The sequence below is a fragment of the Flavobacterium sp. GW823-FHT04A11 genome (assembly GCF_058796535.1).
Genome location: NZ_CM179503.1, coordinates 2,883,571 through 2,941,241, shown reverse-complemented (window position 1 = coordinate 2,941,241; position 57,671 = coordinate 2,883,571). Strand labels below are relative to the sequence as shown.

The window sequence follows — 57,671 nt, the reverse complement described above, 5'->3', positions numbered from 1 at the left end:
CAATGTTGGTGCTACGAAAGAATCGGCTGAATTAGATTTAATTCAACCTGATAAATTAATTGTTTCGCTTGCCAATAAAGTTGATGTTTTATGTTATGGAAATCAAACCGGTACAATCGATATTAAGGTAACCGGAGGAACATTGCCTTATACATTTGCATGGAAAAAAGATGCTCAACAAACCGTATATGCTACAACTGAAGATTTAATAAACAATTTAACTTCAGGAACATATAGTGTTGTAATTAAAGACAAAAACAATTGCGAAACAACACTTTCAAATATCCTCATAGCACAACCTACTGCCCCATTAGCAATTACTGATATCGAAGTTAAAAACTTAAGTGGTTTTGAAACTAAAAACGGTAGTATTGAAGTTTCGATATCGGGCGGAACCGTTAATTATACATATGCATGGAGAGTAAAGGGTTCTCCAGCCATTATTGGAAATACAAAATTATTAGATCAATTAGCCATTGGTACTTATGAATTGACCGTTACCGATAGTAATAATTGTACTATTGTTAAAGAGTATTCTTTAATTCAGCCTGACAAGCTCTTAATTACAGGAATTACAGAAACCGAGTCAATAAAATGTTTTGGATATAAACAAGGTGTTTTAAAAGCAACAATTACCGGTGGAGCACCAATTGGAGTTCCGGATGCCGATAAAAATTATATTTACAGATGGTACAATGAACTTGATCCTGCTATAACGGTATCAGCAACAAACTCTTCAGAAGCATTAATCGCCGGAAACTATTTCTTAGAAGTTTCTGACGGATTTGGAAATAGTTACACTTCAAATAAAGTAACGATAAGCGAACCTACTCCGGTAAAAATCAATTTTACGCAAACTAATGTTTCGTGTAAAAATGGTCATGACGGACGAATTGAAGTTACAACAACCGGAGGTACAGGATTACATACCATTTCATGGAGTGTACCTTCAGGAGCAAATCCGAATGTGATCGATAATTTATTTGCAGGAAGTTATTCCGTAACCGTGAGAGATGAAAATAACTGTTCAGCTACCCAAAGTTTTATCATAACAGAACCTGAAATTTTAGCTATTAAAAGTGTCGTTAAAACTCCGCCATCAGCTGTAGGTGTAGACGATGCAAGTATTGCAGTAACGGTTCAGGGAGGAACTCCAAATTATAATTTTAATTGGCTTGACCAAAACAAAAATGTAATTTTTACGGATAATAATCAAAGTTCAAATACGAGTATTTATAATATTTATGCTGGTCAATATTTTATCAGTATAACAGATGCAAAAGGCTGTACCATTATAGAAAGAGATTTGGATAAAGTTGATCCATTGTTTATAGAAGTGGTTCAGATCAATACTGTAAAATGTTATGGTGAAGCTACAGCAAGTATTAAAGCACTTACTTCTGGCGGACTTCCTGGTTACTATTATAAATGGTATAATGTAAACGATCCTGCAATTGTTGTGGGAACAGACGAAACTTTATTAAATGCAAAAGCAGGAACATATTACGTTATTGCAACAGATTCTTTTAATAAATCTATTAAAAGTGAAAACATAACAATCAATGAACCAACTGCCTTAAACAATTCACTTTCGTCAGAATATGTTCGTTGTGGTGATGGAAACGACTGGACGATAACCTCTGCAGTTTCCGGAGGTACTGCACCGTATACGTATTTATGGAATACGGGTGAGAAAACACCAAATTTAACCGCAGTTATTCCCGGTAATTATTCTTTAGTTATAACAGATAAAAATGGATGTACTATTACTAAATCTATAAATATTGTAGCTCCAGCTCATTTAGATGCCTCAGAAAATATAAAAATACCTACTTGTTATGCAGGTTCAGATGCTACGATTACTGTAACAACAATTGCAGGAATCGCTCCTTATACTTATTTATGGAATACAGGAGAAACATCAAATATTTTAAGCAATGCTAAGGCCGGAACTTATTCTGTTGAAATCACAGATTCTAAAGGCTGTATTATTTCACGAACATATACAATTGCAAATCCACCAAAAGATGTTATCGATCTTGGCAAAGATGTTACTTTGTGTTTTGATCAGACTTTAACGATCAACGCAACAATCAATGATGATAAAGCAACTTATTCCTGGACATCTGATAAAGGTTTTAAAAGCAGCAATGCTATGATTACTGTTTCAGAACCTGCAGTTTATACCGTTGTTGTTACCAATAAATTAGGTTGTGAAGCAACAGATTCTATTCAAATATCTAGTCAAAACACTGCTATTAGTGCTGAATTTGCTGTTTCATCGCAGGCTTTTCTAAATGAAAAAATTATTGTTGTAGATATTAGTAATCCTATTCCGGATGATGTAGAATGGATATTACCAGCAAGTGCGACTATAGTTTCTAAAGACAAAGATTATGCAGAAATAAGCTTTAATTCAATTGGTGAACATGATATTACCTTGATTACTAAAAAAGGAAATTGTGTCGCAACGCAAACCAAAACTGTAATTGTTACCGAAGGAGAATATGAAGATCCAGATGAAACAGATTTACAGAAGAAATTTGATCTGACAATATTTCCAAATCCATCAGATGGCCATTTTACCGTTGACGTAACATTAGACAAAGTGATGCCGGCTCACATCAAAATTTACAATTTAAGTAACAATCAGGTAATAGATTCCAAATACGAAGAAGGCAAAGATAAATACTCTTTTAATTTTAGTTTAAACGGTCTTCCTTCCGGAATTTATTTTGTGTTATTTGAGTCTCAGCAAGGCAATAAATTAAGAAAAATAATCATCAAATAATTTGTGTTTTTTCAGAGTAGATGTCCATTAAATAATGAAAATCAATCAGTATAAATTAAAACTGCTGACTGGGTTTTCCACAATAAAAAAGATGATTTTAAAAAGATTTAAATTTAATATTATATTACTTTTTATAAGTGCACTAAGTTTTGCTCAAAACTTTAATGTTCAGGAAGTAGCAAAAGCTAAATTGATAAACGTATCCGGAGGTGCATCGGCAAATAGTATATTCTATTCAGGAAATGCCGCCAGAGAACCATTTAGCTATTTCCTTAACGGAAATATTAATTTTAACATAGCCGGATTATATAATATTCCATTATCGTTTTCATACACCAATCAAAAATTTGGATATGAAAAGCCTGTGCTTATGAATCGTTTAAGTATTCATCCTTCCTATAAATGGATTACGGCTCATATTGGAGATGTTAGTATGACTTTTTCTCCTTATACATTAAGCGGACATCAATTTTCCGGTTTTGGAATTGATCTTACTCCACAAGGAAAATTTAAAGTTAGCGCGATGTATGGCCGTTTATTAAAAAACAGTGAATACAATACTGCTTATCCGGATATTTTACCAACATACAAAAGGTTTGGTTACGGATTTAAAACAAATTATGCTTTAGATAATGTCACTTTTGGTCTTATATTTTTTAAGGCAAAAGACGAAATAAACTCCATTTCAAATCCCGTACCGGTCGAATTAGGCGTTTCTCCAAAGGAAAACGCAGCGGTAAGTTTTGAAACCAATTTTAAACTTTTTCAGAAATTACAGGTTTTTACAGAGTTTGCAAACAGCAGTATTACAGAAGATACCAGAACAATTGAAGGTACAAAAGCAAAAGGTGTTGCAGCTTTATTTTTAAGTCCAAACAATACTACTGCGAGTTATAATGCTTTTAAAGGTCAATTGGTTTATCCTGCCGGAAAAGGGACTTTAGGATTGGGTTACGAACGAATTGATCCTAATTACAGAACATTGGGTGGTTATTATTTCAATAACGATTTAGAAAATATTACCGTAAATGCAACACAAAATTTATATAAAGACAAAGTTTCTGTTGCTGTCAATTTAGGACTTCAAAAAGATAATTTAGACAAGCAAAAAGAAAGCCAGATGAAACGTTTGGTTTCTGCCTTGACAATTGATTATCGTGCTACTGAAAAACTGAATTTTAATTTAAATTATTCCAATTTCCAATCCTACACAAACAGTAGAAATCAGTTTGATTACATTAATCAGGTTTCTGATTTTGATTACCTGGATACCTTAAATTTTAGACAGGTAAATCAAAATGCTTCCCTTGCCATAAATTATTTGTTAAGAAGTGACAAACGTATCAAAAAGTCAATAAATGCAAATTTTTCCATGCAGGATGCAGTAAATCAACAACAAGGAAAAACAATAGCCGGCGGTGCAAGCACTTATTATAATTCCGGTCTTTCTTATAGTATTGGATATCCCGAAAAAGATTTAAATATTAATGCTTCTATAAATAATACTTACGGTAAAACAGACGCTGGCAAAAGTTTTATTATTGGTCCAACAATTGGCGCAACAAAATTGTTTTTTGATAAGAAATTCACAACCTCAGCCTCAACAAGCTATAACACAAGTTATAACAACGGAGACAAGCAAAATGATATTATCAATTTGAGAGTGAATGGTTCTTATATTTATCTGCAGAAACATAATTTCAATATGGGAATTATTTCATTGTTCAGCAATTCCTCAACTGGTTCTTCAACCCGAAAAAATAATGATTTAACGGGTACTTTAACTTATGCTTATTCTTTCGATAAGATAAAACTACGACCTAAAAGAGAGCCAAGAACTGAAGGAGATTTAAATTTAAAATCAGATCCAACTCTGAAAATAAATTTCGGTGGAAAAATATTTGAAGGCACGCGTGATGAAATTACGACTCAGTTAAAAGACATGCAAACGGCTTTACATCCTTTACCGACTGAAGAAAATAACAATCTGGAGCATTTGCTAACATTAGCAACGTTAACTCCCGACGAAAAGCAATTTAAAGATAAAGTATTGGATTATTTAGAGGCTTATAATACTGAAGCTGAAACTTTAAGCAAATACAATGATTATTTATCTCAAGCTTCTCAAAAACTTGAAAAAGAAATTTCTATCAAAGATGAAAGTCTTGAAAATGCTTATGTAATTGCTATTGGAAGAGTAAACAGTCATCCTTTAAATGGTAAAACCGAAGCAGAAATAACAGATAAAACCGCTTATAAATCGTATTTGAGACTAGTTGAAAGAGGTGATAATAGTCGCGATCAATTGATGCACCACAGATGGATGATGAAGGAGATTTCGGCTTTAGCCAAGATACCTGCTGCCGAAATTCAGCAAAATCAATATGCAGCTGAATTTAGTAAACAGGAAATTGAAGCAGTTTTTAAATTAATAAAAGACAAAAAAACATCGACAGAAATTGTAGATGCCATCGAATTAAAAATGATTCCGTTTTATCATGATTTAGCAGTAAAAAATGCTACGACAGATGAACTTGATTTAAAACATATTCAAAAATAAGCCCTGAAAAAACTAAAGTCGAAAGACCTAAACAAGATATAATACCAAAAAATAATGGATAAACCTCAATTACCTAAAATGCTTAAAAAACTACACCTACTTGTATTTTTTGTATGTGCTCTTATAGGATTTAACAGTAATGCACAAACATTTCCTGTTACCATAAGCACACAGGTTTTACAGCCCTCTCCTATTTATCTGAGTAATTATGCCGATGCAACGACCATAAATAGTCCGATAAAATTGCAGCTGGTTTTAAATGATTTGACAATATCGAACCGACAAGTACGGTTGAAAATATACTTTCAGGGAAATTCGATTTCATTCTCCAGCAATGATTTTGTTGTAGGCGCGCGACCATTATATCTTGAAGGAGGTTTTCCGCTACAATTAACTAATGTTGATTTAGCTCCTTATTTTGAATATCAGAATATATTGGGAGTTAATCCAAACCAATATGCACAACCTTTACCAGAAGGCGTTTATAATATTTCTGTAGAAGTATATGATTTTGCTACCAATAAAAAATTGTCTAAAAAAACGGCTGTAACTGCTATTATTTTTCAAAATGAACCACCATTTCTGAATCTTCCTTTGAATGGTTCTTCTATAATGCAGCAAAATATTCAGAATATAGTTTTTAGCTGGACGCCAAGAAGCATTAATGTCAGCAATGTAGAATATGAGTTTTCATTGGTCGAAATTTGGGATAATTATACTCCGGTTCAAAATGCATTTGCCTATTCTCCTCCACTATATACAACAACAACCAGAAATACGACTTTACAATACGGAATTACCGAACCACAGCTTATACCCGGAAAAAAATATGCCTGGCGAATAAAAGCCAAAGCCATTTTAGGAGCCGAAGAAATTGGTGTCTTTAAAAATAACGGTTACAGCGAAATTTTCTCCTTTACTTACGAAGTATTTTGTACCGCGCCATTGTCTATAGCTACAAGCGGCGTAAGTCAGGATCAGGCAAAAGTAACCTGGAGTGGCAGCATTGATAATTATGATTACCAGGTTAATTATCGCGAAAAAAATGCCGGATCAGAGTGGTATAAACTGGGTACACCAAGAGAAACGATTACGATTAGTAATTTAAAACCGAATGCTACTTACGAATATACTGTTGGCTCTTCTTGTGATATTGGAAAATATACCCACAGTACAATTCACGAATTTACGACACTTGCACAAGATGAAATTGCTTTTGCAGGTTGTGGTATAAAACCAGACCCGAAAGATTTAGCCAATAAAAATCCGTTACCTAGTCTTTTTCCTAATGATGTTGTAACAGCGGGTGATTTTCCTATCGTAGTATTACATGCTTCCGGAAGCAATGGAAATTTTACAGGAGATGGTTACGTAACCCTTCCTTTCTTAGAAAAATTCAGAAAACTTATTGACGCTGCCGATGCTCTTGGCGGTGAAAAAATTGATATTGGTAAATTCTCCCGCATCAGAATTACGTTCAATAATATTGGCGTAAATACTGATTTTAAATTGATTTCCGGGGAGATTGTGGCTAGTTATGATCCTACATGGAGCGGTGTAGGAGATTTAGATGGTGTTATAAACGATGCATTTGGAGATGCAGGAAATGTTGTCAATCATCAATATGATTTATCTATAGATACTGTTGTAAAAAATCCAGATGGAAGTATAACTGTAACAAGTACTACAGGAGTAGTTTCTGTTATAGAAAAAACAGTAAATGATATTATCATTACAGATAAAGACGGAAAACAATTTGCGGTTCCTGCGAATGCTGAAGCCGGTAAAATTGAAAAAACCGGGCAATTGGCTCCAGGCGGAATTCCGACTTCTAAAAACACAAACGGAATGGGATCTGGAGGTGATGTGACCGAGATTTCTTCTGCAGATGTAAATGTAATTTTCTCTAAAGGAAACGGAACTTACGCTTTTGATAGCGCGCCAACAGCCGAAAATGGTACTCTAAATAAAACGTATCAAACTATTCCTCAAAAAAGCGGTGGTACTTACAAAGTAAATTACAAAGCTATTTCAGACAGTCCAAAATCGACTGATGTTGTAGTGGCAACTGTTGATTTCAAAAACGGAAAAACAAAAAAAGATCTTGTCTTTAAAACGCAAAATGGTACTGCTATAGATAGTACTCAGATTGTATGGAAAGATAATGTTGCTACACTTACACTGAAAAAAACTTTAGACTTTGCTAAAGAAACAATCATTGCAACAGTAAAACCCGCAGCTCCAAAAGATCCTAAAGAAGCGTCTGGGAAATATGATATAGCTGGTACAATGGATTTGTGGCATTTAACGAATAAAAAAGTTAATGTAACCTTGGTAAGTGTGAATGGTGCTAAAATACCAAGCGATGCTCAAAACCAGTTAAACGCAATTTATCAGACTGCAGGAATAACTTTTGAAGTTAATACTAAAAATGTAACATTATCTAATACTTGGGGAGATAATATTGACACCAGTGATAGCGATTTACTAAATACCTATACTGCCGAACAACAGCAGATAACCGCAAACTTAAAAACACAATTAGGTACAGATTATAAAAAAGAAACCTATTATGTAATTTATACTGGCGCTCCATCAAGCAAATCAAACATATTAGGCTTTATGCCATTAAAGCGTCAATATGGCTTTATTTTCAACCAAACAAATACTGTTCGCACATTAGCGCACGAATTAGGTCACGGTGTTTTTGGCTTGCAACATCCTTTTACAGAATATAGCACCGCTACAACAACTGATCTTTTAATGGATTACGGAACAGGCATTGAATTAAGCCATAACGACTGGCAGGTTCTTCATGCGCCAGGATTGCAGTTATATCCGTTTATTCAGGGGGATAGTGATGGGGAAAATCGTGATGCTAATGAACTTGACTTGTTAGGGAATATATTTAAGGTAACTGAAAACGAAGAAGCCAGTGGAAATAAATTAGTTGGAAAAGTTTCTCAAAATACACCTTATCTGATAACCGGATTTAATATCTATCAAATAGATACTAAAAAACTTTTGGCGTCTTTTAATGGTAAAGTAGTTGATAATGAAGTCATTTATGAACTATCATATAAAGATCCTGATTATACTCGTGTTAATAATATAGGCGATAAAATGCCTTACCCGGTTAGTATAAGCAGCAGCGGTAAAGCAGTCATTAAAATTTCTAATGATAAATGTACTTATAGTTATAAAGATATTCTTAACTGGACAAAACCTAAAAATTCCACCACGGATATTGTAATTGAGGAGATTAAAAAATTCTTAGCAAAAGACAATACTTTTATCACATTACCATTATATGCACCTGACCCTACTTGTAGTGTTATAAATTCTATAGCAGATTTAATTAGCAATGATAAAAATAAATGTCAGCCTGATATTGTTGCTGCAGATAAAAAAAAGTTAAAAACTTTATTTGATAAAAAAACATTCACAAATACTGAATTAGTTAACTTAATAGTTAAAGAACATGTTTGTATTGCTGCATTAAGAGAAGCTGGCTGGGATAATTTAAAGAAAGCGTTTACACAATTAAGTTTATCAACTGAAATAAAAAATGATCAGGAAATTGCTATTCTTAGAGTTATGGTAGCAATAGATTCTGGAAATCTGACTAATTTCTATGATTTAATTTCTCTAAACAATCACGAGATAATTATCAATCTAAACAAACACTTAAATGACCATTCTATAAATCCTTACGATACTAAAAATTATACTTCTTTTTATCAGGGTTTAATGGCAATGTTCTCTGTGAATAGCACTAACCTTGAAACGCTAATTCCAGCAGATAAAACGGAAGCATACAAATTTCTCAAAAATTTGGTACCAGAAGCTGTTACAGGATTTGATGAAAGTTATTATTATGAATATATAACAAATCATACCGTAAGTGATAAATTTAAAATGATTCCTGTTTTCTGGAGAAACATATCATATACCAAAAGAATGGCTCTTATACAAGATGCAATGAGCAAAAATTCAGCTTTTGATAAATCTGAAGAAATACTTTTAAATCTTTTCATTCACGAAAAAGCTGTTCAGACAATTACGGCAGAATTAGACAACAATAGTTATAAGTTATTATGGGACATCTATGGAGTTCTAGATGGAAAAGAGAGAAAATATTTCGTTCAGGATATTCTTTACAAAACATTAGAATACAAAAAGATTGATAATAATTATGCTAATAATTTAGCTTTAGAAGTTAGAAATAAATATAATACAATTCCGCCTTTAACAGAAATAAGAAAAGAACCTTATTTTATGTTTTATGATAAAGGAATATTTAATGTTGTTTCAAATGATGGAGCCGTATTAGAATACAATTTAATTGTTACTAAGTCTTTGACTGACTATAACAAAATTCTGTTCAATTGTAGTTATCAGGTTATAAATTCAAAAGATCCAAAAAATCCTGTACATCATCTTTTTACACTTTATCCTTATGAGTATGTAGTTCTGGAAATTCCGAAAGATTTTAAAGTTGATGGCAGAGATTTCAAAAAAGGGTTATTTGCTGTTCCCGCAATTTATGCCTACTGGATTGCAAATGCAGTAGAAGATCATAACGATGCAATAGTATTTAGATTAATAGCAGACGGTGTTGCTATAGCTTTAGCACCTTTTACAAGCGGCGGATCGTTGCTTGCTTTAGAACTAACAATGGTTTCAGCAGATATATTAATAACCGTTACAAACTATAATAATCCAGATGCAATAAGCCCTAAATACAATGCTTATTGGGATGCTATCTATGGAATATATAATTTACCAAAAGCGGTTGCAGGATTATCAAGTTTAGGAAGAGGAATTTTTCAATTCACCGTAAAAGAAGCGGGACACATTCAAGCTGTAAAAATAATACGCAATAATATAAAGAATTTTGTAAGTGATTTTGAAACGTTAAATGAAACGGAAAGACTAGCTCATTTAAATGCAATTGATAATTTATTAGAAACCTTATCTACAGGGATAAAAGGGGGAACTCTTAGTCCGGATGAAATCAGAGTTTCGAAAAAAATGTATGATTTGATTGTTGAAGCAAGAATAAAATGCCAAAACATCGACAAGAGCCTTTCTTCAGTTATTGATATTAGTGTAGATAATTCTGCTTTATTCCTAAATAATGGCATTACAGCAAGTACAAAAATTGCAGATGTTAGTATCTCTCAAAATATTGTTAATTTAAGTAATATCACCTCTTGGCAACCGGTTGAAATATTGGCAAAAGATGTAACACTAATCAGTACTTTTAATAAAATTTCATATGTAGATAAAGCTGGATTAACGGTTAATGGAACAATAGAAATAGTAAAAGATCTAAACAAAGGAACAATTTATGTAACTCCAAAATTACTAGGATCTGCAACGTTAGCTTCACGATTAGAGTCTCCATCATTACTAACATTAAAAAATGAAGTAAATGTATTAGGAGATTTAAAACCTAAATTTTTAGAAGATTTTGCCAATGCTAGTGATGATGTTTTAAGGGAACTGGATGATATTGTAAGATTTGAAGATGATTATACGGCTTTTAAAACATTATGGAAAAATTCAAAAGTTCAGGATGTTAAAAATTATTCGACTGACATAGCTAAATTTAAAGAATGGTGGTATCCAAATAAAGCAAAAGTTAATAACGAATTTTTCGTTAATCAAAAAGCTTATGAAAAATCATTCAATTCAAATTATTTAAAAGAATTACATCTTGAAAAAATATCAAGTAATGTTAGGGGTGAATATTGGAATGATTACAAACAAAGTAAATGGGATAAGCTTGAGTCTCTGGCAAAAGAATATAAAATAAATTTTGATTCTGAAAGTAATGCATTATGGCCGCCTGCAAACGGTGGATATGGTCCATTAGCCAAAAGAATTCCAAATGAAAATGAAGTATTTGACAGATATGGAGGATCATTTGGAGATCTTGCAGACGGAACTCCAAATTTAGGAGGAACCTACACGAGTCCAATGCTTAAAGGAAAACCATACGATTTTGACAGTAGGGCTTTAAACATGGAAAGATACCAATATGATTTCTACTATAAAATAACAATAAAAGATCCTTCTAAATTTGAAATTGAAACTAACCTGGCAATTCCTTGGTTTGGTAAAGTTGGTAAAGCAGAACAGACTCGTTTTATTATTAAAGATCTAGATCCTGTGAGTGGGCGCCCAAAAACATGGTCACAATTAGCTAAAGAAGGCACTGTAGAAATAGAGGTATTAGAATCTCCAAGTGGAAAATATGCTGCTTGGGTTGGAAAAGGAAGGACAATATCTAAAGCTGTAACAGGCAGTGCAAATGCTTTGAGTGAATTAAAAGGCTTAGGTTTTACAGATGAGGTTGCAAGCAAAATTATTACCAAAAATAAATCATTAAATTTGTCAGAAGCAGAAGTAAAAACATTAATGCAAGATTTAAAAAACAATTCTACTTTAATGAAAACAATAAGTCAAAATCCTGAAAATGGTATTGACGCCTGGAAGATATTTACGGATAATAAAAAAGCCTTCTGCGAGTAAATATGATACAAATAAAGCAAATTGAATATTTAAGTTTATTTAAAACTATAAATAAAAGAGTTGAGTTAAGGTATATGGGATGGGAAGAGCCAAATAGAGGACATGAGCTTGTATATTACTCGGTGTTGATTGATGGCGTTGATAAAACTGAAGAACTATTTTCAACAAAAACAATTCAATGTGTGGTTAATGAAAAAATTGAAATAGAGCATCCAACTAAAAATTTTGCTTTTATTCCGTGTATCGATTTTCTCTTAATCAATATTTTAGATTATACAAAAAAAAGTTTAAAAGTATATTTTAGAGAGAATGGAAATACAACTGTAGATAATCTTATAGGAAGTTTTTTCTATCCTGAGAAACATTTATTGATTAATAAAAGAAGTTTGGTTTTAACAGATCTGTTAACTCTGGAAAACAAAAAAATAAAATTTGAAAGTAACATTGATATTGAATGGGCTTATTTAATTAATTCAACCCAAATTCAAATTATTCAGGCATTTTCTAATTTATGTTTTGTATATGATTTAATAGAAGAAAAAATCATAGAGAAGAAAAGTATTGTCGATGAACTACTTTATCCAAATATTTTCAGGTGGATTTATAGAGGTCAGGATTATAATACGAATCAAGTAGAAATGGAACTACTTCAAAAAACAGATAACCAATTTACAAGTACTTATTTTAAAATAAATTAAATGAAACTTATAATAAAACAAATCTTTTTTTATTTAATCCTATTAGGATGCTTAAATTTAAGTGCCCAAATTACTGAATGTCCTGTCTTTACATTTGCAAATGACTTAACTGCTTCTACTTCTGAATTCAAAACTCTTATCAAGGAGCCCAACAATTTTAAAGCATGGCATATTCTAAATAAGGAATCTCCTAGTCTGAGAACTAACATTGAAGAGATAAAATTAGTTTCAAAAAGTTTAGATGAAATTGCAAATGCAGGTGGATACTTAAAATGGAAGGCTACCACTATAAATACATTTAAAAATGTCACCCAATTACCTTTAGATACTGATGACTTAGGAAAAATGGCAATGAATTACAGAAAAACTAATAATCTATGGCATGATGGAAATATAGCTGTCTTTGAATATCTGGATAACAATGGGAATTTAAAAACTCTAGTTCAGTCGACTATTGATGGCAATGGAAGACATTCAGAAAGATTAGCAATTGAAGCTTTAGAAAAACAAAGTATTTCGCCTAAAAATATCAAAAAGATATATTCAGAGCTAGAACTTTGTGAATTAGAAAGTGGTGGTCTGGGCGAAGGAGGCTGTAAGAAAATGGTTTTGGATAAAGTTGGACCAAATGTAGAAATAAGTTATAGTTATCCTTATCCTGGAAAAGGAAGCGATGCTGTCGCAAAAGCAATAAGACAATCATCTATCGAACAAAGGTCGGTTGATTTTAATAAATTTAAATAAATTCAGATGATATTTGAAAATAAAATAATAGAATATTTTAGTTCTAATTTGATAAAGAGAGCGGTTGATTTTAATTTAAGCCAGGAATTGACAAATGAAGATAATTTAATTATTTCCAATATTGGACTTCCAAATGATATTTTAGAGTTTCAATTTGTAAATGACATTTCTTTATTATCGAAATCAGAAATTATCATTGGAAAAACATCTTATAATAGTGATATAATTCTCAATTTAGAATCAAGAAAAATTACGAGAGATAATAATCTTTTTCTTTCAAAATCTCTTAAGAATTTAGTTCTACAACTTTATATTTACGATACTTTATGGAAAATCGATATTCCTAAAAGAAAGTTTGGTAACTATAGAGAAAATTATAATCATAAAAAATACGCTAAATTTTTAGAAATGGAATTGTTACAGATAGATCGGGATTTACTAAAAAATGATACTGGATATTTCTGGGGATCACTGATAGAAGATATAGAATTTGGTATAGTAGGATAGTTAAACTATGTACTCTTTATCATTAACATAATTAATATACAAATATACTGTTTAGCATAACTGTAGTATATAGAATATTTTTATAAAGGTTGGAAGAAATAACATTCATTTTGCATTTTATATTTGATAGTTAATTTCAAAGTCTCAAAATAAATCAAATAAACTATTATATTTGCGCAAATCAGAAAGTAAACTAATTTTAAAAAATAAATGTCATGCAAACATCAAAATACACAAGATTTGCCGTAATTATTCTGGTAATATTGTTTGTAGTTTTAAGCGTTATAAGCTAAAAACAATTACATAATGTTAATCAAAAAAGCCTTCTGAAATTAAATTCAGAAGGCTTTTTTACTTTTAAAACTAATACGTTTTGACTGTCTATATACACTCTAAATAGACATTCGGATTTCAGGAAAAATATATAACCTCCTATATTTGTAATTCCAAAATAAAAAAATATTTTATGAAAACATCAAAATACACAAAATTTGCCGTAATTATCATGGTAGTTTTGTTTGTAGTTCTTAGCGTTATAAGCTGTAGTACACATGTACATAGCAGTGGTCCGAAAAAACTACCGCCGGGTCAAGCGAAAAAAATGTCTGGAAGTCAAAGTGCAAAGAATTACGCACCCGGACAACAGAAAAAACACTAATAAAAAAACGCCTTTTGAACAATTCAAAAGGCGTTTTGTTTTTTTTTACAAAAAGACAATTAAGTATCTCGTTACTTTTTTGGATTATTGGTTACTTTCAATAAATAAGTTCCTTCCGGTAAATCAGCAATATTTGAGGCATTTGCTCCCACTACTTTTGTTCCTTGCGAGAAAACCTCAACAATTTTAGAAGCATTTTTTGTATCTGTTGTTGAAACGGCAGCAGCAGATGCTAATTTTATCGGAGCTGTAGTTTTCGTTTCAACAGGAGCGCTTTTTTGTACTGTTTTTGAAGCTGTAGCACTTTGAGATGCCACGACTGCATTTGTTGGTTTTGAGCTGTTATATGACTCCATAACCTGTTCGTCTGTCATTGCAACAGAATATATTTTAACATCGTCTATATCTGCATTAATTCCGACTGTTGTATTAAGTTCTCCCAGTCTTAAAATATATCCTTTGGTTAATCGTGAAATTCCTTCTACAGATTTTAATAATTCTCCATTGCGATATATTTTTGAGGCATTCCCATCATACGTAATACTATAATGATACCACACTTCTTTTGCCAGCGGAACAGAAACTACAACATCATTTGCAGCTCCCCAGCCAGTCAGACTTAACTCAGCATTTCCACCTGCAGAAGCTTGCTGTACTAATCCGAAATATTGGGCATTTGCTCCTCCTCCATAACCTAAAATATAATTTGGTGCTGTAATGGCATTAAATTTTACCCAAACCGATAATGATCTTGGTTTATTCCCCTGCGGAAGATCACCTACTACCACTTCATAACCTTTATTTGTTAATCTGAGGGCACTTTTAGCGGCTCCCATTCTGTCATTTACAAAAACAGGAGTTCCTAGAAACGAAATGGTATTATCGGTACTTTTCAAAGTTCCGTCGAACTTGAATTCCTGAATAGGATTTTGCGCATTACTATTTAAAAAACTTACAAACATTAATGTTAGTAATAATTTCTTCATATGGGTAGATGTTAGGGGTTTGAACGGTAAATAAACTATATCATAATTATCTAACTAAATTCAATTGGAACGTACTAAATAACTTTATAAATAATAAAAATTGATGATTTTCAACTCTTAATTAAATTACTTTATAGTTTTACAAATTTTGTTAAAACTATAAATTTAATTCAACATTACCAAACACTTGTTAGATATAACTACATTATTCTCATTTAACCGAAAAATTTTAACACTTTATCATATTAATATAAGAGATTTGTAAAACGTTTCTTAAAAAAAAACTCCATTCGCTGTACGAATGGAGTTATATATTTTGAGTAATTATTTACTTACTTTACAAATTCAATTTTTTGAACTTCTTCTTCATTAATGCTGTCAAAAAATCCTTGTTCGTTCATCCAGTCATCGCTAAATACTTTACTCATGTAACGAGAACCGTGATCTGGAAAAATAGCAATAATATTACTGTCTTTTGTAAACTCTCCTTCTTCTGCATATTGTTTGATTGCCTGCATTACTGCTCCGGATGTGTATCCAACAAACAAACCTTCTTTTCTCGTGATTTCTCTGGCAGAGTGAGCACTTTCCTCATCAGTCACTTTCATGAATTTGTCGATGATATCAAAATCTGTTGCAGATGGAATCAGGTTTTTTCCCAAACCTTCAATACGATAAGGGTAAATTTCCTTTTTATCGAATTCTTTTGTTTCGTGGTATTTTTTCAATACTGAACCAAAAGCATCTACTCCTAAAATTCTAATGTTTGGATTTTGCTCTTTTAAGAATTTCGCAGTTCCTGAGATTGTTCCTCCGGTTCCGCTGCAAGCAACAAGATGGGTAATTTGTCCTTTTGTCTGTTCCCAAATTTCAGGACCTGTAGAGTTATAGTGGGCATCAATATTTAATTGGTTAAAATACTGATTGATGTAAACTGAACCTTTTGTTTCTTCATGCAAACGTTTTGCAACGTTATAATATGATCTTTCATCATCTGCAGAAACGTGTGCGGGACAAACATACACCTTAGCTCCTAAACTTCTTAGCATGTCAATCTTATCTTTCGATGATTTTGAGCTTACTGCCAATATACAATTATAACCTTTTATAATGCTTACCATTGCTAAACTAAAACCTGTATTACCAGATGTTGTCTCGATTATGGTATCTCCTGGAGAAAGTATTCCTCTTTTCTCGGCTTCTTCAATAATATATAATGCGATTCTATCTTTTGAGGAATGACCCGGATTAAAAGCTTCTACCTTTGCGTAGAAATTTCCTTCTAGCTCTTCGGTGATTTTATTTAGCTTAATAAGTGGGGTGTTACCTATTAACTCTAAAACATTATTATAAGCATTTATTTCTTCTTTCATAAAAAAATAGTTAATCAAAGGTAATTTTTAATGACCTTGATAGGTTGCAAATTTAACAAAAAATTTCTAATTAGCTTTTAATTTTTTCTAAATCTAATAAAAAACTAAATTCTTTTGCTAAGTCTTTTAAAGCTTCAAATCGGCCTGAAGCACCGCCATGTCCAGCATCCATGTTGGTATCTAAGAACAAAAGATTATTATCTGTTTTTAAATTTCTCAACTTGGCTACCCATTTTGCTGGTTCCCAGTATTGAACTTGCGAATCGTGAAGTCCTGTAGAAACGTACATATTAGGATATTGCTGTGATTTTACGTTATCGTATGGTGAGTACGAAAGCATATAATCGTAATATTTTTTATTATTCGGGTTTCCCCACTCGTCATATTCTCCCGTTGTTAGCGGAATACTGTCGTCGAGCATTGTTGTTATAACATCTACAAAAGGCACCTGGGCAATTACGCCTTTATATAATTCCGGGGCTTCATTTACGATTACTCCCATCAAAAGTCCTCCTGCAGATCCTCCTTCTGCATACAAATGTTCAGCAGAAGTATATTTCTCGTTTATTACAAATTTAGAGCAATCGATGAAATCTGTAAAGGTATTTTTCTTTTTTAACAGTTTTCCATCTTCATACCATTGTCTTCCCAAATCTTCTCCTCCTCTAATATGAGCGATGGCGTAAACAAATCCGCGGTCTAACAGAGAAAGTCGTGTCGAAGAAAAATACGTATCCATAGTTATCCCATAAGAACCATAGGCATAAAGCAATAAGGGATTTTTGCCGTTTTTCTGTAATCCTTTTCGGTAAATCATCGAAATTGGAACCTTAATTCCGTCTCTGGCTGTTGCCCAAACTCTTTCTTCGATGTAATTATTTTTATCAAATTTTCCTCCTAAAACCTGTTGCTCTTTTAAGATTTCTTTGGTTTTAGTTTTCATATTAAAATCAATTACAGACGATGGCGTTGCAAGCGATTGATAACTGTAACGCAAAATGTCGGTATCAAAATCAATATTGGTTGTGGTATACGCATTATACGTTTCACTTCCAAAAGGCAAATAATAATCAGGATCGTCATTCCACGGCATGATACGAATATGATTCAATCCGTTTGAGCGTTCTTCAACCACTAAATAATTTTTGAAGATTTCAATATCTTCCAGCAAAACATCTTCGCGATGCGGAATAAGATCTTTCCAGAATTTCTTTTCCGTTTTGTTTTCAGGCGTTTTCATCAACTTAAAGTTGGTTGCCTTATCTTTATTGGTTAAGATATAAAAGGAATCTTCATAATGCGAAATACTATATTCTAAACCACGAACACGGGTTTGAAATACCTTAAATTCGCCATCAGGATTGTCTGAATTCAAAATTCTGTATTCAGTCGTTAAAGTACTTCCTGAACCAATTACAATATATTTTCTTGATTTTTCTTTGCTTATCGAAACATTAAAAGTATCATCGGTTTCATTAAAAACCAAAACATCTTTATCAGAAGTCGTATTTAACTTATGTCTGAAAACTTTATCAGAACGTAAAGTCACTTCATCTTGTCTGACATAAAAAATAGTATTGTTGTCATTTGCCCAAACAGAACCGCCTGTAGCATTTTCAATTTTATCCGGCAGAATTTCTCCGGTTTCTAAGTTTTTAATCTGAATGGTATAAATTCTTCTACCCACAATATCAACTCCAAAAGTCGCAAATTTGTTATCCGGACTAATACTTAACCCGCCTAATTTAAAATAAGCATGATCTTTTGCTAATTCATTGCAATTGAACATGATTTCTTCATCCGCCGAAAGGCTTCCTTTTTTTCTGGAGAAAATGGGATAATTCTGCCCGGTTTCAAAACGTGTAATATAGTAGTAACCATTATAAAAATAAGGAACAGACGAATCATCTTCTTTAATTCTGCCTTTCATTTCTTCGTATAAAGATTCCTGAAGGCCTTTTGTATGCGAAGTCATACTTTGGTAGTATGCGTTTTCCTGATTTAAGTAATCAATAACTTCTGGATTTTCTCTGTCATTCAACCAAAAATAATTATCGATTCGGGATTCTTTATGCTTTTTTAGTGTTTTGGGAATTACTTTGGCCTGTGGAGCCGATATGTCGTTTTGCATTGGTTGGGCATTAATTTTTATATAAGACGAGGCAAAAATACTATAAACACAATAGAACAGAATTAATTTTTTCATAAAATATTCTATTTGATATAATACAGCAATATACTAAATTTGTATGAAATAATTTAAAAATCAACAAAAATGGATTTAATGGGAATGATGGGTAAACTTAAAGAAACCCAACAAAAAATTGAAGATACAAAAAAGCGTCTGGATACTGTTTTAATTGATGAGCAAAGTGCTGACGGATTATTAAAAGTATCATTAACGGCTAACAGAAAAGTAAAATCTATCTCGATCGACGATTCTTTACTGGAAGATAAAGAACAACTGGAAGATTACTTAATCGTAACCCTAAATAAAGCAATCGAAAAAGCAACAAGCGTCAATGAACAAGAACTTGATGCTGTGGCAAAAATGGATATGCCAATGATTCCAGGAATGGATAATTTGTTTAAATAATTTTTTAAAGGTACTAAGGTTCAAAGGTTTTTGATTTTGTAAACTTAAAATAAAAAAGACGCACAAATTGTGCGTCTTTTTTATTAACCTTTGTCCCTCTGAACCTTTGCCCCTTTGAACCTTTCTCCTAAAACTTCTGAAGCGTTTCAATAACATACGTGTGCATTACTTCTCTATAATCCAGATGTGTTACAATTCTAAGTTTATTATGTCCCATGGAACTTATGGAGATGTTTTTTTGTTTTAATTTTTCCATTAAAAGTTTATCGCTATAACCTTCTGCAAGAGAAAAAATCAAAATATTCGTTTCTACGGGTTCTATTTCTGCAATCCATGGTTTTGTGCTTAAAACAGCTGCAATTTCTTTGGCTCTGCGGTGATCTTCTGCTAATCTTTCGATATTATTTGCCAATGCATATAATCCGGCTGCTGCCAAATAACCAACCTGACGCATTCCCCCACCAAATATCTTTCTGATTCTCAACGCTCTGTGAATATCTGCCTTACTTCCTAACAATACAGAACCAATTGGCGCTCCTAATCCTTTCGACAAACAAACCGAAATTGTGTCGAAAATAGCTCCAAATTCTTTCGGATTTTGTCTTTTTGCAACCAATGCATTCCAAATTCTGGCTCCGTCTAAATGGAACTTCAAATTATTAGCGTCGCAAACTTTTTTTATTTCTCTTAAATCTTCTAATTCATAACAAGCTCCACCGCCTTTATTAGTGGTATTTTCTACACAAACCAAACTCGTTAACGGACTATGATAAAATTCAGGATCATTGATTGCTGCTGCAACCTGAGCCGCCGTAATCATACCACGATGTCCGTCTAATAAACAGCAGGAAACACCGCTGTTAAAAGAAACCCCTCCTCCTTCATAATGATAAACATGCGCATATTTATCGGCAATTAATTGTTCACCTGGTTGTGTGTGTAATTTAATTGCAGTTTGATTTGCCATAGTTCCTGACGGAAAAAAAAGTCCTGCTTCCATACCAAAAAACTCAGCCACTCTGGTCTCTAATTCGATAACTGTAGGATCTTGCTTGTATACATCGTCGCCAACCTGAGCGTTAAACATATACTGCAACATTTCGTATGTTGGTTTAGTAATGGTATCGCTAATTAAATTTATTTCCATGTTCTAAAAACTATATCTATTTTTGTATAACAAAATTACGTATTCCTTAGAGTTATTCTTGGCAAGTTTTAGTAAATTTTAACTTGTGAATATCCCAGAACCAAATTAACGTAATATTTATAAAAAACATATAAAACTAATATTAATTTATGACAACTACCGAACAAATAAAAGGTATTGTGGAGCGCCTTGGTGCGTTGAGGAGGTATCTTTGACGTCGATGCCAAACTAATCGAAATCGCTAACGAAGAAGAAAAAACCTTCGCACCCAACTTTTGGAACAATGCAAAAGAAGCCGAAGTCATTGTAAAAAACCTTCGAAACAAGAAAAAATGGATCGAAGATTATAACAAAGCCATCGAACTTACGGATGAACTGCAGCTTGCTTATGATTTTTATAAAGAAGGGGAACTTTCCGCAGAAGAATTAGACGAGCATTACAAAACAACGCAGGATCATATCGAAAACATCGAATTCAAAAACATGCTTTCTGATGAAGGCGACAGTTTAAGCGCCGTTGTTCAGATTACTGCCGGAGCCGGTGGAACTGAAAGTTGCGACTGGGCCGGAATGCTGATGCGTATGTACATGATGTGGGGTGAAAGTTATGGTTATAAAATAAAAGAACTTAACTTTCAGGAAGGCGAGGTTGCCGGTATTAAAACCGTAACTTTAGAATTTGAAGGAGATTATTCTTTTGGATATTTAAAAGGAGAAAACGGCGTACATCGTCTTGTTCGAATCTCTCCTTTTGACAGCAATGCCAAACGACACACTTCATTCGTATCTGTTTATGTTTATCCGCTTGTTGACGATAGTATCGAAATTGACATTAATCCTGCCGATATCGAAATTACAACTTCACGCTCAAGTGGTGCCGGTGGACAAAACGTAAATAAGGTGGAGACGAAAGTACAATTGGTCCACAAACCAACCGGAATCCAGATTCAGTGTTCTGAAACGAGATCTCAACAAGATAACAGACAGCGTGCCATGCAAATGTTACGTTCTCAATTGTATGAAATCGAGTTGAAGAAACAACAAGCGCAACGTGCTGATATCGAAGCCGGAAAAATGAAAATCGAATGGGGTTCGCAAATACGTAATTACGTCATGCAGCCTTACAAATTAGTAAAAGACGTTCGTACCGGTTATGAAACCAGCGATGTCGATGGCGTTATGAACGGAAATATCGATCCGTTCCTAAAAGCTTTCTTAATGATGATGGGACAAAAAGAGGAAGAATAATTTTTTTAGTTTTCAGTTTTCAGTCGCAGTTTTCAGTTAGAATCTGTAACTGAATACTGAGACTGAGACTGAAAAAACTGAGACTAAAAACTAAATAAAAAAAGCTATGATTAAATGGGCAGATATAATTCGTTATTCAAATAATGGAAATCCAACTCTGGAAAAAAGAGTGGAGAAAACCGAAGAAGAATGGAAACAGCTTTTAAGTGCTGAAGAATATCAGGTTACGCGTTTAAAAGGTACCGAAAGATCATTCAGCTCTGAGCTTTGCAGCTTATTTGATCCGGGAATTTACGAATGTAAATGCTGTGGAACCGTACTTTTTGATGCAAGCGAAAAATTTGAATCAGGAACCGGTTGGCCTTCTTTTACACAGCCAATCAAGGAAAATGCAATTGCATATCATGCTGACAAATCATACGGAATGATTCGTGTTGAGGTCGTTTGCAATACTTGTGATGCGCATTTAGGACACGTTTTTCCTGACGGACCTGAACCAAGTGGTTTACGTTATTGCATTAATGCCGTTTCTCTTTCTAAAATAAAAGAGTAAATAAACTTTGCTCAACTTTTAAAGCGACTCTCTTTTATTAAAAAGTGAGTCGCTTTTTTAATTCTATTAATTTCTTAAATAGCTAAATGATAAGCTTTAAGGATAAAAAAATATTTATTTCCTACTTCAATAAAAAACCTGCACTAAAGAATTATCCTATAAATTTAAAATGAATTTTGAGAATTATTAAATATTCATTTTTTTAACTAAAACTTCTGATCAGCTTCCTTCGCTATTTAATATAAAAATTCCATTTGGAAAATCAAAGACTGATGATACTGTAAATCTTTTAATAAGATAAAAACGAAGTAAATATATGTCAGGCATTTTAAACAGTTCAATACTTATCTTATACACAAATGACAGTCAGCTTATTAACGACATCATTCTCTTTTTTAAAAAATTATAACTCGAACTGTTTATTAGCTTTTAGAGCTAAATTTCTCATTAAATAAAACAAGCCAAATTAAAAATATACCAATAATTTAATATAATTTATGTTAATTTTGTAATATATAAACTATTATTTAAAAAAGAATTTAAAAAACTTCGAAATAAGATTAGGTAATTCAAATCTAATTGATTTTATTTGGCAAAAAATAACCCCAAAATCTATTAAATTCATTCGATGAAATCCTATTCAATTCAAGAAATTAATGAAGTAATTAATGGTGTAATTTACGGCACAACTTCACAATGCATTACAGCGACCGAGCAATTAGAAAAAGCCACAACTTCAGAAATTTCTTTTATAGGAAATAAAAAATATGAAAAATACTGGGAAGCTTCAAAAGCCTCAATTGCAGTTGTTAACGAAGACATTTCAATTGAACCAGGAGATAATCGTGCTTTTATAAAAGTAAAGAATGCTGATTTGGCGATGTCTCAAATCTTAGCCCTTTTTGCCCCTCCTACACCTATATTTCACAACAATATTCACAAAACAGCAACAGTTGATGAAACAGCTGTTTTAGGTGAAAATGTTCGAATTGGCGCAGGTTGTTATATTGGTCCAAAAGTAGAAATTGGAGATAATACTACAATCTATCCAAATGTTACCATTTTGGACGAATGTACTATTGGTAAAAACACTATTATCTGGTCAGGAACCGTAATTCGCGAGCGTTGTCATATTGGTCATGAATGTATCATTCACCCAAATGCGACAATTGGTGCAGATGGTTTTGGATTTCGTCCTTGTAGTGAAAAAGGCTTAGTAAAAATTCCACAAATTGGAAATGTAATCATAGGAAACGGAGTTGAAATTGGAGCAAATTCATGTGTAGATCGTGGAAAATTCAGTTCAACTGTTTTAGGAGACGGTTGTAAAATTGATAATTTAGTTCAAATTGGGCATAATAGTAAATTAGGTAAATTTTGTATTATGGCCGGAAATAGCGGTTTGGCCGGATCTGTAACTTTAGGAAACGGAGTTATCATTGGCGGAAGCGCTTCGATAAAAGATCACACCACAATTGGCGACGGTGCTATTGTTGGCGCAGGATCAGGTGTTACCGGAGATGTTGCTGCCGGAAAAACCATGTTAGGATATCCTGCCGTTGAAGCTCGTGATGCTTTGAAACAATGGGCAATTTTAAAAAGAATGGTTTGCGATTCTAAAAAATAAATCGAATCAATAAAATATATAAAAAAACAGAAGTTATTTGCTTCTGTTTTTTTTTATGCTTGTTTGCGACTACAAAAAGAATATTTACAAAGCTTCACATTCAAAACCTAAGATTCTCATTAAAATAATGATCTCTTTTTTAATATCATAATCAGATTCAAATCTTAAAATACGATCACAATCTTCAAGATCAAAATTCCACTTAGAATTTGGAAATAATTTATTCAATTTTGGCGCAACCCTTTTTACTTTCGAAGAAGAATTTACATTTGTTTTAAATACTAAAACCATAATTTGAAGTGATTTTATTCTTAAGATATGATTTTTATTTTGCTTAAAATTTTGGCATCAATATAAAAAGTCCCAAACGGAATTATACAAGCCAAAAGCACTTTCCAGGTGGTGTCTTTAAATTTCCAGTTCTGCTCTACGCCTACGCTTATTGTATTAAAAATAAAAAGCAAAAACAAAGCTCCGTGAATAGTTCCCATAATTCTCGTTAAAAATGGTTCACCAAAACCATATTTTAAGGGCATTGCAATAAATAATAATACTAATAAAGATATTCCTTCAAGGAATCCAATAATTCGTAATCTTCCAATGTTTGTCTGAAGTAAATGTTTCATAATTATCCAATATAAGGTCGGTTTGCAAGAGGTGAAAAAGGCCATGGAATGGCAATAAAAATGATCAGTAAAGCAATAGAAAACCACAACAGCATGGTTTTAAACTTATCATTGTCCGCTTTTTTTCTTTTGGCTAAAGCCGAACCAATTGTAATGAATACAATTGCTGCTAACATCAACAAAATGTGAATGATTCCGAAAAATACAATTTCAGCATTTAGAATTCCGTCATTGAAATTCTTCCATAAATACTTTACAATCGGGCTTTGTACATAAATTAAAATTCCAAAAATTAATTGAATGTGCGCGATTGTCGCCGTCCAATGCCGAATTGAATTGTCTGTTTTGGTAAATACTAATTTTGAAGAATAACCTTTATAAGCTCTGAAAATAGAATACAACAAGCTTATTAATACAAGCCATCTTATAAACGAATGGCTACTTAAAAGAGTTTGATACATTGTTTTTTGATTTAGACAATGCAAATATATTCAAAAACATACTAATTAGTATGTTTTTGAAATTGAATTTATTTTAAACTGTTTAAATAATTTCTAAACTCCTTTAAATAAAGAATATAAGACGAATTATTATCCTGAAGTTTTCCGAAATTCCGCACTCCCCAATAACCGGACATTATAAAAAAAGCAACTTGACTTCCATCAACATCTTTCCTTATTAATCCTGATTTTTGAGCATTTGCAACAATATTTACAATTGTATTTTTCCATTGATCAACCAATTCAGTCAATACTTTACTAAACTGATTATTCCAAGGTGCCATTTCCTGCGTAAGATTCCCAACGGGACATCCATATTTTACCTGTAAAAAAGGATCTTCCAACAGTAAATAAGAAATCATATTATATAAATCTTCAATTGGATTTACTGAATTTTCTATTGGTTTTATAAAATTTTCAAGCATTACAGGTTTCAAAATCTCTTCGATAATGGCAATTCCCATTTCATCTTTAGTTTTAAAATGATAATAGAAAGCGCCTTTTGTAACCTGAGTTGTAGCAATGATATCGTCAATACTTGTGGTTTGATATCCTTTAGAATAAATTAATTCAAATGCCTTATTAAGAATTGTAAGTCTTGTATTTGCTGCTTTAGACATAAAAAATACTAATTAGTATGAAACAACAAATTAAGGCAAAAAAAATGACTTGGTAAGAATTAACCTGATTGGGTAATAATCAGGAAATGATTAAAAAAAATGCTATTTATAAAATCAGGAATCCTGTTTATTTCAATTGATTTTGTAAATTAGCCAACACTATTTTGTAAAAACCACAATATCTTATGGATTTAAACTTCAATAAAAACGAAGATCACAATAAACTATTACTTTCTGATTTAAAACAAAGATTTGCCAAAGTAAAATTGGGCGGAGGCGAAAAACGTATTGAAAAACTTCATGCCGAAGGCAAAATGACGGCGCGTGAGCGTATTGCTTATTTATTAGATGAAAATTCAAAAAACATAGAAATTGGCGGATTTGCCGGAGACGGAATGTATGCTGAACACGGCGGCTGTCCTTCTGGCGGAGTTGTTGTAAAAATAGGATATATTAGAGGAAAACAATGCATCGTCGTTGCCAATGATGCGACTGTAAAAGCCGGTGCCTGGTTTCCTATTACCGGAAAAAAGAATTTGCGTGCGCAGGAAATTGCCATGGAAAACAGATTGCCTATTATCTATTTAGTAGATAGTGCGGGAGTCTATTTACCGCTTCAGGATGAAATTTTTCCTGATAAAGAGCATTTTGGCCGAATCTTTAGAAATAATGCCCAAATGAGCAGCATGGGAATTACTCAAATTGCTGCCGTAATGGGAAGTTGTGTTGCCGGAGGTGCTTATTTACCTATTATGAGCGACGAAGCTTTAATTGTAGACAAAACCGGAAGTATTTTCCTTGCCGGAAGTTATCTGGTAAAAGCTGCAATTGGTGAAACTATTGACAATGAAACTCTAGGCGGAGCAACAACGCATTGCGAAATTTCTGGTGTGACAGATTATAAGGCTAAAGATGATAAAGATGCTTTGGATAGAATAAAAAATATCGTAGATAAAATTGGCGACTTTGATAAAGCCGGTTATAGCCGAATCAAAACTGAAAAACCTGCTCTTGACCCGGCAGCTATTTATGGAATTCTGCCAAAAGCAAGAAACGAGCAATATGATATGATGGAAATTATCAACCGGTTGGTCGATAATTCTGAATTTGAACCTTATAAAGACGGTTACGGTCAAACGATTATTACCGGTTATGCGAGAATCGATGGCTGGGCTGTGGGAATTGTGGCCAACCAAAGAAAAGTGGTAAAAACCAAGAAAGGTGAAATGCAGTTTGGCGGTGTAATTTATTCTGATAGTGCTGACAAAGCAACCCGTTTTATTGCGAATTGTAATCAGAAGAAAATTCCACTAGTATTTTTGCAGGATGTTACCGGTTTCATGGTAGGATCAAAATCTGAACATGGAGGAATCATTAAAGACGGTGCTAAAATGGTAAATGCTGTCAGTAATTCTGTTGTGCCAAAGTTTACAGTGATTGTTGGAAATTCATACGGAGCAGGAAATTATGCCATGTGCGGAAAAGCGTATGATCCAAGATTAATTTTTGCGTGGCCAAGTGCAGAACTTGCCGTTATGGGCGGAACTCAGGCCGCAAAAGTATTGGCTCAAATTGAAGCTTCTTCGCTTAAAGCGAAAGGAGAAATTGTCGACGAAGCAAAAGAAACCGAATTATTCAACAAAATAAAAGCGCGTTATGACGAACAGACTTCGCCGTATTATGCTGCGTCAAGATTATGGACAGATGCTATTATTGATCCGTTAGATACACGTACCTGGATTTCTATGGGAATTGAAGCTGCGAACCACGCGCCTATTCAAAAACCATTTAATTTAGGCGTTATTCAGGTCTAGTTTTTCATGATTTCTAAAAATGAGTTAAAAAAATAATGTAAAACTTATTTTTTAAGACTTAAAAATATCTATCTCATTAAAAATTAGTAACTTAGTCTATAATTTTTAATCACGTAGTATCATGGAAAATGTAAAAAGTTGGAATAAATGGGCTAATTCGCACACTTATTTGCCAGTAGATTTAGTACGTATTGTATTGGGTGTTTTTTTATTTATGAAAGGAATTTCATTTGTAACGAATGTTCAGTATTTACATGATTTAATTTCTCCCATTGATCGTTTTGGAGGCGGAATGTTCCTTTTGCATTACATCGCACCAGCCCATATGATTGGCGGAATTATGATTGTTTTTGGATTGCTGACCCGTTGGGCAATAGCCGCTCAATTGCCTGTTTTATTTGGAGCCGTACTCGTTAATTCTATGGGATATATGCACTCTGAAAGCTTAATTTTAGCAGTCGTGGTATTATTACTTTGTATTTTCTTTTTGTTTTATGGAGGCGGTAAACATTCTGCTGATTATTATTTCAAAATGCAACAATAAAATAATTATCCCCAACCATAATAAACTGTTGGGGATATTATGTCTTCTTTTAACATTAATTAGCCTTTAAAATTTCATTAATTGTATTTTATGAACTAATTTCGCCACCATGAATTGGATTCGTAAAACGATTATTTTCGTATCACTTTTGATCATGACTTTTTTTGCTGTTCAGGCGAATCAGGTCACTATACAAAAAAGTGAAAGTGAAAAAAGCGAAAAATCAGATACCAATTTTTCAAATGATTACGTTGATACATCAGAATTTATACAACCACAAGCAAGTTATCAATTTGCTGCAAACGTAAAAATAAGCCATCCAAACTTAGTTAAATGGTTTGATTCTTTATTGATGACAATTCCAGGTCATCAGGTTATAAAATCGACTTCAAATTTTGCAAATCAATTCCTTAATCAAAGCAGTAAAATAGCTGTTTTGCTCTACCCTTTCCATTATTTCTGGTAATTAAATTCATGAAACTTTAACGCGAGGATTTTTCCTTAGCGCTGCTTAAACTGTTTTCGAGATGAAAACTGTTTACTATTTCATATAATTTAATTCAATAAAACAAAAATGGATACAAGTGTAACTATAATTGGTATTGTGATTGCGATCATAGTAGCCATTCCCATATATTTTTCTGCAAGAACAAGCGCTGCAAACAAAACAAAAATTTTAAATATCAAAAAGAAGTTCAATCCGGTAAATCCTGAAGATTTTGATTTGACAGAATCTCAAAGCAATAAAACGCTTACGATTGATCATAAAAACAGAAAATTCATTTTAATGAATTTCAATCCCAACCAACAGGAATCAACGTTTGTCGATTTAAAAACGGTTTCTTCCTGCAAATTAGTTTCCACTACTGACGGAAATTCAGATACAATCTTAAAGATCGATTTTGAATTTCAGGAAAGAGAAACTTCTAAAAAAATTACGATTCCATTCTATGATTTTGACGACGACAGAATTAAGCAAATAAGTGCTTATCAAGATCATATGTTTGCAAAAAAATGGCTTAAAATCATTCAGGATTCTATTTAGTGTTAGTTATTTAATTCAGTTAAAAGAGGCTCATTTTGAGTCTCTTTTTTTATGCAGTTATATGACATTTATCATTTTATGTCTTTATTGTGCATGCTAACTTTGATAATCCAAAAATGCACTCTTATGAAAATTTCACTGATTCAAAAATATAATGTTCCGGGTCCTAGATACACCAGTTATCCAACTGTTCCGTACTGGAACGAAGCTGGTTTTAATGAGGAAAAATGGATACAATCTTTTCAGAAAGCATTTTCAGAAAGCAACTCACAAAACGGAATCAGCCTTTATATTCACTTGCCTTTTTGCGAAAGCATGTGTACTTTTTGCGGTTGCAACAAACGTATCACAAAAAACCATTCTGTTGAAGAAACATACATCAAAGCATTACTAAAAGAATGGAGTTTGTATTGCAAATTACTTCCAGAAAAACCTTCGATAAAAGAAATACATTTAGGTGGAGGAACCCCAACATTTTTCTCGACAAACAATTTAGAGCACCTTATAAATGGTCTTTTGGGTTTTGCCAATAAAGCAGCCAATTATGAATTTAGTTTTGAAGGACATCCAAATAATACTACTTACGAACAGCTTAAAAAATTATATGATTTAGGCTTTCGCCGAGTGAGTTTTGGCGTTCAGGATTATGCCGAAAAAGTACAAAAAGCAATTCATCGCATTCAGCCTTTTCATAATGTTGCGAAAGTAACTTTCTGGGCAAAAGAAATTGGCTATACTTCTATTGGCCACGACATCATATTTGGATTACCATTTCAAACCATTGATGATGTTGTAGATACAGTAGAAAAAACAAATTCTCTAAAACCGGATCGTTTGGCATTTTATAGTTATGCACATGTGCCGTGGATAAAAGGAAATGGTCAGCGTGGATTTAATGAAGAGAATCTTCCAAAAGATGCCGAAAAAAGAAAGCTATACGAAATAGGCAAACAATTGCTTTCTAAAAATGGTTACGACGAAATTGGAATGGATCATTTTGCTTTACAATCAGATAGTTTACATAAAGCATCTCAAAACAAAAAACTTCATAGAAATTTTATGGGTTACAGTGCTTCAAAAACACAATTGATGATTGGTTTAGGTGTTTCTTCTATTGGCGATAGCTGGTACAGTTTTGCACAAAACACAAAGAACCTAGAAGATTATTATCAATTACTGGAATGGGATAAATTGCCAGTGGTAAAAGGTCATATCCTTGATGATGAGGATTTAATTATTCGAAAACATATTCTAAATCTAACATGTGAATTTGAAACTTCCTGGACTAATGAAGACCTTTATTTTAAAGAACTTGGAAATGTTATATCAGATTTAAAAGAAATAGAAAAGGATAATTTAATTGTAATTGAAGAAAATAAAATTACGATTACAGAAGCAGGAAAACCTTTTGTACGCAATATTTGTATGGCTTTTGATTTACATTTAAAAAGAAAATCTCCAGAAACAAGTTTGTTTTCGATGACGGTTTAATGGCAATTAGGAACTTCCTGAACAAACAAACTCATATTTGAAGGTGATAAATAAGGAATTCCAAGGCCCAAACCTCTCAGAATAAATAAAACCCCAATAATTACCGCAACATAAGGAATTGCTTTTTGAATCTTATTTCTAAAAGACAGCTTAAGTAATGAATGTAAATAGACAACAGCTGTCATCAAAGGAACAGTTCCTAATCCGAATAAGACCATATACAGAACTCCAAGGCTGGCACTTTGCATGGCAATGGCTCCAAATAAAGCTACATAGACCATTCCGCAGGGTAAAAAACCATTTAACAATCCGATTATAAAAAGTGATTTATAACTTTTGTTTTTAAAATGGCTTCCTAAATCAGATTTGATTTTTGAAATAAGCTTATAAACCGGTTTTGAAAAATTGTATTTTGAAAATACTTTTTCCGGAATCAAAACGACAATGATCATAAATAAACCAATGACTATTGACATTTTTTGCTGTAATCCGGCCAGAAAAAAACCTCTCCCTAATAATCCAAAAATTAATCCGATTGTTGCGTATGCGGTTAAACGGCCAGTATGATACGTAATAATTTGTGTAGTTTTTTTTACTTGATTGTTATGATCCACAGGTAACATCATGGCAATTGGCCCGCACATTCCAATACAATGAAAACTACTGATTAAGCCAAATATAAAAGCAGAATACAACATTTTGTACTTTATTAATTTACGTAAACAACTTCTTTTGATAAGTATTTTTTACCATCATACTGCCATTCCATACTGACATCCCAGCGTCCTTTTATTAATTTAGTTTTCGGAATTATCAAGGTAGAATTTTTCAAAGCAATTGGAGTATTAAAATCAAATTTCTTGTTTGATGGTCTGTATAGTAAAACGTTTCCTTGTAATTTATCACTCTCAAATTTTAGAGGAAAAACTATTTTTACTCCTTCAGCTTTATATTCAATTGTTGGTTTTTGTTGTAAATCATGTGCATTTTGAATACGTGCCATTTCTTCCTCAAAATGCGAATCATGCTTGTAATATTCCTCTACGACCAAATCGTTATCATATTTACTGTTGGATTGTACTTCAAAAACAAAGTATAAAATAAAGGTCATAAATAACCCAAATGCTATTACGATTCCGGTTCCCCAATTGATTCTGATTTTCATGGTATTTATTTTTTAATTAAAACTTCGTGGTCCTAAAAAGTTTGTTGTGGTAGTTTCAAGCAAATCTTTACCGTTATAAACACCAATTTTAACTTTGGTTTTATCACTTTCTAAAATTGCCTGATCTATTTCTATAAAAAGTGTTCCTTGCGAAATGCCTTCTTTTATAATTTTAAAATGTTCTTTTCCAACATTTTTAATATCTCCTTTTTGATCAATCAATTCGAAATGAATATCATTATAATCTTTCATTGTTTTATTTACGATCTTGTAGGTGTAGACATTACTGATTTTATCTCCTTTATGCTGAAAAAGCTGTCCTGGCAAGCGCAAAATAATTGCCTGAACATCTGCTCTTAAAAAAAGCATTCCAACAAAAACACTTAATAAAATCAATAAAATTGCCGTGTAGCCTTTCATTCTTGCAGTAAACTTAAAAGGCTCTTTTTTTGCAATTTCATCTTCAGATGCATAACGAATAAGACCTTTGGGCAAACCAACAGAATCCATTATAGAATCGCATTCATCGATACAGGCCGTGCAATTTGTACATTCTAATTGGGTACCGTTTCTAATGTCAATTCCCATTGGGCAAACATGAACACATTGATGACAATCAATACAATCTCCTTTTCCGGTTGTAGCTCTGTCTTCTTTTTTATTGAACTTGGCGCGTCCTTCTTCTTTTTCGCCACGAACAAAATCATACGCTACATTTATTGATTTATTGTCTAAAAGTACACCTTGCAATCGACCGTACGGACAAGCAATTATACAAACCTGCTCACGAAACCAGACAAAAACAAAATAAAAAACAGCTGTAAAAATAAGCAATGCGATAAAATTACTCGCCTGCTGAATTGGTCCTTGTTCAATCATTAAAAACAAAGTATCGCTTCCTACCAGATAAGCAAGGAAAACATTGGCAATACCAAAAGAAATCAGGAAAAATATAATCCATTTAATGACTCTTTTGCGAATTTTCTCCGCATTCCATTCTTGTCTTGATAAACGCAACTGTGCTCCGCGATCGCCGTCGATCCAGTATTCGATTCTGCGAAAAACCATTTCAAGAAAAATAGTCTGCGGACAAATCCAGCCACAAAATATTCTTCCAAAAACTACTGTAAACAATATTATAAAAACAATACCTACAAGCATTGAAATTACAAAAAGATAAAAATCCTGAGGCCAGAATGGAAAGCCAAAAATATTAAAACGACGTTCTAAAATATTGAACATCATAAATTGGTTTCCGTTTACTTTTATAAATGGATTAGCGACTAATATGGCCAATAAGACATAACTAACCCATTTTCGGTAATCATAGAATCTACCAGACGGTTTTTTAGGGAAAATATATTTCCTTTTACCACCTTCATCAATAGTTCCAATGGTATCTCTAAATGCTTCGTCTGGTAAATTTGACATGATTGTTTTTATTATTTTTTAACTTCTGTACTATCAGCTGGTTTTCCGTTTGCGATGTCAGGATGCGGCCCACTGTCATCTACCCAAATTTCACCATCCGGTGCTTTTGGATCTTTTGGATTACTTCCCTGCAAAGACAAAATATAACTCGCTACTTTTTGAATTTCCTTAGGTTTTAAAGTTCCTTTCCAGGCAATCATTCCTTTACCGTCACGACCTCCGTTTGTTATCGTATGAAACAGATTTTTAATTCCACCACCTAAAATCCAGTGATCATCAGTTAAATTTGGTCCAATTTGTCCTCCTCCATCAGCACGGTGACAAGCAGCACAATTGGTGGTGAAAATTTCTTTTCCAATCTCTAAATTTTCTTTATCAGTAAGTAAAACAACTGTTTTTTCATCCATTAAATCCGGTGCTGTTTTAAGGTATTCATCAACGTCGATTTTGGCCTGAGCCATTTCTTTTTTAAGCTCCATTTCCTGATCATCGCCACCAAACACATCGTAACGGGCAACATAGATTACTCCAAAAATAATACAGGCATAAAAGAGATAGACCCACCACGGCGGTAAATTGTTATCCAGTTCTTTAATTCCATCATAATCATGCTCCATTAATAAAGCACTTTCATTCTCAATAGGCTGAGTTTTGGTAAGTTTATGAAGCAATTCTTTATACCAGGTACTTTCTTTTAGACTTAGGCTATTTTCATAATCTTCTTTAGCCCTTTCTTCGGGTGACATCAATTGATACATGATGCGATTTACAGCACTTAATGTAATTTCAATTGCAATAAGGATGAAAAGAAATACAAATAGAAAAACTGAAACCATCGGATATTTTATAAAAGCAGCTCTGTCGCCTGAATCTATAAAATATTCCATCAATCCGAAAACGATGAAGAAAATCACCGGTACTCTTACATATACTGGGAAAAATTTTTTCATTTTAAATATCTTTTGAAATTAAACTATTTCCTTCATGCAAAGGGATCTCACTCATTTCCTTAATTTTTTCTTTTTTATAGGTAAAGACCCATAATCCTAAGAATACAAAGAAGAAAAAGAATATCAGCAGCGAAAGAATCGGGTAAATTTCTATACCCGATATATTCTCCATATTGTGTTTTATTTGTTCGAACATAATGCTATAATTTAGAAGTCTCTTTTACTTTTATGTCGGTTCCAAGTCTTTGTATATAAGCTATCAGAGCAACAATTTCTCTTTCATTCATCGGAACAAATTTTTCTCTTCTTGCCGCTGCATTTCTCTTGCTTTCCTCATAACTTTTTACAAAATCAGGATCGTTTTCAAGACTTTTCTCTATTGAAATTGCCTGAGTTCTTAATGTTTGCTGCGCATTTGAAATTTCAGATTCAGAATACGGAACACCTAAAGAAACCATTGCCTGCATTTTCTTCTGGGTTAAAGAAATATCCATCGGTTTATTATCAAATAACCATTTATAACCTGGCATAATTGAACCTGCAGAAATACTTTGCGGATTCCAGAAATGGTTAAAGTGCCAATTGTCATTATACTTTCCACCGACTCTTAACAAATCCGGACCTGTACGTTTTGATCCCCAAAGGAATGGATGATCGTAAACAAATTCACCCGCTTTTGATTGTGGCCCATAACGTTCAACCTCACTTCTGAATGGTCGAACTGATTGTGAGTGACAGCCTACGCAACCTTCTCTAATATATAAATCACGTCCCTCCAATTCTAAAGGTGAATAAGGTTTTACACTTGAAATGGTTGGAATATTTGATTTCACCATAATAGTTGGCACAATCTGGATTACACCTCCAATTAAAATGGCAATTGTCGCCAAAATCGTTAACTGAATTGGTTTTCTTTCTAACCACGAGTGGAATTTCTCTCCATTTACTCTACCGCTGCTAATTCTTTGTAAAGCAGGTGCCTGAGCTAATTCATCTTCTACCGGTTCTCCAGCTTTAACCGTCATGATAATATTGTAAACCAATGTTAACATACCAATTAAATACAATGAACCTCCAATCGCTCTCATCCAATACATTGGCATAATTTGAGTAACCGTTTCAAGGAAATTTCCATAAGTTAAAGTTCCGTCAGGATTAAATTGTTTCCACATTGAGGCCTGAAGAAAACCTGCAACATACATTGGTACAGCATATAAAATGATTCCTAACGTACCAATCCAGAAATGGAAATTTGCAAGTTTATTAGAAAACAATTTACTTTTTGTCATTCTTGGCACTAACCAATAAATTATACCAAATGACATAAAACCATTCCATGCTAAAGCTCCAACGTGTACGTGTGCAATAATCCAGTCTGTATAGTGAGCAATAGCATTTACATTTTTTAATGAAAGCATCGGACCTTCAAAAGTTGCCATTCCGTATCCTGTAATGGCTACTACAAAGAATTTCAAAACCGGTTCTTCACGAACTTTATCCCATGCACCTCTTAAAGTCAGAAGTCCGTTGATCATTCCTCCCCAGGATGGTGCAATTAACATGATAGAAAATGCAACACCTAGATTTTGCGCCCAGTTTGGCAATGCAGAATATAATAAATGGTGCGGTCCTGCCCAGATATAAATAAAGATTAAGGACCAGAAATGTATAATTGATAAACGATAAGAATAAATTGGTCGGTTTGCTACTTTTGGAACAAAGTAATACATCAAACCTAAAAATGGCGTTGTTAAGAAAAATGCAACCGCATTATGACCGTACCACCATTGTACCAATGCATCCTGAACTCCTGCATAAACGGAATAACTTTTAAGAGCTGAAACCGGAAGTTCAATATTATTGAAAATATGCAAAACAGCAACTGTTACAAACGTAGCAAGATAAAACCAGATAGCAACATACAAATGACGCTCTCTACGGCGTAACATTGTACCTATCATGTTGATTCCCATTACTACCCAAATTAACGCTATGGCAATATCAATTGGCCATTCGAGTTCTGCGTATTCTTTTGAAGAGGTATAACCTAAAGGCAATGTAATAGCAGCTGCAACAATGATAAGCTGCCATCCCCAAAAGTGCAGGTCACTTAAAAAATCACTAAACATTCTGGCTTTTAACAACCTTTGTAACGAGTAATACATACCGGCGAAAAATGCATTACCAACAAAAGCAAAAATAACTGCATTGGTATGCAAAGGCCTTAAACGACCGTAACTAAGCCATGAAATCCCATCTGTGATATTGGGAAAAAGGTACATAACCGCCAGGGTTAGCCCTACTAACATACCCACAACTCCAAAAAGGATCGTGGCGTAAATGAATTTTTTTACAATTTTGTTGTCGTAATAAAACTGTTCCATTTCCATAATTATACTTGTTTTTCTTCGGTTGGTGAAATATTATTTTTTGAAATAACCTTGGTCTCGTCGTCAAAAAGCATTCTGACCGACGGAGTATAATCATCATCATATTGTCCTGATTTTACAGCGACAATAAAGGCAATAAAGAAACAGATTGCGACAAAAATACTTACTGAAATTAATAGATAAATGACACTCATACCCTAAATTTATGTTAACAAAATTAATAGGTAACAGGCGGGTAAAATATGATAATTATCATATTTGAAGAGATATGTTAAAGTTTTGAATAGATTTTATAAATGTAGGAAAAATAATAATATAATTATTTATAATCATTTTAAACTACTGTTACTGAAATAATTAGACATTAAAGTAACAAAACTTACAATCGTAATTGTACTCAACGGCATAATTATAGCAGCAACTAAAGGAAGTAAATTTCCAGTGACAGCAAAGGATAAACCAACAATGTTATAAAGGAGAGACAAGACAAAGCTCATCTTAATTATCGAAATGGAGTTATGGGATAACTTTAAAAAATAATCTAATCTTGAAAATTCGCCTGCATCCAAAATTGCGTCGCAAGCAGGAGAAAAAACATTGACATTTTCAGAAATAGAGATTCCGACATTACTTTGAGCCAAAGCACCGGCATCGTTTAACCCGTCTCCAACCATCATTACATTCTGTCCTTTTTCCTGAAGTTTCTTTATAAACTCTAGCTTTTGTTCGGGTTTTTGATTAAAAATAAGTTCTCTATTTTTTGGTAAAATTGCTTCGAGGCTTTCTCTTTCTCCATCATTATCACCGGACAACACCTTTATTTGGTAGGTTTTACTCAGTTTTAAAAATAATTCCTGCAAACCTTCACGATATTTATTTTTAAATACAAATCTGCCAGAATAAACATTATCTATCTTAATATGAAGCGAAGTTTTTTCTGTTTCTGATATTTCTATAAGTGAATCTTTGACGAATTCTGCTGAGCCAATCTGAATTTGTTTGTCCTGAATCATTGCCTGAATTCCCTTTCCTGTTATTTCCTGAAAATCGTCAATTTTGATTCTCTTTGTTTCAGGTAAAAAGTCATATAACATTCTACTTAAAGGATGATTTGAAGCACGAAGTACATTTTTAATCAGGATATAATTTTCTTCCGAAATTAATTCGCCTTCATAGGTGATATCTGCTTTTTTATTTGTTGTAATTGTACCTGTTTTATCAAAAACTATAGTATCAACTTTTGCCAATTGTTCTATAACCAAAGCATTTTTAAGATACATTTTTTGTTTACCTAAAATTCTCAGAATATTACCAAAAGTAAACGGAGCTGTAAGTGCCAATGCGCAAGGACATGCTACAATAAGTACTGCTGTAAACACATTAAAAGCGATATTAGCATCAATAAAAATCCAATAACCTAAACCGGCAAAGGCTATCAACAATAATATTGGTGTAAAATATCTGCTAATCGTATCAGTAATTGTTTTATACTTTTGATCTACATTTTTTTGAAAGATTTCATTACTCCACAATTGTGTCAGGTAACTTTGTGAAACGGAATGCAAAACTTCCATTTCGATAATTTTACCAATCTGCTTTCCTCCTGCAAAAATTTTGTCTCCGGATTGTTTGGTTATCGGAATTGCTTCTCCTGTTACAAAACTATAATCTATTTCAGCTTTTTCACTTATTAAAATTCCATCAACCGGAATTAATTCCTGATTTCGAATTAATAATCGATTGCCTTTTAAAACATCATATATAGGAACACTTTCTTCAGTTGTATCTGGATTTATCTTAGTAACAGCGATAGGAAAATAGGATTTAAAATCTCTTTCAAAACTTAAAAAACTATAGGTTTTAATTTGAAACATTTTTCCCAGCAGCATAAAGAAAACCAAACCTGTTAAACTGTCAAAGAAACCCGGACCATAATCCATAATCATATCAAAAGTACTTCGGATAAACATTACGATAATTCCTAAAGCGATCGGAATATCAATGCTTAACATATTAGATTTAATACTTTTATAAGCTGAAACATAATAACCGCTTGCCGAATATAAAAAACTTGGCAATGACAGCATAAAAATTAAAGCTCTGAAGAAGGGTTTATAATTATCGAGCCAAAACTCTTTAATTTCAAAATATTCGGGAAAGGAAAGTAACATGATATTTCCAAAGCAAAAAAAGGCAACTCCTAATTTATAGGTAAGAGTTCTGTCTATATTGTTTTTGCCCGTTTCATAATTTTCAAGACTTATATAGGGTTCATAGCCTATTGAACTAAGCATATAAACGATTTCTTTTAGCGAAACAACATCAGAATTATAAGTAATTCGAACTTTTTTATCTGGAAAATTAACCTGAGAAATACTGATTCCGGATTGTAATCGGTTGAGGTTTTCAAGAATCCAAATACAAGAACTACAATGAATGTGCGGTATATTTAAGGAAACAATAGAAGTATTACCTTCCTGAAATTCTAAAATTTTTGATAAGATAGCTTCATTATCCAGAAAATCATATTTTCCTTTAATGTCTTGAGGAGTAGCACCGGGTGATTTTTCAAAATCGTAATAGCAAGTTAAATCATTGAGACTAAAAATTTCGTAAACTGTTTTACAGCCATTACAACAAAACTTTTTTTCATCAAAATTGATTTCTTCATTTTTAGCAATGGTCAGCCCACAATGAAAACAACTTTGCTCACTCATAATTTGTTTTTTTTAACTTATGCAAAGTTTATAAATTGCAAAAGACTATAAATATGACATTTATCATAGTTTATTAAATTATGATTCTAAAGTACTAAAAATAAAAAAGGCAAATTGCGATTAAACTTTTTTTATTAATTTTTTCTCCTTTAGTAGTGTTTTTAGATACTAATATTAGTTAATTTTGCTTAAAATTTTTGTCATGAATAAATGTGACCAATGTATCGTTCGCCAGCTAACTTCGCTGCAAGCCTTAAACAAAGATGAAGTTATAAAACTTGCCAATAGTAAAACTACTTATACTATTAAAAAAGGAGAAGCAATTTTTGAAGAAGGAGAAATAACCAATGGTGTTTTTTGTGTGAAAGACGGAGTTGGAAAACTTTCAAAACTTAGTGCTAACGGGAAAGATCAGATTGTAAAACTAGTTAAATCTGGAGAACTTTTAGGACAACGTTCTATGATTAGTAACGAACCTGCGAACCTTACTGCAAAAGCTGTTGCAGATATGGAAGTTTGTTTTATTCCGAAATCTGAAATTATTGGTTTCTTTAATAATAACAATCAGTTTTCTATGAAATTGATGCAATCTGTATGCGAAGACCTTAAGGAATCTGAAAACGATAAAATAGCCTTAGTTCAAAAAACCGTAAAACAAAGACTGGCAGAAACATTACTTTATCTTCATGATTTTTTTGGAGAAAATGAGGACAAAACCCTAAAAGTGCAACTTACAAGAGAAGAATTAGCCGGAATGATAGGAACGGCAACCGAAAGCTGTATTCGTTTACTATCTGATTTTAATAAATTAGAATTAATAGAATTGGTGGGCAAAAAAATCTTGCTTAAAAATGTAAAAGCATTAAAAAAACTAGCTGAATAATCAGAGTTTTTTAGCTTCATTCCAAAACACATCCATTTCTGCAAGTGTCATGTCCATTAACGGTTTTCCTAGCTCACCTGCTTTACTTTCAAGATATTGAAAACGTTTAATGAACTTTTTATTAGTGCGTTCTAATGCGTCTTCAGGGTTAATATTTAAAAAACGGGCGTAATTAATCATGGAGAATAACACATCTCCAAATTCAGCTTCAATTTTATCGGGATCACCGGCCGCAACTTCTACCTGAAGTTCCTGTAATTCTTCCTGAACTTTATCCCAAACCTGATGCGGTTCTTCCCAGTCAAAGCCAACGCCTTTTACTTTATCCTGAATTCGGCTTGCTTTAACTAATGCCGGTAAACTTCTTGGAACTCCTTCTAAAACAGATTTTTTTCCTTCTTTTAATTTTAGTTTTTCCCAGTTCTGTTTTACTTCTTCTTCGTCCTTTACAACTGTATCACTATAAATATGAGGATGGCGGTGAATTAGTTTTTCGCAAATTTCATTGCAGACATCAGCGATATCAAAATCATTGGTTTCTGACCCTATTTTTGCATAAAAAACAATGTGCAGTAATAAATCTCCTAACTCTTTTTTTACTTCATTTAGATCATTATCCAAAATTGCATCTCCCAATTCATACGTTTCTTCGATTGTAAGATGTCTCAGTGTCTGCAAAGTCTGCTTTTTATCCCAAGGACATTGCTCACGCAACTCATCCATTATAATTAATAATCGTTCGAAAGCCTGAAGTTGAAGTTCTTTACTCATTTTAGAAGTTTTTTTGGATTGTAAACCGAATGTTGTAAAAGTAAAAAATCCTGTCAAGAAAACTCTCAACAGGATTAATATATTTAATGGAAGATATGACTATTCTTCTTTTTTAGCTTTTGCTTTTTTAGCAGCCGGAGCTTTCTTTGGTTTTTCTTCAGCAACCGTAGTTTCTTCTTTAGTTTCAGCCGGAGCCGGAGCCAAATCTGTAACTAAACCTTTAGCCTGAAGTGTATTGTACCAGTTTAATACTTTTTTAATATCAGAAGGATAAACTCTTTCTTCATCAAAATCAGGTAAAATTTCTTTAAAGTAAGCTGTTAATGTCGCATTATCTTCTTTGTGAGAAATCGCCTGGCCATTCTTCTCTTTTTTTGCAATAAGCTGCATTACTTCAGTCAACGGTTTTTCGCCTTCGTAAGTATAGATTGAAATCTCAGATAATAAGCTTACATTACTTTTTAAGTTTACTGTAATTTTTTTTCCGTCTGTTAATGATTCTGCCACAAAACCTGTACGAGTTTGCACTTTCAATACATATAAACCTGGTTTCCCAGAAATGGCTAAAATTTTCTCTAAATTCATGTTTATTAAAATTAGTATTAAGAATTTCTTTTTTTTGCGTTCTTTATCCGAACATCATTTATCTCCCTTTTTTTGCCGCAGCAAATTTCATTCTATATTCCTGAAAAGTTTTTCCTTCAGTAATATTTTTCAATTTCTTCTGAATCAAACGTTTTTTCAAAGAAGATATTTTATCCGTAAATAAAATCCCTTCAATATGATCGTATTCATGCTGAATAACTCTGGCGATTAATCCGTCAAAAACTTCGGTTTTCATTACAAAATCTTCCTCGCAGTATTCAATTGTTACGGTTGGTTTTCTATAAACATCTTCACGAACATCCGGAATACTCAGGCAGCCTTCGTTAAAACTCCACTCCTCACCTTCTTCTTTAACAATTTTAGCATTGATAAAAGTTTTTTTGAAACCTTTTAAATCACTTTGCTCTTTTTTCGACACATCTTCATCATCGCTAAAAGGTGTTGTGTCAATAACAAACACTCGAATTGCCATACCAACCTGCGGTGCAGCCAATCCTACGCCGAAAGCATTGTACATGGTTTCATACATGTTTGCTATTGTTTCTTTTAAGTTGGGATAATCCGGCGTAATTGCCGCGCCCACTTTTCTTAAAACAGGATCACCATATCCTACAATTGGTAAAATCATTCGTATTAATTTAAGTTTTATCTGCTGAAAACATTGAAATTTGCTCTCATAATTCAGCTGGCAAAAATAGTAAAAAATAGTCAATGAATAATTGTAAACACACATTAATCGCATTTTTGACTGCTTATTAAAATCTCATCTATAATTATGCCAAATTAATTCGTACAATTCTTACCTTTGCTAGTAAACCTAATTATATGTACGAACGTATCACAAAATTCACAAACAGTACTTCTTTTTTTAATGCTTCAAAAGTAACCATTGCTTCTGTTGTTCCTGTTTTAATTTTGAATTTTCTAGGCTACTTCGAAATTGGTTTTACTATTGCGCTTGGTGCTTTTTTTACTTATCCAAGTGATATTCCGAGTACTTTAAAACATAAGGTTAAAGGACTTATTGTTGCTTCGTTTATTGTTTCAGGAGTTAACTTGCTGGTCAATTTAGCGTATCCTTTTCCATTTTTATTTTATCCGTTTTTAGGTTTATTGCTTTTTTTATGCTCCATGATTTCTGTTTACGGGCAGCGAGCAACTTTGGTTTCGTTCTCGGCATTACTTTCTATTTCTTTATCATTTGGTCATTTACACCAGGGCTGGGAAGCTTTTCAATATTCAGGTTTTATATTTATTGGGGGAATTTTATATTTGATTGTATCTATGGTATTCCACTTTGTACATCCTTATAAATATGTCGAATTACAAATTGCCGAAGGCATAAAGTTAACAGCCAAATATTTAAAACTGAGAGGAGATTTATGGAGTCCGGAAGCCAAACGAACGGCTATTATTGAAAAACAATTAGCGCTTCAGGTTGAATTAAATTTAATTAATGAAGATTTACGAAAAGTACTTATCGGAAACCAAAACACCTCTGCAGCAACAAGCCAAAACAGAAAAATGCTGCTTGTTTTTATTACTTTGGTTGAAATTCAGGAACTTGCGTTATACACTTCATTTGATCACAGTAAACTTCATGAAAAATTTTCCCGTCATCCCGAAGTTTTGCGAACGTATCAAAATGTAGCTTACAAACTGGCTTCTACTTTAAAAAAACTATCTAAAAACGTACATCATATTGCTGTTTATGTTGACAAACACGATTTAAAAAATGAACTTGACGCACTTGAATTTGCCATTTTTGACTATGAAAAAACGTTAGGCAGAGACGAAGCCGCCGAAGGTGTTTTGATGTTAACCAATATGCTGAAATATGCTAAAAACCAAGTTGGAAAAATCAAAATTATACAAAGGGCTTTTTCACTTGCAATGCAATCTTATAAATTAAAAGATAAAGACAAAGAGCTGGAAAAATTCCTCACTCCTCAATATTATCCATTACGCACGCTGACAGAAAATATGAGTTTTTCGTCTTCAATTTTTAGGCATTCGCTGCGTTTGACTATTACTATTCTGATCGGTTTTATCATTGGAAAATTTCTGCCTTTTCAAAATGTATATTGGATTTTATTAACCATTGTGGTCATCATGCGACCTGGTTATGGGTTGACAAAAGAAAGGTCTTATAACCGAATTTTCGGAACTATTTTAGGGGGATTACTTGCTTTTGGGATTGTTTCATTAGTTCAAAACCATGTTGCGCTGAGTATTTTCTCTATTGTTTGTATGTTGCTTGGAATTTCATTTACGCAAATCAACTATAAAATAAGTGCCACTTTTGTAACGATGTACGTTGTTTTTATTTACGGAATTTTAACGCCAAATGTGGTTGAAGTAATCCAGTTTCGAATATTAGATTCAATTGCCGGTGCCCTTTTAGCTTTTTTAGCCAATCAGTTTTTATGGCCGGCCTGGGAATTTATAAACACACCGATACATATTGAAAATTCGGTTCGTGCCAACAGAAATTATCTGAAACAAATTGCAGATTTCTATAATAAAAAAGGCGAAGTTCCAACTGCATACAGACTGGCCAGAAAAAATGCATTTGTTGAAATCGGAAATTTAATGACTTCTTTTCAGCGAATGATGCAAGAACCCAAATCAAAGCAAAAGACCTTGCCGTTAGTGAATAAATTGGTCGTATTAAATCATTCTTTACTTTCGGCATTGGCTTCTTTATCGACGTATATTCAATCACATCAAACAACATCGGCATCAGAATCATTCAATTATATTATAAAAACTATTTTATTGAATCTGGATCATTCTATTTCGATTTTAAAAAACGAAACTATTGTAACGGATACTTTTTTTGAAAAAGAAGATGTGACTTTGCAATTTGAAGAACTTAAACGTATTAATTTTAATCGTTTGGCAACAGATGATGAACTTGACAAAGAGACGCGTCAGGCAAAAATGCAGGAAGCCCAAATGGTTATCGAACAATTGATCTGGATGAGTAATCTTGCAGAGAAGATTTTAAAGAACACAAAAGACCTTAAAGCAACAAATCCAGATTAATTCATCTGGATTTGTTGTTTATATGTAGAATTTAAATCTTAATTATTAAGTTTTAAAACTTCTGATGTATGCTTTCTCATTTCTTGTAAAAGCTCAGGTTTATCGTTTAAGGTTTGTCCGTAAGAAGGAATCATGTTTTTCATTTTTGCTTCCCATTCCGGTGTTTTAATTTGATTGGTAAAACATCTGCTTATTAAGTCAATCATAATCGAAACTGCTGTAGATGCTCCCGGAGAAGCGCCTAATAAAACTGCTAAAGTTCCGTCATGTGTATTGATTACTTCTGTACCAAATTCTAAAACCCCGCCTTCTTTTTCGTCCTTTTTAATAACCTGAACACGTTGTCCGGCTCTTTCTAATTTCCAGTCTTTAGAACGTGCTGTCGGCAAATATTCGCGAAGTGCATTCATTCTGTCTTTTGGAGACTGACGAACCTGCTCGATCAAATATTTAGTCAAAGGTATATTGTGATATCCCGCTGATAACATTGGGATTAAATTGTTTGCTTTTATAGATAATGGTAAATCAAGATACGATCCGTTTTTTAAGAAACGAGTCGAAAATCCTGCGAAAGGCCCAAAAAGAAGTGCTTTCTCACCATCAATTACACGTGTATCAATATGCGGAACTGACATTGGAGGCGCTCCAACACTTGCTTTTCCGTATACTTTTGCCTGGTGTTTTGCAATTACTTCCGGATTTGTACATTTTAGCCATTGTCCGCTTACAGGAAAACCGCCATAACCATTTCCTTCCGGAACATTTGCTTTTTCTAACAATGGTAATGAACCTCCGCCTGCACCAATAAAAACAAATTTAGTATAAGCTTTTCTGGTATTACCGGTTGATAAATCAGTAATTTTAATTCTCCATGATTTATCTTCGCGTTGTCTTAACTTTTTAACTTCGTGATTAAAATGCAAAGAAACACCATCCAGTTTTTCTAAATAATTGAACATGCTTCTGGTTAAGGCACCAAAATTCACATCGGTACCAATAGGCATATGAGTTGCAGCTAATTTTTCAGTATTTTCTCTGCCTTCCATTACAAGCGGCATCCATTGTTTTAATTGCTCAAAATCTGTACTAAAAGTCATTTGAGAAAAAATTGGATTGCTTTGTAAGGCTTCGAATCTGTTTTTAAGATATTCTACGTTTTTATCGCCCCATACAAAACTCATGTGGGGAACACTTTTTATAAAATTTTCGGGAGACGGAACTTTATTTTGCTGCACTAAATACGACCAGAATTGGCGTGAAACCTCAAATGATTCTGCTATACTTATTGCTTTTTTGGGATCAATACTTCCGTCAGCCTTTTCGGGCGTGTAGTTTAATTCACAAAAGGCAGAATGACCGGTTCCTGCATTATTCCAGGCATCAGAACTTTCGGCAGCAGCAACATCAAGTCTTTCGTAAATTTCAATTTTAATATCGGGTTGTAACTCTTTCAAAATCACTCCAAGAGTGGCACTCATAATTCCAGCTCCAATCAGTACTACATCACTATTTGAACGTATCGTTTCGTCAGGCATAACAGTATTTATTTTAAAATGCAAAGGTACTTTATATAATTGCAAAAAAAAAACTAATTTTCCATGATAAAAGTTATGTTTTTCTAAAAAACAAAGCGATATGTGAATTCAATAAAAAAACCTAAAATCTTTTAGAGGATAGATAATCCTGAAGCATTATTGTGGCCGAAATTTCATCGATCAATCCTTTGTTCTGACGCTGTTTTTTACTGAGTCCGCTATCGATCATGGTTTGGAATGCCATTTTTGAAGTAAAACGTTCATCAACACGAACGACTTTCATATCCGGAAAAATATTCGAAAAATGAGTTACGAATCCTTTCACTATTGAAGCGCTTTCAGACGGCTGTCCATTCATTTGTTTGGGTTCACCGATTAATACAGCTTCGACTTTTTCTTTTGCAAAATAGTCTTTCAGAAAATCAATTACAGTATTTGTTGGAATCGTAGTCAAGCCGGAAGCTATAATCTGCATTTCATCTGTAACAGCAATTCCGGTGCGTTTTTGTCCGTAGTCTATGGAGAGGATTCTTGGCATTTTGATTTTTATTCAAAGATAGAAAGGAAAATCAAAATTAAATAGAAACTCTTGAAGTTTGTATCTTATAAGATTTAAAGTCACAAAAAATCCGCTTTGAAAACTCAAAACGGATCTTTTACCAAATATTTAAAAACCTAAAAATTCAAATATTCAAACCTAAAAAAATCGATAATTATCTATTAAATAAACGTTTAAAGAAACCTCTTTCCTCCTCTTCCTCTTCTTCGTGGATTTGTTCTTCATATTGAGCAAATTTTGCATGCCCCTTTTCATGTTCAAAAATTAAGTCTTTAATATATTCTACATAACTTTTCTTTTTTTCTTCCAAAAAACCAATCAGATATTTTTCACTGAATTCCATTCCGCTTGCTGCTTCAATTTGCAGTAATTTTTTATATAAAGGCTCAATATGCAAGGCAATAACTTCTTGTGGAACCGCTTGTCTTCTTCCGAAATAATTCACAATAACATCATTTTCGTCTCTCGAAATTTCAAAATCAGTAATTACCCAATAATACCTTCCCGATTTAGCCAGATTTTTTACAATAGCATGAAAGTTTTTTCCTTTTTTAAGATTTTCCCATAATACTTTAAAAATTACTTTTGGCATATCCGGATGGCGAATGATATTATGAGGCTGTCCCATTAATTCATAATCCTCGTAACCTGAAACATCAACAAATACTTCATTTGCATATTCTATAATACCAAATGCATTTGTTTTACTCATAATAACCTGAGTTTTGTCCCATGAAACTTCTTTATCTATAATAGTTCGCTCTTGTCTCTGAAGTTGGTTTTCCTGATTCATATTTATGTAGATTAAATCTTTTGTTTTTGGATTGTTACGATTCCAATTCTTAGAAATCATGCCGCGAAATTAATGGGAAGTAAAATCACAAAACCTGATTTTTGTCATATTCTGATATTAAAAAAACTTTTAAAGGTATTTGTGATTTTCATTATCACTATGAAACCTTTATTTATTTATCAAATTCAAAACAAAAAGTTACACCTGTAACATTTTCAAATACTTTTACTCTTTTGCTTTTGCCCAAATACGCTATCTTTGCAAAAAATTAAAACTTATGAATTCTTTACAGACTATAATTGAACAAGCTTGGGAAAACAGAGCTTTATTACAAGAAACAGCAACAACTGATGCGATCAGAGAAGTTATCGAATTGGTTGATGCAGGAAAATTACGTTGTGCTGAACCAGTTGGCGACAAGTGGCAAGTAAACGAATGGGTAAAAAAAGCTGTTGTAATGTATTTTCCAATTCAAAAAATGGAAACATGGGAATCTGGTATTTTCGAATATCACGATAAAATGTTGCTAAAAAGAGGTTATGCTGAAAAAGGAATTCGTGTAGTACCAAATGCTGTTGCACGTTACGGAGCTTATATTTCTAGTGGTGTAATTTTGATGCCAAGTTATGTAAATATTGGTGCGTATGTAGACGAAGGTACAATGGTTGATACCTGGGCAACTGTAGGTAGTTGTGCTCAAATTGGTAAAAACGTTCACTTAAGCGGTGGTGTTGGTATTGGTGGTGTTTTAGAACCTTTGCAAGCTGCTCCAGTAATTATTGAAGACGGTGCTTTTATTGGTTCTCGTTGTATTGTTGTAGAAGGTGTTCACGTTGGTAAAGAAGCTGTTCTTGGTGCTAACGTTTGTTTGACTGCTTCAACAAAAATTATCGATGTTACCGGAGATGAGCCTGTTGAAATGAAAGGTTTTGTTCCTGCGCGTTCTGTTGTAATTCCTGGAAGTTATACTAAAAAATTCGCTGCAGGTGAATTTCAGGTTCCATGTGCGTTGATTATTGGTACTCGTAAACCATCTACAGATTTAAAAACTTCATTAAACAATGCGCTTCGTGAATATGATGTTGCTGTTTAAGATTTAAATTCCAATATTTTAAATTCCAAATTCCAATTATTATGATTGGAATTTGGAATTTTTTATTTAAAGGTTGTATTTATTCTTTTTTCTGAAGTTTCAAAAGCTTCGCATATTTCATATAAGAGAAAAAACTTTGAATCATGGCAATCGACAATCCGTCAATTCCGTTAAAAATTCCTTTCTTAAAAAAATAACAGCGAATAAAAGCTACTGTACCATTAAGAACCGGTTTAAAAGCATTTATTCTTTTTCCCTGATCATATAATTGTTGGGCATGCCAGCCAGAATATTGATTTTTTTTGGCAATTATCTGATCTAAAGAATCCCAACCGTAATGTAATATGTGCACGGCTACTTTTTTCTCATTTTGAGTAATTATTTTTTGATGCACTTTTGAGTCTGAAGGACGAGCAGTTTGTTTATTAAAAAAACGAACTTTATGATCCGGATACCATCCTGAAAAATCGATCAGTTTATTTCCTAAAAAGTTTTTTACCCTGAAACTAAAAGCATCATGGTTTGTGCCTAAATATTTTTTATTCAAAATAAATTCTTCGGCATCTTTATCCAGAAACTCATCTGCATCAAGATTCAAAATCCAGTCATTTTTACAATATGGCAATCCGTGTGTACGCTGTGGTCCGTCTCCTAAAAAAGTCTGTTCGATAACTATTGCGCCTTTTTCTTTTGCAATTTCAACAGTGCGGTCTTTGCTGAATGAATCTACAATAATGACTTCATCACATACTTTTAGTAATGCATCAATACATTTTCCTATGTTTTTCTCTTCATTGAAAGTAATAACCAAACCGCTAATTTCCATTGTAAATTTTAATTTATTAGCCACAAAAATATGATTTTTTTAATTTAGTTTGCTCTTATTCTCATCATACGGTTGTGCACTTCATAAAATAGTTTGTAATTTAGCCTTGAAAATCGAACTTAAAAATAAATGAGAATATTAGTCATTCAGCAAAAAAGAATTGGAGACGTATTAACAAGTACTATAATTTGCAACAACTTAAAAACAAAGTTTCCGGATTCAGTGATAGATTATATGTGCTATCCTAATTCTGTTGATGTACTAAAAGAGAATCCAAATATTGACAATATTATTCCATTAAGTAATAAGGTAAGAAAATCAATTCCTTCTTTATTTAAATTCATTTTTGAGATTCGAAGAAAAAAATATGATGCCGTAATTGATGTTTACAGCAAATTAGAAACCAATCTGATTACTTTATTTTCGGGAGCAAAATACAAAGTTTCCTATCATAAATCGTATACAAAAATCATCTACAATTACACTTACAAACGTTTTGATGCTGTAAAATCAGAACATGGATTAGCAATTGAAAACAGATTGTTATTGCTGAAACCTTTTATATCTGAAAAAATTACAGATGTAAAACCAAAGATATTTTTGAAAGAATCTGAAATAAATGAAGCAAAAAATCTTCTAAAAAGCTACAACATTAATACGGCAGAAAAGCCATTGATCATGTTTGGAATTTTAGGAAGTGAAGTTTATAAAACTTATCCGCTGGAAGGAATGGCGAAAATCATTGATTTTACTGTTGCCAAAACAAATGCAACTATTATTTTTAATTACGTTCCTTATCAAAAAGATCTCGCATTAGAAGTATATAATTATTGTACAGAAGAAACAAAAAAGCATATTGTTTTTGATCTTTATTGTACAGAATTGCGTTCTTTTCTGGCTTTATTATCACAATGTGAAATGCTTATTGGCAATGAAGGCGGCGCAGTAAATATGGCAAAAGCACTTGAAGTTCCGACTTTCTCAATTTTTACACCTTCCGTACGAAAAGAAACCTGGCAATTATTTGAAAATGAAGCTAAAAATGCGTCAATTCATTTAAAAGATCTAAAACCTGAAATATACGAACAGCATACAGAGCAATATATAAAAGAGCACACTTTTGAATATTATAATGAATATCCTTTGCCTCTGATGCTTGAAAAATTAGATACTTATTTTCAAGAATATAAAAATTGAAAAAAGTAAAAACAATCTGATGAATACTAATGAAAAGCAAAAGTTATCGGTTCTGATAATTACGTTTAACGAAGAACTTCATATAAAATCATTACTTGAGGATATCGATTTTGCTGATGAAATAATTGTCGTCGATTCATTTAGTACCGATGAGACGGTTAAAATAATTGAATCATTTGAAAACGTGAAATTGATTCAAAACCCATTTCTTAATTATACAGCTCAGCGGAATTTCACCTTAGATCAGGCAAGAAATCCGTGGATATTATTTATTGATGCAGATGAAAGATTAACGCCCAATTTAAAAGCCGAAATTATTTCGACAATAAATAATCCAAACGCTGCAAGTGCTTATTTGATTTACAGAACTTTTATTTTTAAAAGCAGAAAATTGCGTTTTAGCGGCTGGCAGACTGATAAAATTTTCAGGCTTTTTAATAAAACAAACTGCAGATATACGGAAGACAGATTGGTTCACGAAAAATTAATAGTAAATGGATCTGTTGCCACTTTAAAAAACAAGCTGATTCATTTTTCGTATGCTAATTACAAAGATTATAAAGCGAAAATGTATAATTATGGCATTTTAAAAGCAAATGAAAAATTAAAAAAAGGACAGAAACCATCAACATTATTAATGATTCTCCATCCTTTTTATACCTTTTTATATCAGTTTTTAGTCCGCTTTGGTTTTTTAGACGGCGTAAAAGGAATTATAATTTGTTATTTAAATGCTTATAGTATTTTTATCAGATATAAAACACTTCAAAAAATTACTTCTTCCAGAATTTAAGTTTCTTCTTTAAACGTTTTTTTCTGTAAAATTGCTCCTGAAAATCAGCCGTGTATTTCCATAAAGTATCAAACGTTTTTTGCTCAGATTCTGTGTATAATTTTGCATATTCATTGCTCATTACTGCAACCATTTCTTTTAATGGCGTTAATCTTCGCAAGTTGTTCATTCGCATTTCAAAACTCATTGATTTATGAAATTCCATTCGGTTTAAATCAACCAGAAAAAAATCATAATTCCCTTCAGCATTCTTTTTTATCAAAGTATTTCCCGGTGAATGATCCAGAAATTCAATTCCTTTTTCGTGCAATTCAAAACTAAATCTGGTAAATTGTCGCAATATGTTTTCACGATCAGGATAATCCGGAATTTCTACAAGTTCTCTATACGTAAGTTCTGTTACCAGATGTTCACTTACATAATAACTGTCCTGCAATCCAAGCAAGTTAAAATTTTCAAGAAAAGCAATTGGCTGAGGCGTACCAATACCTCTTTCTAATAAAATTGTGGCATACTCAAAAGAGCGTCTTGCTTTTGATTTTCGAAAATATTTATAAGCAATCTTATTTATGAGATTAGGAATTTTAAACGACTTAATGTTAATTGTTTTATCGTTTAGATCGAATAACTTAATAACATTACGCTGTCCATTACCGAAAAGAACTCCTTTATTACTAAATGATTTAATAGTATCAAGAATTGATGTAGTGTCTTTAGTAAAAATTGGATTTACTTTAAAATTCATGGGAAGTTTTTTATGGACAACAAAAATACATATACAATTTAACACTTCAAATTAATATTGTATTTTCGTGAAAAAAATTGGATCAATGTCAAATCAAAAAAGTGTTTTTCTAGAAACTCACAATATCAATAACAGAGCAGGCGGTTTAGGAACATTTAATTATGAATTAATTAAAGGTCTGTCTGAATTGAATTTTGATGAGATGAAACTAACATTAAATGCCACAGACATCAACGCGCTTGAAAATGAATTTGGCAAAAAATTCGATTATCATAAATATACCAGTTTATCAAGATTAAAAATTTTCAGAACACGTAAAAATTATGATTTATGGCATTCTGTAAATCAAAATACAAAAGTTGAACCTGCTGAATGTAAAAAGTATTTACTGACTATTCATGATGTTAATTTTACCGAAGAAGTTTCTTCTGACATCAACCATAAACGAAATAAACTTTTTTTAGAAAAACTGAATAAAGCAACCGCAATTACTTATATTTCAGAGTTTTCAAAAACACAGACACACCAATATTTTAATGTTCCTAATGTTCCGGAATATGTAATTCATAACGGAAATCCTATTACAAACTTATTGGACACATCCTCTTATATTGCAGCTGTTCCTGTTAATAAACCATTTTTTTACACTATTGGTGATTTTATTGAAAGAAAAAATTATGGTGCTATTATCAATATGATGAAGTTAATTAAAGATTTTAATTTAATTATTTCAGGTAATAATGATAAAAAATACGGTGAAGAAATAAAAAAACTGATTAGCGATAATGGACTAACCAACCAGGTTTTTTTAACCGGAAAAGTAACGGATGAAGGAAAACAATTCTTTATGAAAAACTGCAGCGCTTTTCTTTTTCCATCTATCAGAGAAGGATTTGGATTGCCTCCTATCGAAGCAATGAGCTTTGGTAAGCCGGTTTTTTTATCGGATAAAACTTCATTACCCGAAATTGGTGGAAACGAAGCCAATTACTGGACCAATTTTGATCCTGAATATATGAAAAACATACTTTTTGACGGATTGAATCATTACGAAAATAACAAACAGGAATGTGAAACCCTTTTAAAAGAAAGAGCTTCAGTTTTTGACTGGAAAGTCGCAGCTTCTGAATATTTAAACGTATATAAAAATATTTTACTATAAAAACTACCCCTTTTATTAATTATAGAATTTCTCTAAAAAGAAAAACCCCGCTTACTATATAATGTAGAATTTAGATAGTATGCGGAATTATTAACTATTATTAAAATAATTTTTACTTGATTGTAATAAAACACACATTATGCGTATTACTCTAATAAGTCTGGATAACTGGGGATTTAATAATCACATAGCGATCTCTTTGAAACAAAAGGGTCACAATGTTCATCATATTAATTTTAATAAATATGAATATAACTATCCTAATGTCCTTTACAGGATTTACAATGCTGTTTTAAAAACTTTTTTTAAACAAAATTTAAAAACGAAATATTACGGAAAAAAAATCATTGAAAATCTTAAGGAAATTAATGATATCCAGGATTTAATAGTAGTTATAAAGGGCGATTTTATTGATCCGAAAAGTGTTTTGGAATTAAAGAAATATGGCAAAAAAACGGTGGCTTATTTTAATGACAACACCTATCGCTGTCCGAAAATAATTCGGGTTATTCCAAATTTTGATGAAGTTTTTTCATTTGAAAAAGAAGACTGCCAAAAATACAATCTGAAATTTGCAACCAACTGGATTTATAATTCTGCTTCTGTACCAACTGAAAAACCTTTTGAATATCAAGTTTTTAATATTATTTCTAAAGATCGCAGAGTACATCTTCTATCTAAAATTGCAGATAATCTAAAAGCCAACAATATCAGTCATAAAATATTTGTTTACGATAAAAAATACCGAAAGAAAACATCTTCAATCGAATTTATTACAAACCATATTTCACTATCAGAAATAAAAGAATATATAAACAGATCACAGGTTTTACTGGATGTAAATCGAAAAGGTCAAAACGGATTAACTTTTAGGGTTTTTGAAAGCATTGGTCTGCAAAAAAAGTTAATAACTACAAATGCAGATATTGTAAATTATGATTTTTATAATCCCAATAATATATTGGTAATCGATGAAAAAAATCCGGAAATTCCGATTTCATTTTTTGAAAAAGATTACGAAAAATTACCTGATGACATTTTGAACAAATACACGCTGGACGGCTGGATTGAAAATGTAATTTATAATACAACAAAATAATTTAATTAAATGGCACAAAATATATACATTATCTGTCCTCCTAAAAAAGCAACTGGAGGTCCGGAAGCATTACACCAATTAGGCTATGTACTTAATTTACTTGGATATAATGCAAAAATGCTATATTCTAAATATAAAAAAGATCCTGTACATCCATTTTATAAAAATTACAATGTTCCTTACGTAATGAAAGTAAAGGACAGTGCCAATAATGTTATGATAATCCCTGAATCAATGACAAATCTTATTGCTAAATATCCTTTGGCTGAAAAAAAAATATGGTGGTTAAGTCTTGATTTTTATGAGGTTTTAATGAATAGCCGGGAAAAGAAAAAGAACTGGATCAGAAAAATATTTGTCCCTTTTAAACATACCGAATACCGATTTGAACCAAATAAAACAGTTACACATTGGTATCAGTCTCAAAGAACAAAAGAATTTTTATTGACTAAAAAACTAGATAACGATATTGCTTATTTATGCGATTATGTTACGGAACTTTTCTTTGAAAATCTTCCTAAAACTTTTGTCAAGGAAGACATAATCACTTACAATCCAAAAAAAGGACTGGATAAGATTGAAAAATTCATGAATCTTCTTCCGCAATACAATTGGGTACCATTGACTGGTATGACGAGAGAAGAAATGAGAAATACTTTGCGAAAAGCCAAACTTCATATTGATTTTGGATATTTTCCGGGCAGGGATAAAATTCCGAGAGAAGCACTTGTTTCAGGCGTTTGTTTATTAACCGGACGTGATGGAACATCTGCTTTTAAAGAAGATTTGGGAATTCCTGAAAAATATAAATTACATGAAAATGAAATGCAAACTGAAAAGGTAACAGAACTTATAAACCATCTCATGAATAATTATGAAGAGGTTTTTAGTGAATTTAAAGATTTCAGAACATTTGTAATGAATGAAAAACAAAATATGATTGATCACACCAAAAAGCTTTTTGCGCAATCGTAATTCTATTCATAAAATAATTTCATTACCTATTTTGCATTTTATAATTAGAACGCTATGAAAATATGTATCATAAGTTTTGATTCAACTTATTTTGATCACAACATTATAATTGAATTAAAAAAAAGAAATATTGAGGCAAATCATATCGATGCTTCAAAATTTAAATACAAATACAAATCTGTTTTTAACAAACTAAGTAATTCTATTAATAAATTATTTTTCAATAAAAACATAAAAACCATAGCGTTAGAACAACATATTCTTCAAGAACTTAAAAAACTTGGACATCAGGATACAATTCTTTTTATACGTCCGGACAGAATAAGCAAAAAAGCGCATCTGGAAATAAAGAAATTAACGAACAGATACATCTCTTATATTTATGACAGCTGCAGGCGATTTCCTATTGATCATTTATTAGATGGCGTATTTGATGAAATCTTTTCTTTTGATATGATTGATGTTGAAAAACATAAGTTTACATTCATATCAAATTATATTTATATGGATAAAAGAGAAATCAAGGCTGAAAATGAAATCAATAATACTATTTTTATAGTAATATCTATTGACGAGCGATTTGACTTTTTAAATAAGTTAGCCAATTATCTTACCGATCATCATATTGATTTTAAATTCATAGCTGTTGGCAAAAGAAAGCCTGAAAATATTAATGAAAATATCATTTTTTCAAATAAAACACTGCTTCCGGAAGAAATTCAAAATGATTTAGAAAATTCTAAAATCTTCTTAGATCTCATAAGAAAAGACCATAACGGATTAAGTTTCAGAATTTTTGAAGCTTTGGCAATGCAGAGAAAAATTATTACTACAAATAAATCAATTAGCCAATACGATTTTTACAATCCTAATAATATTTTAATTCTGGATGAAAACTCAGATATAAAAATATCATCAGATTTTCTGACTACACCATATGAACCTCTAAGCGACGATGTCTATTATAAATATACGATCGAAAATTGGGCAAAAACAGTATTTAAATTATAGAAACAGTTACTCCATTAGGCTCACTAATTTTATCTGGATTGTATTTTTAGAGAAAGGCGCAATAACTTCTTTAGAATCTGCACTTATTTGATTCCAAAGCGTTTCATTGTTATAAATTGCTATTATATTATCGACAATTTCCTCTTTTGTATTTGCGATCACGGCGTCTTTATTTCTTCCAAAATTAAAACCTTCGGCGCCAATATTTGTTGTTACAAGAGGTAAAGCAAATTCTAAACTCTGCCCTATTTTTCCTTTTATTCCTGCTCCATAACGTAATGGAGCTACAAAAACCCTTGAATTAAGAAAATAAGAAGATACATCATCGACAAAACCTAAAACTTTAAATTTATCAGACGATAAACTTTCGATTTCTGCCGGCACATTACTTCCAATAATATTAATAGCAATTTCGGGGTTTGTTTTCCATAACAAAGGCATAATTTCATCATATAAATACTTTACGGCATCTACATTTGGTTTATGATCAAAACCGCCTATAAATAACAAATCCTTACGCTCATTAAAGTTTCTAGATTGTTTGTTTTCAATAAACTGATGAATATTTCCTATTGAAATTGTTTTATTTTCATTATCGTAATATTCTTTTAAGCTTTCCTTTTCAAAATCAGAAATAACAATAATTTTATCTGCTTTTTGGCAATTGTCAAGTTCGAGTTCCAGGTATTTATTTGCCGTTTTCATAATTTCAGGATCTCCTATTAACTCCGATTCTCTTTTAAATCTCAGATAATGAAAATCAACCATATCAAAAAACACTTTAATTGATGGTTTAATTTCCTTCATAGCAGGATAATATTTTTCGAAAATTTCAGGTCTGTGCAGCCAAGCAAAATCTGTAAAAGGAAGTATTTGGCGCAGAAAATCATTTTTCATAATTAACTTTCCTGATTTATCAACACTTGGCTCATAAACTACTGCACCTAAATTTTTAAAATATTCTACATAATCTGTTTTAAAACGATGTTCCCTGAAATCAGCCATTAAAAAAACTCCAATTTCATTTTCAATAAGTAATTTGATGATTTCTGTTAATCGTCTGGAGCCTGAATCTTTATCATATTCAGGAACTTTTATATCAACAATAACCACATACTTCTGGTATTTTAAATTAGAAGTAAAATCAATTTGTTTATTTTGTTTTTTAAGTTTTCCAGCTAAAGATTTTAACCTGAAATATAATTTAATGGATTTAAACATTTTATTGAATTAATGCTAGTATTGAAATTTAGC

General features: G+C 32.3%; 51 protein-coding genes (2 of these 51 only partly in view). 25 read left to right on the top strand and 26 right to left on the bottom strand.

From position 1 onward, the window contains the following. From AC3QL1_RS12635 to AC3QL1_RS12605, 7 genes are all read left to right on the top strand, one after another. Positions 1 to 2,791 carry the 3' portion of a T9SS type A sorting domain-containing protein gene (locus tag AC3QL1_RS12635; protein WP_492491815.1) on the top strand. The gene continues 2,060 nt to the left of window position 1, outside the view, so 2,791 of the gene's 4,851 nt are visible here — the last part of the coding sequence; its start codon lies off the left edge, out of view; its stop codon occupies positions 2,789 to 2,791. Positions 2,792 to 2,882: 91 nt separating this feature from the next. Then, positions 2,883 to 5,351 (top strand): TonB-dependent receptor, encoded by a 2,469-nt coding sequence (locus AC3QL1_RS12630; RefSeq protein ID WP_492491814.1) that lies wholly within the window; start codon positions 2,883 to 2,885, stop codon positions 5,349 to 5,351. A 54-nt stretch (positions 5,352 to 5,405) separates the two neighbouring features. Next, positions 5,406 to 11,891 (top strand): fibronectin type III domain-containing protein, encoded by a 6,486-nt coding sequence (locus AC3QL1_RS12625; RefSeq protein WP_492491813.1) that lies wholly within the window; start codon positions 5,406 to 5,408, stop codon positions 11,889 to 11,891. Between the two features lie 2 nt (positions 11,892 to 11,893). Further along, complete coding sequence (locus tag AC3QL1_RS12620; protein ID WP_492491811.1) at positions 11,894 to 12,589, top strand: hypothetical protein; 696 nt, start codon at positions 11,894 to 11,896, stop codon at positions 12,587 to 12,589. After that, positions 12,590 to 13,333 carry a nucleic acid/nucleotide deaminase domain-containing protein gene (locus AC3QL1_RS12615; RefSeq protein WP_492491809.1) on the top strand — a complete coding sequence of 248 codons (744 nt, stop codon included), beginning with the start codon at positions 12,590 to 12,592 and terminating at the stop codon, positions 13,331 to 13,333. A gap of 6 nt (positions 13,334 to 13,339) precedes the next feature. Next, a complete protein-coding gene (locus AC3QL1_RS12610) occupies positions 13,340 to 13,840 on the top strand; it encodes a hypothetical protein (RefSeq protein ID WP_492491807.1) in 501 nt (166 codons plus the stop codon). A gap of 466 nt (positions 13,841 to 14,306) precedes the next feature. Next, positions 14,307 to 14,498: a hypothetical protein gene (locus AC3QL1_RS12605; RefSeq protein ID WP_492491805.1), complete on the top strand. Its 192-nt coding sequence runs from the start codon at positions 14,307 to 14,309 to the stop codon at positions 14,496 to 14,498. Positions 14,499 to 14,569: 71 nt separating this feature from the next. Here the strand turns inward: AC3QL1_RS12605 and AC3QL1_RS12600 are convergent, their stop codons facing one another. The 3 genes from AC3QL1_RS12600 to AC3QL1_RS12590 form a co-directional block, all read right to left on the bottom strand. Further along, entirely contained in the window at positions 14,570 to 15,484 is a 915-nt protein-coding gene (locus tag AC3QL1_RS12600; protein ID WP_492491803.1) for a LamG domain-containing protein, read from the bottom strand. Between the two features lie 332 nt (positions 15,485 to 15,816). Further along, the gene (capA, locus tag AC3QL1_RS12595; protein WP_492491801.1) at positions 15,817 to 16,857 is read right to left on the bottom strand and encodes a cysteate synthase; all 1,041 of its coding nucleotides are present in this window, start codon (positions 16,855 to 16,857) and stop codon (positions 15,817 to 15,819) included. A gap of 70 nt (positions 16,858 to 16,927) precedes the next feature. Beyond that, positions 16,928 to 19,063 carry a S9 family peptidase gene (locus AC3QL1_RS12590; protein ID WP_492491799.1) on the bottom strand — a complete coding sequence of 712 codons (2,136 nt, stop codon included), beginning with the start codon at positions 19,061 to 19,063 and terminating at the stop codon, positions 16,928 to 16,930. A 69-nt stretch (positions 19,064 to 19,132) separates the two neighbouring features. Between AC3QL1_RS12590 and AC3QL1_RS12585 the strand changes: the two genes are divergently transcribed. Beyond that, positions 19,133 to 19,453 carry a YbaB/EbfC family nucleoid-associated protein gene (locus AC3QL1_RS12585; protein ID WP_492491798.1) on the top strand — a complete coding sequence of 107 codons (321 nt, stop codon included), beginning with the start codon at positions 19,133 to 19,135 and terminating at the stop codon, positions 19,451 to 19,453. A gap of 127 nt (positions 19,454 to 19,580) precedes the next feature. Here AC3QL1_RS12585 and AC3QL1_RS12580 read toward each other — a convergent pair whose 3' ends face one another. Further along, positions 19,581 to 20,600, bottom strand: a complete 1,020-nt coding sequence (locus AC3QL1_RS12580) for a threonine aldolase family protein (RefSeq protein ID WP_492491796.1) — start codon at positions 20,598 to 20,600, stop codon at positions 19,581 to 19,583. A gap of 149 nt (positions 20,601 to 20,749) precedes the next feature. On the opposite strand from AC3QL1_RS12580, the gene prfB reads away from it, so the two are divergent. From prfB to lpxD, 3 genes are all read left to right on the top strand, one after another. After that, positions 20,750 to 21,848 (top strand): peptide chain release factor 2 gene (gene prfB / locus AC3QL1_RS12575; RefSeq protein WP_302095445.1). Its coding sequence is split into 2 segments (ribosomal slippage): positions 20,750 to 20,812 and positions 20,814 to 21,848, totalling 1,098 coding nucleotides; the frame shifts between segments, so codons are not numbered across the junction. Positions 21,849 to 21,954: 106 nt separating this feature from the next. Beyond that, a complete protein-coding gene (gene msrB / locus AC3QL1_RS12570; protein ID WP_492491794.1) occupies positions 21,955 to 22,401 on the top strand; it encodes a peptide-methionine (R)-S-oxide reductase MsrB in 447 nt (148 codons plus the stop codon). A gap of 628 nt (positions 22,402 to 23,029) precedes the next feature. Next, complete coding sequence (gene lpxD / locus AC3QL1_RS12565) at positions 23,030 to 24,028, top strand: UDP-3-O-(3-hydroxymyristoyl)glucosamine N-acyltransferase (protein ID WP_492491792.1); 999 nt, start codon at positions 23,030 to 23,032, stop codon at positions 24,026 to 24,028. An 84-nt stretch (positions 24,029 to 24,112) separates the two neighbouring features. On the opposite strand, the gene AC3QL1_RS12560 is transcribed toward lpxD, so the two are convergent. The 4 genes from AC3QL1_RS12560 to AC3QL1_RS12545 form a co-directional block, all read right to left on the bottom strand. Further along, the gene (locus AC3QL1_RS12560; protein WP_492491790.1) at positions 24,113 to 24,319 is read right to left on the bottom strand and encodes a hypothetical protein; all 207 of its coding nucleotides are present in this window, start codon (positions 24,317 to 24,319) and stop codon (positions 24,113 to 24,115) included. A gap of 20 nt (positions 24,320 to 24,339) precedes the next feature. Beyond that, a complete protein-coding gene (locus tag AC3QL1_RS12555) occupies positions 24,340 to 24,654 on the bottom strand; it encodes a DUF3817 domain-containing protein (RefSeq protein WP_492491788.1) in 315 nt (104 codons plus the stop codon). 2 nt (positions 24,655 to 24,656) lie between these two features. Beyond that, positions 24,657 to 25,115, bottom strand: a complete 459-nt coding sequence (locus tag AC3QL1_RS12550; protein ID WP_492491787.1) for a hypothetical protein — start codon at positions 25,113 to 25,115, stop codon at positions 24,657 to 24,659. Between the two features lie 68 nt (positions 25,116 to 25,183). After that, on the bottom strand, positions 25,184 to 25,774 hold the full coding sequence (locus AC3QL1_RS12545; protein ID WP_492491786.1) for a TetR/AcrR family transcriptional regulator: 591 nt from the start codon (positions 25,772 to 25,774) through the stop codon (positions 25,184 to 25,186). A gap of 185 nt (positions 25,775 to 25,959) precedes the next feature. On the opposite strand from AC3QL1_RS12545, the gene AC3QL1_RS12540 reads away from it, so the two are divergent. From AC3QL1_RS12540 to hemN, 5 genes are all read left to right on the top strand, one after another. Next, a complete protein-coding gene (locus AC3QL1_RS12540; RefSeq protein ID WP_492491784.1) occupies positions 25,960 to 27,588 on the top strand; it encodes an acyl-CoA carboxylase subunit beta in 1,629 nt (542 codons plus the stop codon). A 121-nt stretch (positions 27,589 to 27,709) separates the two neighbouring features. Beyond that, complete coding sequence (locus AC3QL1_RS12535) at positions 27,710 to 28,132, top strand: DoxX family protein (RefSeq protein WP_492491782.1); 423 nt, start codon at positions 27,710 to 27,712, stop codon at positions 28,130 to 28,132. Between the two features lie 109 nt (positions 28,133 to 28,241). Then, positions 28,242 to 28,598 (top strand): hypothetical protein, encoded by a 357-nt coding sequence (locus tag AC3QL1_RS12530; RefSeq protein ID WP_492491780.1) that lies wholly within the window; start codon positions 28,242 to 28,244, stop codon positions 28,596 to 28,598. 108 nt (positions 28,599 to 28,706) lie between these two features. Beyond that, a complete protein-coding gene (locus tag AC3QL1_RS12525) occupies positions 28,707 to 29,177 on the top strand; it encodes a hypothetical protein (RefSeq protein ID WP_492491779.1) in 471 nt (156 codons plus the stop codon). Between the two features lie 126 nt (positions 29,178 to 29,303). Further along, positions 29,304 to 30,668, top strand: coding sequence for an oxygen-independent coproporphyrinogen III oxidase (gene hemN / locus AC3QL1_RS12520; RefSeq protein ID WP_492491778.1), 1,365 nt, complete (start codon positions 29,304 to 29,306; stop codon positions 30,666 to 30,668). On the opposite strand, the gene AC3QL1_RS12515 is transcribed toward hemN, so the two are convergent. From AC3QL1_RS12515 to AC3QL1_RS12480, 8 genes are all read right to left on the bottom strand, one after another. Then, positions 30,665 to 31,366, bottom strand: a complete 702-nt coding sequence (locus AC3QL1_RS12515; RefSeq protein ID WP_492491776.1) for a sulfite exporter TauE/SafE family protein — start codon at positions 31,364 to 31,366, stop codon at positions 30,665 to 30,667. The two genes, hemN and AC3QL1_RS12515, sit on opposite strands and share 4 nt — an antisense overlap. Positions 31,367 to 31,377: 11 nt before the next feature. Further along, positions 31,378 to 31,827 carry a FixH family protein gene (locus AC3QL1_RS12510; protein ID WP_492497576.1) on the bottom strand — a complete coding sequence of 150 codons (450 nt, stop codon included), beginning with the start codon at positions 31,825 to 31,827 and terminating at the stop codon, positions 31,378 to 31,380. Positions 31,828 to 31,845: 18 nt separating this feature from the next. Then, the gene (gene ccoG / locus AC3QL1_RS12505; protein ID WP_492491774.1) at positions 31,846 to 33,264 is read right to left on the bottom strand and encodes a cytochrome c oxidase accessory protein CcoG; all 1,419 of its coding nucleotides are present in this window, start codon (positions 33,262 to 33,264) and stop codon (positions 31,846 to 31,848) included. 11 nt (positions 33,265 to 33,275) lie between these two features. Then, complete coding sequence (locus AC3QL1_RS12500) at positions 33,276 to 34,214, bottom strand: cbb3-type cytochrome c oxidase N-terminal domain-containing protein (protein WP_492491773.1); 939 nt, start codon at positions 34,212 to 34,214, stop codon at positions 33,276 to 33,278. Position 34,215: 1 nt separating this feature from the next. Then, positions 34,216 to 34,410: a CcoQ/FixQ family Cbb3-type cytochrome c oxidase assembly chaperone gene (locus AC3QL1_RS12495; RefSeq protein WP_492491772.1), complete on the bottom strand. Its 195-nt coding sequence runs from the start codon at positions 34,408 to 34,410 to the stop codon at positions 34,216 to 34,218. A gap of 4 nt (positions 34,411 to 34,414) precedes the next feature. Next, positions 34,415 to 36,604, bottom strand: coding sequence for a cytochrome-c oxidase, cbb3-type subunit I (ccoN, locus tag AC3QL1_RS12490; RefSeq protein WP_492491770.1), 2,190 nt, complete (start codon positions 36,602 to 36,604; stop codon positions 34,415 to 34,417). A 2-nt stretch (positions 36,605 to 36,606) separates the two neighbouring features. Next, complete coding sequence (gene ccoS, locus AC3QL1_RS12485) at positions 36,607 to 36,798, bottom strand: cbb3-type cytochrome oxidase assembly protein CcoS (RefSeq protein ID WP_264537031.1); 192 nt, start codon at positions 36,796 to 36,798, stop codon at positions 36,607 to 36,609. A gap of 135 nt (positions 36,799 to 36,933) precedes the next feature. Beyond that, complete coding sequence (locus AC3QL1_RS12480) at positions 36,934 to 39,321, bottom strand: heavy metal translocating P-type ATPase (RefSeq protein WP_492491769.1); 2,388 nt, start codon at positions 39,319 to 39,321, stop codon at positions 36,934 to 36,936. Positions 39,322 to 39,523: 202 nt separating this feature from the next. On the opposite strand from AC3QL1_RS12480, the gene AC3QL1_RS12475 reads away from it, so the two are divergent. Next, the gene (locus AC3QL1_RS12475) at positions 39,524 to 40,204 is read left to right on the top strand and encodes a Crp/Fnr family transcriptional regulator (protein ID WP_492491768.1); all 681 of its coding nucleotides are present in this window, start codon (positions 39,524 to 39,526) and stop codon (positions 40,202 to 40,204) included. Here the strand turns inward: AC3QL1_RS12475 and mazG are convergent, their stop codons facing one another. From mazG to def, 3 genes are all read right to left on the bottom strand, one after another. Next, positions 40,205 to 40,975 carry a nucleoside triphosphate pyrophosphohydrolase gene (mazG, locus tag AC3QL1_RS12470; protein ID WP_492491766.1) on the bottom strand — a complete coding sequence of 257 codons (771 nt, stop codon included), beginning with the start codon at positions 40,973 to 40,975 and terminating at the stop codon, positions 40,205 to 40,207. 99 nt (positions 40,976 to 41,074) lie between these two features. Beyond that, entirely contained in the window at positions 41,075 to 41,560 is a 486-nt protein-coding gene (locus tag AC3QL1_RS12465; protein WP_492491764.1) for a DUF5606 family protein, read from the bottom strand. Positions 41,561 to 41,618: 58 nt separating this feature from the next. Then, positions 41,619 to 42,209 carry a peptide deformylase gene (gene def / locus AC3QL1_RS12460; protein WP_492491763.1) on the bottom strand — a complete coding sequence of 197 codons (591 nt, stop codon included), beginning with the start codon at positions 42,207 to 42,209 and terminating at the stop codon, positions 41,619 to 41,621. Positions 42,210 to 42,406: 197 nt separating this feature from the next. Between def and AC3QL1_RS12455 the strand changes: the two genes are divergently transcribed. Then, positions 42,407 to 44,629 carry an FUSC family protein gene (locus AC3QL1_RS12455; RefSeq protein WP_492491762.1) on the top strand — a complete coding sequence of 741 codons (2,223 nt, stop codon included), beginning with the start codon at positions 42,407 to 42,409 and terminating at the stop codon, positions 44,627 to 44,629. A 38-nt stretch (positions 44,630 to 44,667) separates the two neighbouring features. On the opposite strand, the gene AC3QL1_RS12450 is transcribed toward AC3QL1_RS12455, so the two are convergent. The 3 genes from AC3QL1_RS12450 to AC3QL1_RS12440 form a co-directional block, all read right to left on the bottom strand. Continuing rightward, a complete protein-coding gene (locus AC3QL1_RS12450) occupies positions 44,668 to 46,164 on the bottom strand; it encodes a malate:quinone oxidoreductase (RefSeq protein WP_492491760.1) in 1,497 nt (498 codons plus the stop codon). A 121-nt stretch (positions 46,165 to 46,285) separates the two neighbouring features. Continuing rightward, a complete protein-coding gene (ruvX, locus tag AC3QL1_RS12445) occupies positions 46,286 to 46,702 on the bottom strand; it encodes a Holliday junction resolvase RuvX (protein WP_089352364.1) in 417 nt (138 codons plus the stop codon). A gap of 175 nt (positions 46,703 to 46,877) precedes the next feature. Continuing rightward, positions 46,878 to 47,516, bottom strand: a complete 639-nt coding sequence (locus AC3QL1_RS12440; protein ID WP_492497574.1) for a PAS domain-containing protein — start codon at positions 47,514 to 47,516, stop codon at positions 46,878 to 46,880. A 277-nt stretch (positions 47,517 to 47,793) separates the two neighbouring features. Between AC3QL1_RS12440 and AC3QL1_RS12435 the strand changes: the two genes are divergently transcribed. After that, positions 47,794 to 48,609, top strand: a complete 816-nt coding sequence (locus AC3QL1_RS12435; protein ID WP_035683702.1) for a 2,3,4,5-tetrahydropyridine-2,6-dicarboxylate N-succinyltransferase — start codon at positions 47,794 to 47,796, stop codon at positions 48,607 to 48,609. A gap of 79 nt (positions 48,610 to 48,688) precedes the next feature. Here the strand turns inward: AC3QL1_RS12435 and AC3QL1_RS12430 are convergent, their stop codons facing one another. Beyond that, on the bottom strand, positions 48,689 to 49,435 hold the full coding sequence (locus AC3QL1_RS12430; RefSeq protein WP_492497573.1) for a glycosyltransferase family 2 protein: 747 nt from the start codon (positions 49,433 to 49,435) through the stop codon (positions 48,689 to 48,691). 129 nt (positions 49,436 to 49,564) lie between these two features. Here AC3QL1_RS12430 and AC3QL1_RS12425 point away from each other — a divergent pair, with 129 nt between their 5' ends. Next, the gene (locus AC3QL1_RS12425) at positions 49,565 to 50,632 is read left to right on the top strand and encodes a glycosyltransferase family 9 protein (protein ID WP_492491758.1); all 1,068 of its coding nucleotides are present in this window, start codon (positions 49,565 to 49,567) and stop codon (positions 50,630 to 50,632) included. A 19-nt stretch (positions 50,633 to 50,651) separates the two neighbouring features. Beyond that, positions 50,652 to 51,425 carry a glycosyltransferase family 2 protein gene (locus AC3QL1_RS12420; RefSeq protein WP_492491756.1) on the top strand — a complete coding sequence of 258 codons (774 nt, stop codon included), beginning with the start codon at positions 50,652 to 50,654 and terminating at the stop codon, positions 51,423 to 51,425. Here AC3QL1_RS12420 and AC3QL1_RS12415 read toward each other — a convergent pair. Further along, the gene (locus AC3QL1_RS12415) at positions 51,406 to 52,170 is read right to left on the bottom strand and encodes a lipopolysaccharide kinase InaA family protein (protein ID WP_492491754.1); all 765 of its coding nucleotides are present in this window, start codon (positions 52,168 to 52,170) and stop codon (positions 51,406 to 51,408) included. The genes AC3QL1_RS12420 and AC3QL1_RS12415 overlap by 20 nt on opposite strands. Positions 52,171 to 52,255: 85 nt before the next feature. Between AC3QL1_RS12415 and AC3QL1_RS12410 the strand changes: the two genes are divergently transcribed. The 4 genes from AC3QL1_RS12410 to AC3QL1_RS12395 all read left to right on the top strand — a co-directional run bounded on the left by AC3QL1_RS12410 (position 52,256) and on the right by AC3QL1_RS12395 (position 56,417). After that, positions 52,256 to 53,332 carry a glycosyltransferase family 4 protein gene (locus AC3QL1_RS12410; protein ID WP_492491752.1) on the top strand — a complete coding sequence of 359 codons (1,077 nt, stop codon included), beginning with the start codon at positions 52,256 to 52,258 and terminating at the stop codon, positions 53,330 to 53,332. Between the two features lie 139 nt (positions 53,333 to 53,471). Then, positions 53,472 to 54,431, top strand: a complete 960-nt coding sequence (locus AC3QL1_RS12405; protein WP_492491750.1) for a WaaS/CpsH family glycosyltransferase — start codon at positions 53,472 to 53,474, stop codon at positions 54,429 to 54,431. 9 nt (positions 54,432 to 54,440) lie between these two features. After that, positions 54,441 to 55,406: a hypothetical protein gene (locus AC3QL1_RS12400; RefSeq protein WP_492491748.1), complete on the top strand. Its 966-nt coding sequence runs from the start codon at positions 54,441 to 54,443 to the stop codon at positions 55,404 to 55,406. A gap of 54 nt (positions 55,407 to 55,460) precedes the next feature. Beyond that, positions 55,461 to 56,417, top strand: a complete 957-nt coding sequence (locus tag AC3QL1_RS12395) for a WaaS/CpsH family glycosyltransferase (protein ID WP_492491746.1) — start codon at positions 55,461 to 55,463, stop codon at positions 56,415 to 56,417. A 6-nt stretch (positions 56,418 to 56,423) separates the two neighbouring features. Here AC3QL1_RS12395 and AC3QL1_RS12390 read toward each other — a convergent pair whose 3' ends face one another. Together AC3QL1_RS12390 and AC3QL1_RS12385 are read right to left on the bottom strand one after the other, a co-directional pair. Beyond that, positions 56,424 to 57,638, bottom strand: a complete 1,215-nt coding sequence (locus AC3QL1_RS12390; RefSeq protein ID WP_492491744.1) for a glycosyltransferase — start codon at positions 57,636 to 57,638, stop codon at positions 56,424 to 56,426. Between the two features lie 28 nt (positions 57,639 to 57,666). Further along, positions 57,667 to 57,671, bottom strand: partial view of a glycosyltransferase gene (locus AC3QL1_RS12385; protein WP_492491742.1) — the 3' end only. It continues 1,144 nt past the right edge of the window; the window shows 5 of its 1,149 coding nt (coding positions 1,145-1,149); the start codon falls outside the window, past its right edge; it ends in the stop codon at positions 57,667 to 57,669.

Bases quoted from the DNA above. Each gene is read 5' to 3' on its own strand.
- AC3QL1_RS12525 (WP_492491779.1), top strand. From the start codon at position 28,707: ATGGATACAAGTGTAACTATAATTGGTATTGTGATTGCGATCATAGTA.
- AC3QL1_RS12585 (WP_492491798.1), top strand. From the start codon at position 19,133: ATGGATTTAATGGGAATGATGGGTAAACTTAAAGAAACCCAACAAAAA.
- AC3QL1_RS12465 (WP_492491764.1), bottom strand. From the start codon at position 41,560: ATGAATTTAGAGAAAATTTTAGCCATTTCTGGGAAACCAGGTTTATAT.
- AC3QL1_RS12605 (WP_492491805.1), top strand. From the start codon at position 14,307: ATGAAAACATCAAAATACACAAAATTTGCCGTAATTATCATGGTAGTT.
- AC3QL1_RS12625 (WP_492491813.1), top strand. From the start codon at position 5,406: ATGGATAAACCTCAATTACCTAAAATGCTTAAAAAACTACACCTACTT.
- ccoS (WP_264537031.1), bottom strand. From the start codon at position 36,798: ATGAGTGTCATTTATCTATTAATTTCAGTAAGTATTTTTGTCGCAATC.
- AC3QL1_RS12610 (WP_492491807.1), top strand. From the start codon at position 13,340: ATGATATTTGAAAATAAAATAATAGAATATTTTAGTTCTAATTTGATA.
- AC3QL1_RS12420 (WP_492491756.1), top strand. From the start codon at position 50,652: ATGAATACTAATGAAAAGCAAAAGTTATCGGTTCTGATAATTACGTTT.
- AC3QL1_RS12415 (WP_492491754.1), bottom strand. From the start codon at position 52,170: ATGAATTTTAAAGTAAATCCAATTTTTACTAAAGACACTACATCAATT.
- AC3QL1_RS12430 (WP_492497573.1), bottom strand. From the start codon at position 49,435: ATGGAAATTAGCGGTTTGGTTATTACTTTCAATGAAGAGAAAAACATA.
- lpxD (WP_492491792.1), top strand. From the start codon at position 23,030: ATGAAATCCTATTCAATTCAAGAAATTAATGAAGTAATTAATGGTGTA.
- AC3QL1_RS12590 (WP_492491799.1), bottom strand. From the start codon at position 19,063: ATGAAAAAATTAATTCTGTTCTATTGTGTTTATAGTATTTTTGCCTCG.
- capA (WP_492491801.1), bottom strand. From the start codon at position 16,857: ATGAAAGAAGAAATAAATGCTTATAATAATGTTTTAGAGTTAATAGGT.
- ccoN (WP_492491770.1), bottom strand. From the start codon at position 36,604: ATGGAAATGGAACAGTTTTATTACGACAACAAAATTGTAAAAAAATTC.
- AC3QL1_RS12455 (WP_492491762.1), top strand. From the start codon at position 42,407: ATGTACGAACGTATCACAAAATTCACAAACAGTACTTCTTTTTTTAAT.
- def (WP_492491763.1), bottom strand. From the start codon at position 42,209: ATGATTTTACCAATTGTAGGATATGGTGATCCTGTTTTAAGAAAAGTG.
- AC3QL1_RS12540 (WP_492491784.1), top strand. From the start codon at position 25,960: ATGGATTTAAACTTCAATAAAAACGAAGATCACAATAAACTATTACTT.
- AC3QL1_RS12450 (WP_492491760.1), bottom strand. From the start codon at position 46,164: ATGCCTGACGAAACGATACGTTCAAATAGTGATGTAGTACTGATTGGA.
- AC3QL1_RS12555 (WP_492491788.1), bottom strand. From the start codon at position 24,654: ATGAAACATTTACTTCAGACAAACATTGGAAGATTACGAATTATTGGA.
- hemN (WP_492491778.1), top strand. From the start codon at position 29,304: ATGAAAATTTCACTGATTCAAAAATATAATGTTCCGGGTCCTAGATAC.
- AC3QL1_RS12545 (WP_492491786.1), bottom strand. From the start codon at position 25,774: ATGTCTAAAGCAGCAAATACAAGACTTACAATTCTTAATAAGGCATTT.
- AC3QL1_RS12515 (WP_492491776.1), bottom strand. From the start codon at position 31,366: ATGTTGTATTCTGCTTTTATATTTGGCTTAATCAGTAGTTTTCATTGT.
- AC3QL1_RS12600 (WP_492491803.1), bottom strand. From the start codon at position 15,484: ATGAAGAAATTATTACTAACATTAATGTTTGTAAGTTTTTTAAATAGT.
- AC3QL1_RS12530 (WP_492491780.1), top strand. From the start codon at position 28,242: ATGAATTGGATTCGTAAAACGATTATTTTCGTATCACTTTTGATCATG.
- AC3QL1_RS12550 (WP_492491787.1), bottom strand. From the start codon at position 25,115: ATGTATCAAACTCTTTTAAGTAGCCATTCGTTTATAAGATGGCTTGTA.
- msrB (WP_492491794.1), top strand. From the start codon at position 21,955: ATGATTAAATGGGCAGATATAATTCGTTATTCAAATAATGGAAATCCA.
- AC3QL1_RS12405 (WP_492491750.1), top strand. From the start codon at position 53,472: ATGCGTATTACTCTAATAAGTCTGGATAACTGGGGATTTAATAATCAC.
- mazG (WP_492491766.1), bottom strand. From the start codon at position 40,975: ATGAGTAAAGAACTTCAACTTCAGGCTTTCGAACGATTATTAATTATA.
- ruvX (WP_089352364.1), bottom strand. From the start codon at position 46,702: ATGCCAAGAATCCTCTCCATAGACTACGGACAAAAACGCACCGGAATT.
- AC3QL1_RS12435 (WP_035683702.1), top strand. From the start codon at position 47,794: ATGAATTCTTTACAGACTATAATTGAACAAGCTTGGGAAAACAGAGCT.
- ccoG (WP_492491774.1), bottom strand. From the start codon at position 33,264: ATGTCAAATTTACCAGACGAAGCATTTAGAGATACCATTGGAACTATT.
- AC3QL1_RS12395 (WP_492491746.1), top strand. From the start codon at position 55,461: ATGAAAATATGTATCATAAGTTTTGATTCAACTTATTTTGATCACAAC.
- AC3QL1_RS12390 (WP_492491744.1), bottom strand. From the start codon at position 57,638: ATGTTTAAATCCATTAAATTATATTTCAGGTTAAAATCTTTAGCTGGA.
- AC3QL1_RS12615 (WP_492491809.1), top strand. From the start codon at position 12,590: ATGAAACTTATAATAAAACAAATCTTTTTTTATTTAATCCTATTAGGA.
- AC3QL1_RS12580 (WP_492491796.1), bottom strand. From the start codon at position 20,600: ATGGAAATAAATTTAATTAGCGATACCATTACTAAACCAACATACGAA.
- AC3QL1_RS12560 (WP_492491790.1), bottom strand. From the start codon at position 24,319: ATGGTTTTAGTATTTAAAACAAATGTAAATTCTTCTTCGAAAGTAAAA.
- AC3QL1_RS12425 (WP_492491758.1), top strand. From the start codon at position 49,565: ATGAGAATATTAGTCATTCAGCAAAAAAGAATTGGAGACGTATTAACA.
- AC3QL1_RS12440 (WP_492497574.1), bottom strand. From the start codon at position 47,516: ATGAATCAGGAAAACCAACTTCAGAGACAAGAGCGAACTATTATAGAT.
- AC3QL1_RS12500 (WP_492491773.1), bottom strand. From the start codon at position 34,214: ATGAAAAAATTTTTCCCAGTATATGTAAGAGTACCGGTGATTTTCTTC.
- AC3QL1_RS12535 (WP_492491782.1), top strand. From the start codon at position 27,710: ATGGAAAATGTAAAAAGTTGGAATAAATGGGCTAATTCGCACACTTAT.
- AC3QL1_RS12630 (WP_492491814.1), top strand. From the start codon at position 2,883: ATGATTTTAAAAAGATTTAAATTTAATATTATATTACTTTTTATAAGT.
- AC3QL1_RS12410 (WP_492491752.1), top strand. From the start codon at position 52,256: ATGTCAAATCAAAAAAGTGTTTTTCTAGAAACTCACAATATCAATAAC.
- AC3QL1_RS12480 (WP_492491769.1), bottom strand. From the start codon at position 39,321: ATGAGTGAGCAAAGTTGTTTTCATTGTGGGCTGACCATTGCTAAAAAT.
- AC3QL1_RS12620 (WP_492491811.1), top strand. From the start codon at position 11,894: ATGATACAAATAAAGCAAATTGAATATTTAAGTTTATTTAAAACTATA.
- AC3QL1_RS12475 (WP_492491768.1), top strand. From the start codon at position 39,524: ATGAATAAATGTGACCAATGTATCGTTCGCCAGCTAACTTCGCTGCAA.
- AC3QL1_RS12495 (WP_492491772.1), bottom strand. From the start codon at position 34,410: ATGTTCGAACAAATAAAACACAATATGGAGAATATATCGGGTATAGAA.
- AC3QL1_RS12400 (WP_492491748.1), top strand. From the start codon at position 54,441: ATGGCACAAAATATATACATTATCTGTCCTCCTAAAAAAGCAACTGGA.